General features: G+C 38.9%; 61 protein-coding genes, 5 tRNA genes and 1 riboswitch (1 of these 67 running past the window's edge). Of the genes, 7 read left to right on the top strand and 59 right to left on the bottom strand.

What is annotated here, in order from left to right:
* Both BUB66_RS09170 and BUB66_RS09165 read left to right on the top strand, forming a co-directional pair.
* A protein-coding gene (locus BUB66_RS09170) for a hypothetical protein (protein ID WP_073257801.1) crosses the window boundary here: on the top strand, positions 1 to 339 show its 3' portion. The gene continues 255 nt to the left of window position 1, outside the view; the window shows 339 of its 594 coding nt (coding positions 256-594); its start codon lies beyond the left edge, outside the window; its stop codon occupies positions 337 to 339.
* A 236-nt stretch (positions 340 to 575) separates the two neighbouring features.
* Positions 576 to 1868, top strand: coding sequence for a methionine gamma-lyase family protein (locus tag BUB66_RS09165; protein WP_073257799.1), 1293 nt, complete (start codon positions 576 to 578; stop codon positions 1866 to 1868).
* 1 nt (position 1869) lies between these two features.
* Here the strand turns inward: BUB66_RS09165 and lexA are convergent, their stop codons facing one another.
* Positions 1870 to 2478 carry a transcriptional repressor LexA gene (gene lexA, locus BUB66_RS09160; RefSeq protein ID WP_073257797.1) on the bottom strand — a complete coding sequence of 203 codons (609 nt, stop codon included), beginning with the start codon at positions 2476 to 2478 and terminating at the stop codon, positions 1870 to 1872.
* Positions 2479 to 2831: 353 nt separating this feature from the next.
* Here lexA and BUB66_RS09155 point away from each other — a divergent pair.
* Positions 2832 to 2907: transfer RNA gene (locus tag BUB66_RS09155), tRNA-Trp, on the top strand.
* Between the two features lie 40 nt (positions 2908 to 2947).
* Here BUB66_RS09155 and BUB66_RS12235 read toward each other — a convergent pair.
* The 13 genes from BUB66_RS12235 to BUB66_RS09085 form a co-directional block, all read right to left on the bottom strand.
* Entirely contained in the window at positions 2948 to 3112 is a 165-nt protein-coding gene (locus tag BUB66_RS12235; RefSeq protein WP_187694919.1) for a hypothetical protein, read from the bottom strand.
* A gap of 66 nt (positions 3113 to 3178) precedes the next feature.
* Positions 3179 to 3382, bottom strand: a complete 204-nt coding sequence (locus tag BUB66_RS09150) for an FmdB family zinc ribbon protein (RefSeq protein ID WP_073257795.1) — start codon at positions 3380 to 3382, stop codon at positions 3179 to 3181.
* 143 nt (positions 3383 to 3525) lie between these two features.
* Positions 3526 to 3768: a hypothetical protein gene (locus tag BUB66_RS09145; RefSeq protein WP_073257793.1), complete on the bottom strand. Its 243-nt coding sequence runs from the start codon at positions 3766 to 3768 to the stop codon at positions 3526 to 3528.
* Between the two features lie 978 nt (positions 3769 to 4746).
* Entirely contained in the window at positions 4747 to 6180 is a 1434-nt protein-coding gene (gene purB, locus BUB66_RS09135; protein WP_073257789.1) for an adenylosuccinate lyase, read from the bottom strand.
* Positions 6181 to 6243: 63 nt separating this feature from the next.
* Positions 6244 to 7443, bottom strand: coding sequence for a pyridoxal phosphate-dependent aminotransferase (locus BUB66_RS09130; RefSeq protein WP_073257787.1), 1200 nt, complete (start codon positions 7441 to 7443; stop codon positions 6244 to 6246).
* Between the two features lie 29 nt (positions 7444 to 7472).
* A complete protein-coding gene (locus tag BUB66_RS09125; protein WP_073257786.1) occupies positions 7473 to 8192 on the bottom strand; it encodes a hypothetical protein in 720 nt (239 codons plus the stop codon).
* A 116-nt stretch (positions 8193 to 8308) separates the two neighbouring features.
* Positions 8309 to 9406: a hypothetical protein gene (locus tag BUB66_RS09120; protein ID WP_073257784.1), complete on the bottom strand. Its 1098-nt coding sequence runs from the start codon at positions 9404 to 9406 to the stop codon at positions 8309 to 8311.
* A 67-nt stretch (positions 9407 to 9473) separates the two neighbouring features.
* The gene (locus tag BUB66_RS09115; protein WP_073257781.1) at positions 9474 to 9635 is read right to left on the bottom strand and encodes a YpmA family protein; all 162 of its coding nucleotides are present in this window, start codon (positions 9633 to 9635) and stop codon (positions 9474 to 9476) included.
* 26 nt (positions 9636 to 9661) lie between these two features.
* On the bottom strand, positions 9662 to 10429 hold the full coding sequence (gene surE / locus BUB66_RS09110) for a 5'/3'-nucleotidase SurE (protein ID WP_073257778.1): 768 nt from the start codon (positions 10427 to 10429) through the stop codon (positions 9662 to 9664).
* 19 nt (positions 10430 to 10448) lie between these two features.
* Positions 10449 to 11612: a tetratricopeptide repeat protein gene (locus tag BUB66_RS09105; RefSeq protein WP_073257775.1), complete on the bottom strand. Its 1164-nt coding sequence runs from the start codon at positions 11610 to 11612 to the stop codon at positions 10449 to 10451.
* Positions 11613 to 12130: 518 nt separating this feature from the next.
* Positions 12131 to 13108, bottom strand: coding sequence for a M42 family metallopeptidase (locus BUB66_RS09095; protein WP_073257771.1), 978 nt, complete (start codon positions 13106 to 13108; stop codon positions 12131 to 12133).
* Between the two features lie 4 nt (positions 13109 to 13112).
* Positions 13113 to 14126, bottom strand: a complete 1014-nt coding sequence (locus BUB66_RS09090) for a M42 family metallopeptidase (RefSeq protein ID WP_073257769.1) — start codon at positions 14124 to 14126, stop codon at positions 13113 to 13115.
* On the bottom strand, positions 14117 to 15166 hold the full coding sequence (locus BUB66_RS09085; RefSeq protein WP_073257767.1) for a M42 family metallopeptidase: 1050 nt from the start codon (positions 15164 to 15166) through the stop codon (positions 14117 to 14119). The genes BUB66_RS09090 and BUB66_RS09085 overlap by 10 nt, the downstream gene beginning before the upstream one ends.
* Before the next feature lie 168 nt (positions 15167 to 15334).
* On the opposite strand from BUB66_RS09085, the gene BUB66_RS09080 reads away from it, so the two are divergent.
* From BUB66_RS09080 to BUB66_RS09065, 4 genes are all read left to right on the top strand, one after another.
* Positions 15335 to 15411, top strand: a tRNA-Ile gene (locus BUB66_RS09080).
* A gap of 6 nt (positions 15412 to 15417) precedes the next feature.
* Positions 15418 to 15493 (top strand) — tRNA-Thr (locus BUB66_RS09075).
* Between the two features lie 8 nt (positions 15494 to 15501).
* A tRNA-Tyr gene (locus BUB66_RS09070) sits at positions 15502 to 15588 on the top strand.
* Positions 15589 to 15599: 11 nt separating this feature from the next.
* Positions 15600 to 15675, top strand: a tRNA-Lys gene (locus tag BUB66_RS09065).
* Between the two features lie 465 nt (positions 15676 to 16140).
* Here BUB66_RS09065 and BUB66_RS09060 read toward each other — a convergent pair.
* From BUB66_RS09060 to BUB66_RS08840, 45 genes are all read right to left on the bottom strand, one after another.
* Positions 16141 to 16929 (bottom strand): CheR family methyltransferase, encoded by a 789-nt coding sequence (locus BUB66_RS09060; protein WP_073257764.1) that lies wholly within the window; start codon positions 16927 to 16929, stop codon positions 16141 to 16143.
* Positions 16930 to 17204: 275 nt separating this feature from the next.
* A complete protein-coding gene (gene speD / locus BUB66_RS09055) occupies positions 17205 to 17579 on the bottom strand; it encodes an adenosylmethionine decarboxylase (protein WP_066354426.1) in 375 nt (124 codons plus the stop codon).
* A gap of 119 nt (positions 17580 to 17698) precedes the next feature.
* Positions 17699 to 18748 (bottom strand): type 2 isopentenyl-diphosphate Delta-isomerase, encoded by a 1050-nt coding sequence (fni, locus tag BUB66_RS09050; protein ID WP_073257762.1) that lies wholly within the window; start codon positions 18746 to 18748, stop codon positions 17699 to 17701.
* A 31-nt stretch (positions 18749 to 18779) separates the two neighbouring features.
* Positions 18780 to 20750 (bottom strand): bifunctional 4-hydroxy-3-methylbut-2-enyl diphosphate reductase/30S ribosomal protein S1, encoded by a 1971-nt coding sequence (locus BUB66_RS09045; protein ID WP_073257760.1) that lies wholly within the window; start codon positions 20748 to 20750, stop codon positions 18780 to 18782.
* A 37-nt stretch (positions 20751 to 20787) separates the two neighbouring features.
* On the bottom strand, positions 20788 to 21369 hold the full coding sequence (locus BUB66_RS09040) for a lysophospholipid acyltransferase family protein (RefSeq protein ID WP_073257758.1): 582 nt from the start codon (positions 21367 to 21369) through the stop codon (positions 20788 to 20790).
* A complete protein-coding gene (gene cmk, locus BUB66_RS09035) occupies positions 21359 to 22054 on the bottom strand; it encodes a (d)CMP kinase (RefSeq protein ID WP_073257821.1) in 696 nt (231 codons plus the stop codon). Before cmk ends, BUB66_RS09040 begins: the two co-directional genes overlap by 11 nt.
* A gap of 5 nt (positions 22055 to 22059) precedes the next feature.
* The gene (locus BUB66_RS09030; protein WP_073257756.1) at positions 22060 to 23295 is read right to left on the bottom strand and encodes a BaiN/RdsA family NAD(P)/FAD-dependent oxidoreductase; all 1236 of its coding nucleotides are present in this window, start codon (positions 23293 to 23295) and stop codon (positions 22060 to 22062) included.
* Between the two features lie 19 nt (positions 23296 to 23314).
* Complete coding sequence (locus BUB66_RS09025) at positions 23315 to 23776, bottom strand: hypothetical protein (RefSeq protein ID WP_073257754.1); 462 nt, start codon at positions 23774 to 23776, stop codon at positions 23315 to 23317.
* 18 nt (positions 23777 to 23794) lie between these two features.
* Positions 23795 to 25051: an ABC transporter ATP-binding protein gene (locus BUB66_RS09020; protein WP_244269810.1), complete on the bottom strand. Its 1257-nt coding sequence runs from the start codon at positions 25049 to 25051 to the stop codon at positions 23795 to 23797.
* Between the two features lie 7 nt (positions 25052 to 25058).
* Positions 25059 to 25922, bottom strand: a complete 864-nt coding sequence (speB, locus tag BUB66_RS09015; RefSeq protein WP_073257750.1) for an agmatinase — start codon at positions 25920 to 25922, stop codon at positions 25059 to 25061.
* 14 nt (positions 25923 to 25936) lie between these two features.
* Complete coding sequence (speE, locus tag BUB66_RS09010; protein WP_073257747.1) at positions 25937 to 26767, bottom strand: polyamine aminopropyltransferase; 831 nt, start codon at positions 26765 to 26767, stop codon at positions 25937 to 25939.
* Between the two features lie 82 nt (positions 26768 to 26849).
* Positions 26850 to 27311 (bottom strand): GNAT family N-acetyltransferase, encoded by a 462-nt coding sequence (locus tag BUB66_RS09005; protein ID WP_073257745.1) that lies wholly within the window; start codon positions 27309 to 27311, stop codon positions 26850 to 26852.
* 13 nt (positions 27312 to 27324) lie between these two features.
* On the bottom strand, positions 27325 to 28035 hold the full coding sequence (locus BUB66_RS09000; protein WP_073257743.1) for a pseudouridine synthase: 711 nt from the start codon (positions 28033 to 28035) through the stop codon (positions 27325 to 27327).
* 44 nt (positions 28036 to 28079) lie between these two features.
* Positions 28080 to 29390, bottom strand: a complete 1311-nt coding sequence (locus tag BUB66_RS08995; RefSeq protein WP_073257741.1) for an FAD-dependent oxidoreductase — start codon at positions 29388 to 29390, stop codon at positions 28080 to 28082.
* A 17-nt stretch (positions 29391 to 29407) separates the two neighbouring features.
* Positions 29408 to 30346: a sulfide/dihydroorotate dehydrogenase-like FAD/NAD-binding protein gene (locus tag BUB66_RS08990; protein WP_159431517.1), complete on the bottom strand. Its 939-nt coding sequence runs from the start codon at positions 30344 to 30346 to the stop codon at positions 29408 to 29410.
* Between the two features lie 101 nt (positions 30347 to 30447).
* Positions 30448 to 31518, bottom strand: a complete 1071-nt coding sequence (gene kamB, locus BUB66_RS08985; RefSeq protein WP_073257737.1) for a lysine 5,6-aminomutase reactivase subunit KamB — start codon at positions 31516 to 31518, stop codon at positions 30448 to 30450.
* 1 nt (position 31519) lies between these two features.
* Positions 31520 to 33352 carry a cobalamin B12-binding domain-containing protein gene (locus BUB66_RS08980; RefSeq protein WP_073257735.1) on the bottom strand — a complete coding sequence of 611 codons (1833 nt, stop codon included), beginning with the start codon at positions 33350 to 33352 and terminating at the stop codon, positions 31520 to 31522.
* A 12-nt stretch (positions 33353 to 33364) separates the two neighbouring features.
* Positions 33365 to 33604: a hypothetical protein gene (locus BUB66_RS08975; protein WP_073257733.1), complete on the bottom strand. Its 240-nt coding sequence runs from the start codon at positions 33602 to 33604 to the stop codon at positions 33365 to 33367.
* A gap of 82 nt (positions 33605 to 33686) precedes the next feature.
* On the bottom strand, positions 33687 to 34430 hold the full coding sequence (locus BUB66_RS08970) for an FCD domain-containing protein (protein WP_073257731.1): 744 nt from the start codon (positions 34428 to 34430) through the stop codon (positions 33687 to 33689).
* Between the two features lie 123 nt (positions 34431 to 34553).
* Positions 34554 to 35837, bottom strand: a complete 1284-nt coding sequence (locus BUB66_RS08965) for an FAD-dependent oxidoreductase (protein WP_073257729.1) — start codon at positions 35835 to 35837, stop codon at positions 34554 to 34556.
* Between the two features lie 34 nt (positions 35838 to 35871).
* Positions 35872 to 37338 carry a hypothetical protein gene (locus BUB66_RS08960; RefSeq protein ID WP_073257727.1) on the bottom strand — a complete coding sequence of 489 codons (1467 nt, stop codon included), beginning with the start codon at positions 37336 to 37338 and terminating at the stop codon, positions 35872 to 35874.
* A 73-nt stretch (positions 37339 to 37411) separates the two neighbouring features.
* Complete coding sequence (locus tag BUB66_RS08955; protein ID WP_073257725.1) at positions 37412 to 37837, bottom strand: DUF6917 domain-containing protein; 426 nt, start codon at positions 37835 to 37837, stop codon at positions 37412 to 37414.
* 91 nt (positions 37838 to 37928) lie between these two features.
* Positions 37929 to 39098 (bottom strand): D-alanyl-D-alanine carboxypeptidase family protein, encoded by a 1170-nt coding sequence (locus BUB66_RS12055; RefSeq protein ID WP_073257723.1) that lies wholly within the window; start codon positions 39096 to 39098, stop codon positions 37929 to 37931.
* A gap of 92 nt (positions 39099 to 39190) precedes the next feature.
* Positions 39191 to 39598: a nucleoside triphosphate pyrophosphohydrolase family protein gene (locus BUB66_RS08945; RefSeq protein ID WP_073257721.1), complete on the bottom strand. Its 408-nt coding sequence runs from the start codon at positions 39596 to 39598 to the stop codon at positions 39191 to 39193.
* A 67-nt stretch (positions 39599 to 39665) separates the two neighbouring features.
* Positions 39666 to 40085 carry a GerW family sporulation protein gene (ytfJ, locus tag BUB66_RS08940; RefSeq protein ID WP_073257719.1) on the bottom strand — a complete coding sequence of 140 codons (420 nt, stop codon included), beginning with the start codon at positions 40083 to 40085 and terminating at the stop codon, positions 39666 to 39668.
* Positions 40058 to 40618 (bottom strand): DUF2953 domain-containing protein, encoded by a 561-nt coding sequence (locus BUB66_RS08935; RefSeq protein WP_073257716.1) that lies wholly within the window; start codon positions 40616 to 40618, stop codon positions 40058 to 40060. The genes ytfJ and BUB66_RS08935 overlap by 28 nt, the downstream gene beginning before the upstream one ends.
* Before the next feature lie 9 nt (positions 40619 to 40627).
* Positions 40628 to 41143, bottom strand: coding sequence for an SMC-Scp complex subunit ScpB (scpB, locus tag BUB66_RS08930; RefSeq protein WP_073257713.1), 516 nt, complete (start codon positions 41141 to 41143; stop codon positions 40628 to 40630).
* 1 nt (position 41144) lies between these two features.
* On the bottom strand, positions 41145 to 41891 hold the full coding sequence (locus BUB66_RS08925) for a segregation and condensation protein A (protein WP_073257711.1): 747 nt from the start codon (positions 41889 to 41891) through the stop codon (positions 41145 to 41147).
* 15 nt (positions 41892 to 41906) lie between these two features.
* Positions 41907 to 42527 (bottom strand): site-2 protease family protein, encoded by a 621-nt coding sequence (locus BUB66_RS08920; RefSeq protein WP_073257708.1) that lies wholly within the window; start codon positions 42525 to 42527, stop codon positions 41907 to 41909.
* Positions 42528 to 42610: 83 nt separating this feature from the next.
* The gene (gene lysA, locus BUB66_RS08915) at positions 42611 to 43939 is read right to left on the bottom strand and encodes a diaminopimelate decarboxylase (protein WP_073257706.1); all 1329 of its coding nucleotides are present in this window, start codon (positions 43937 to 43939) and stop codon (positions 42611 to 42613) included.
* 112 nt (positions 43940 to 44051) lie between these two features.
* Positions 44052 to 44242: riboswitch (Lysine riboswitch) on the bottom strand.
* Between the two features lie 181 nt (positions 44243 to 44423).
* Positions 44424 to 45623, bottom strand: coding sequence for a hypothetical protein (locus BUB66_RS08910; protein ID WP_073257704.1), 1200 nt, complete (start codon positions 45621 to 45623; stop codon positions 44424 to 44426).
* 26 nt (positions 45624 to 45649) lie between these two features.
* Positions 45650 to 48169: a M56 family metallopeptidase gene (locus BUB66_RS08905; protein ID WP_073257702.1), complete on the bottom strand. Its 2520-nt coding sequence runs from the start codon at positions 48167 to 48169 to the stop codon at positions 45650 to 45652.
* Complete coding sequence (locus BUB66_RS08900; RefSeq protein ID WP_073257700.1) at positions 48166 to 48546, bottom strand: BlaI/MecI/CopY family transcriptional regulator; 381 nt, start codon at positions 48544 to 48546, stop codon at positions 48166 to 48168. The genes BUB66_RS08905 and BUB66_RS08900 overlap by 4 nt, the downstream gene beginning before the upstream one ends.
* A gap of 100 nt (positions 48547 to 48646) precedes the next feature.
* Complete coding sequence (locus BUB66_RS08895; RefSeq protein WP_073257699.1) at positions 48647 to 50092, bottom strand: HAMP domain-containing sensor histidine kinase; 1446 nt, start codon at positions 50090 to 50092, stop codon at positions 48647 to 48649.
* Positions 50089 to 50784: a response regulator transcription factor gene (locus BUB66_RS08890; RefSeq protein ID WP_068747285.1), complete on the bottom strand. Its 696-nt coding sequence runs from the start codon at positions 50782 to 50784 to the stop codon at positions 50089 to 50091. The genes BUB66_RS08895 and BUB66_RS08890 overlap by 4 nt, the downstream gene beginning before the upstream one ends.
* A gap of 25 nt (positions 50785 to 50809) precedes the next feature.
* Complete coding sequence (locus BUB66_RS08885) at positions 50810 to 51604, bottom strand: lantibiotic immunity ABC transporter MutG family permease subunit (protein WP_073257697.1); 795 nt, start codon at positions 51602 to 51604, stop codon at positions 50810 to 50812.
* Positions 51604 to 52362 (bottom strand): lantibiotic immunity ABC transporter MutE/EpiE family permease subunit, encoded by a 759-nt coding sequence (locus tag BUB66_RS08880; protein WP_073257693.1) that lies wholly within the window; start codon positions 52360 to 52362, stop codon positions 51604 to 51606. The genes BUB66_RS08885 and BUB66_RS08880 overlap by 1 nt, the downstream gene beginning before the upstream one ends.
* Complete coding sequence (locus BUB66_RS08875; protein WP_073257819.1) at positions 52359 to 53063, bottom strand: lantibiotic protection ABC transporter ATP-binding protein; 705 nt, start codon at positions 53061 to 53063, stop codon at positions 52359 to 52361. Before BUB66_RS08875 ends, BUB66_RS08880 begins: the two co-directional genes overlap by 4 nt.
* 261 nt (positions 53064 to 53324) lie before the next feature.
* A complete protein-coding gene (locus tag BUB66_RS08870) occupies positions 53325 to 54710 on the bottom strand; it encodes an outer membrane protein assembly factor BamB family protein (protein ID WP_073257691.1) in 1386 nt (461 codons plus the stop codon).
* 15 nt (positions 54711 to 54725) lie between these two features.
* Entirely contained in the window at positions 54726 to 55112 is a 387-nt protein-coding gene (locus BUB66_RS08865) for a hypothetical protein (protein WP_073257688.1), read from the bottom strand.
* 24 nt (positions 55113 to 55136) lie between these two features.
* Positions 55137 to 55574 carry a hypothetical protein gene (locus tag BUB66_RS08860; protein ID WP_198409424.1) on the bottom strand — a complete coding sequence of 146 codons (438 nt, stop codon included), beginning with the start codon at positions 55572 to 55574 and terminating at the stop codon, positions 55137 to 55139.
* A 124-nt stretch (positions 55575 to 55698) separates the two neighbouring features.
* Positions 55699 to 56097 carry a hypothetical protein gene (locus BUB66_RS08855; RefSeq protein WP_198409423.1) on the bottom strand — a complete coding sequence of 133 codons (399 nt, stop codon included), beginning with the start codon at positions 56095 to 56097 and terminating at the stop codon, positions 55699 to 55701.
* Positions 56098 to 56116: 19 nt separating this feature from the next.
* Positions 56117 to 56557 (bottom strand): hypothetical protein, encoded by a 441-nt coding sequence (locus BUB66_RS08850; protein WP_073257684.1) that lies wholly within the window; start codon positions 56555 to 56557, stop codon positions 56117 to 56119.
* A gap of 84 nt (positions 56558 to 56641) precedes the next feature.
* Complete coding sequence (locus BUB66_RS08845) at positions 56642 to 57217, bottom strand: nuclear transport factor 2 family protein (protein ID WP_073257682.1); 576 nt, start codon at positions 57215 to 57217, stop codon at positions 56642 to 56644.
* 17 nt (positions 57218 to 57234) lie between these two features.
* The coding region (locus BUB66_RS08840) for an amidase domain-containing protein (protein ID WP_188092891.1) at positions 57235 to 57671 on the bottom strand (437 nt) is incomplete at its 5' end.

The following is a 57671-nucleotide window of genomic DNA, read 5'->3' as shown; positions in this document are numbered from 1 at the left end:
TATGGCACAAAAATGCCTTCAGGTTTATACGGCTATCAAGAGTCGTTAATAATGCTTATCTTAGGAATTTTAATTCTAGGTTTTAGCGAAATGCTTTCGTCTTTGTTTATAATGTGGTCCGTTCAATTATGGGACGACCTTTATGACTACAAAAAGGAGATAGCCTGCGGCAAAAATTACGTAAAAGTGCTGGGAAAAGTAGAATGCCTTGTTTTTTCCATTATATGCTTTTTATCCGCTTTGTATTTAGACGCTGTTAAAACTATTTCCGTAGGCTTTTCAGCCATATTTATTGTTTACATAATATATTTATTGTCAAATTCTGAGGAGGTGTCATAAAATCCTTAGAGAGTTTATACCTTACATCATTGTAATGCTTTTCATATTTCTGGCTGGGTACGCAACAGGCAGACGAATGGGGAAAAAAGAAGGAATTGAGGAGGGGCTTTCAAAAAGTTTCCTACATTTACAAAAAGAGATGTTGAATAATTCAGAATGTCCTCTGTGCCGGAGAACGTTGAAACGAGAAATTTGATATGATAAAATCTTAAATAAAAAGCAGAAGAAGGGATAACATGCACAGTATCACACGGGAAATTATAAAAACGAGATTTTCCATAAATGATGAAATAATAACATTGGCAGAATCTGTAGTGAAAGAAATCGGCAAAGAATTTGAAAAGGTAAGCGAAATAGTAGAATGCAATCAGCTTAAAGTAACCGCGGCTATGGTAGAAAATGACTTGAGCGATTTTCATCTTAATGATTCAACGGGATATGGTTATAACGATTTAGGACGTGAAACCATTGAAGCTGTTTACAGCAGTGTATTTCGTGCCGAAGATGCACTGGTAAGACCGCAGATAATTTCCGGCACTCATGCTATCATTCTTTGCTTTTTCGGCGTTTTAAAACCCCAGGACGAATTATTGTGTGTCACAGGCGAACCATATGATACTTTAAAAGATGCCATTTTAGGAAAAAATGTAGGTTCTCTCAGAGAATATAATATAAAGTACTCCCATGTAGAACTCAGAAACGGCAAGCCCGATTTCGAGAAAATTAGAGAAAAAATTAGTGAAAAGACGAAGATGGTACTCATACAGCGTTCCAGAGGTTATAGCATGAGACCTACCCTGGATATAGAAAGTATAAAAGAGCTGATTGAATACATAAAGGAAATCAAAGAAGATATTGTGTGCCTTGTTGACAACTGCTACGGAGAATTTACGGAAACTAAAGAACCGACGGAAGTCGGTGCCGATTTATGCGCCGGCTCTCTTATAAAAAACCCGGGAGGAGGCATTGCCCCGACGGGAGGTTATGTAGTAGGGAAACGAGAGTTAATAGAACAATGTGCTTACCGCCTGTACGCTCCCGGACTGGGGAAAAATTGTGGACCATCCTTGAATTTCAACCGCCTAGCCCTGCAAGGATTATTTTACTCTCCCATGATAGTTGGGGAAGCCTTAAAAGGCTCCATTTTCATTTCAAGATTTTTTGAAAGGGCAGGGTTTAAGGTATATCCCTCTTACAACGAAAAGCGCAGCGACATTGTTACAGCAATAGAGATGGGCGACAAGGAATCCTTGATATCTTTTTGTAGGGGGCTGCAGAAAGTAGGACCTGTAGATGCTCATATTGTACCTGAACCATGGGAAATGCCGGGCTATGCACACCAGGTAATAATGGCAGGCGGCAGCTTCATCCAAGGCGCGTCGATAGAATTAAGCGCCGATGCACCTATCATGGAACCGTTTGTAGTATATATTCAAGGCGGTATTAATTTCTTTCATGTAAAATTAGGGGCCATGAAGGCACTTCAGAACATGATAGACGAAGGAATATACAAAGGCCAATTTAATTGATTTAAAACCTTCTAAAAAGGCCTATTACCTTACCTAAAATCTTAACGTCTTTTACAATGATAGGCTCCATATATCGATTTTCCGGCTGTAGCCTTATATGGTCGCTTTCTTTAAAAAATCTCTTGACGGTAGCTTCGTCTCCTAACAGCGCTACTACTATATCGCCGTTTTCCGCCGTATTGGATACCTTTACAATCACATAATCGCCATCAAAAATACCAGCTTCTATCATGCTGTTTCCTTGAATTTTCAACATAAATACTTCTGATTCGGGAACCATATCCTTAGGAAGCGGGAACACGCCCTGAATGTTTTCTTCCGCCAGGATGGGTTGTCCCGCAGTGACTCTGCCTACAAGTGGTACTGGCACGAAACTGGAGTCGAATAAATATTTGTTGTCCGATACAATAATGGCCCGGGGTTTCTGAGGATCTCGCGTTATAAAACCCTTTTTTTCCAATTGAACCAAGTAGGAATGAACAGTAGCGGTGGATTTCAGATTAGTAGCAGCGCATATTTCGCGCACCGAAGGGGGATAACCTCTCTTTTTTAAAAAATCACGTATGAAATCCAATATCTGTTTTTGTCTCGGCGATAAATTTTCATACATCGCAATTACCACTCCATACACAAGAATAATTTTTTAGGTTAATTATATCATAACTAAATGTGATTTTAAACATTTGTTTGAAAAATAATCTGCAGATATTTGATCTTTACGATCTCATCGAGGGAGGATAAAGCACTAAAAATTTAATTTCAGGAGCACCATAACGTCCGATAATGTATATTATGTAAACTTATAATTAATGTTTTGGCAAAATATTACAGCTTCCAAAAGCCCAAATGCCAAGAATAGCCTGCGAGAAGGCATAATTTTACACTTTATTTTTAGCCTTACTTTATTTTTAGCTTAGTTTTAATTGACATTAACCAAAAAATCTTATATAATAAAAAATGCGCAGGGGAGTAGCTCAATTGGCAGAGTAGCGGTCTCCAAAACCGCCGGTTGCAGGTTCGAGTCCTGTCTCCCCTGCCATTCTTTTATCCCTGCAGAAAGAAAATGCAGGGTTTATTAATTATTGGCGGACTGTTGGCCTGAACATATCTAGCACACCCAATACTATATGCGCAAGTCCGAAACCGGTTATACCTGCACCTAAAGTTCCCCCTACCATCGTTCCTACTCCAGCAACGACTGCTCCTATACCTGCTACTACCCAACCTGTGGTATTACCTTTCATAAATCCACCTCCTAGAGTTATTATTCCACAAGACGTTATACATAATCATGCAGGTGGCTTTATTTCCTATCCGCATCCGCTGCAGCTTCCGCACGAACCGCTACAACCTCCTGACTCGGTACCTCCCTTACCCATGTACATAAAACCAGTAAATCGTTGTTTTGCTCTGCTATTACATACTGGACATTTTACGCTATCCTTTTCTCGCAAGGAAACAAACTCGCTGAACTTATGACCACAATTTTCGCAGATGAAATCGTAAGTGGGCATAATGGATTCTCCTTTTCTTAATATGGTTTTTTATTTAATTTTACTTTAAAGCCTTAATTAAAATTATAAGATCATTTTCTAAAAAAGAAAACCCACCTTTTTATCGCGTTGGTGGGTATATTATCATTACTATTTAATTTCTACTAATTAACAACAGCTTCAAACCTGTGCCCGCAGCTAGTGCAAAAACCCCACATCTTTTTAAAATTTCCAAAGTCGTCTTTTTGGTATGCGCAAAATAGAAAGAACAACTCATCACACTTCGGACACCTAACTCCTAGCATCGCGCCGCTCCATTCTTGCGTTTTCATAGCGTCCTCACATGTTTCAACACCTTCGATATACGCGGGTTTGCACTGGACTTTAATTGCCGGCAAGGTATGCAAAAAAACCCCTCCCAATATTATTATGGTAGATTTTCGGAAACTCAGTTTCCTTTATTATTAAACCCTCTTAAGAGGGCTGTTATTTTTTTACCTCCACTTGTCTCTGTTGCAAAAATAGCTGATATTTATAGATATCACGAAGTATTGTATACTCATAATTATCGCAAATATTTACTTCAAATCATACTTGATTTTTTCGGATCGCCCCCATAATTGAAGTGGATGGTACTTTTTACCATTACTTCTAATAAATGAGGGTGATTCTTTTATGCTTATTAAATGTTCTTCTCATGTTGAGTTTAAACAGTTTTTACAAAAGCAGGTTCCTCTACTATGGACTGTTGATTCAAAAAGGCTTTTGTCTTTCTCCAGGTCTTTGACTAAGGTCTGGTTTTTGAATCTGGACCCTGCTATTCATTTGTTGTCTCAGCGTTTTTCCTCTATTGGTCGACCTGTTAAACATGATCCTGTGTGTATTTTAAGGTCTGACGTTTACGGTTTATACTAAGCCTCAGGATGATTTGAGGATTTGTACTAAGACTCCTAGGGATTCCAAGGCTTGGCGCAAGGTCTATGCTATGCGGTCTTCTTCGGAACGCTCGTTTAAACGGATTAAGAATGATTATGAGATTGAGCGCTCTCGGGTTAGAAGCCGCAAGAATTGGTATTTGTTTATTCATTTTGCTGCTATGAATTGTCATCTTGATGCTTGGATTGCTAAGGCTAAAAAAGAACATTTTGATATATGGGCTGAGGTTTTGGGTAAAGCTTTGGCAGCTTAGAATTTAGAATCCCATAAGTTAAATTGGTAAAGGGTTGTATTTTATCGGTTTTTTTGTTGGGTTTGTTAGTTTTTTACAGGGAATTTTTAACTGTTTCCGAAATTACTCTATTATTTTTTTATTATCAAAGAAAAACAAATCTACTATTTTCCACAATTACCGAGGGGGCCTCTTATAAAAATCCATATAAATCATCTTATACCTGAAGGTCCACTTTCATACCCAAAGATTTCTCATACTTTTTTAATATAGGGTCTACTACCTCTTCGACAAATTCGATTACCTGTCCTGAACTTCTTCCAACAAAGATTGACGGATCCACCATCTTTACAATATCATCTTTGGTCATCCTGAACCTGGCATCAGCAACAATTTTATCTATCAAATTATTAGGTTTTCCCTCCTTCACCTCTGCTGCAGTTTCGACGGAATGTTTTCTCAAAGCCTCATGGAGTTCCTGCCTATCTCCACCTCTTTTTACTGCTTCCATCAGTATATTTTCAGTGGCTATAAATGGTAATTCCTCCATTACGTGCCTTTCTATCACCTTAGAATTGACTACTAATCCCTGACTCACATTTATATAAATATTTAAAATTGCATCTGTTGCCAAAAACATCTCCGGTATGACCAGTCTTCTGTTGGCAGAATCGTCAAGGGTCCTTTCGAACCACTGATTGGCTGCTGTAAAATACGGATTCAGTCCATTTATCATTACATAGCGGCACAAGGCGGTCATGCGCTCACAACGCATGGGATTTCTTTTATATGCCATGGCCGAAGAACCGATTTGGTTTTCTTCAAAAGGTTCCTCTATTTCTTTCAGGCTAGATAGCAATCTTATGTCACACGCAAATTTATGAGCGCTTTCCGCTATTGACTGCAGAACCCTCAATACTCGAGAATCTTGTTTTCGCGGATATGTCTGGCCTGTAACTGGAAAAACTTTATCAAAACCCATTTTTTTAGATACCATTATATCAAGTTTTTTTACCTTTTCCTCATCATTGTTAAAAAGTTTCATGAAACTAGCCTGCGTTCCAGTTGTACCCTTTACACCTCTTAATCTCAAATTCTCTTCTACATGTTCCAGATCCCATAGATCCATTACAAGATCCTGAATCCAAAGGCACGCCCTCTTGCCCACAGTGGTGAGCTGTGCCGGTTGAAAATGAGTAAACCCTAAAGTAGGCATATCCTTATATTGCAATGCAAAGTTCTTCAAGTTATCTATGATGTTGACCAATTTTTTCTTTAGTATGGCAAGACCATCCCTCATCAATATTACATCTGTATTATCGCCAACAAAAGCACTTGTTGCCCCGAGGTGTATTATTGGTTTAGCTTTTGGACATTGTTTTCCAAAAGCCCATATATGAGCCATAACATCATGCCTTGTGACTTTTTCATACTCTTCGGCTTCTTCGAAGTTTATCTTGTCTACGTGTTCTTTCATCTCTTCAATCTGTTCATCTGTAATGGGAAGCCCTAGCTCTTTTTCTGCTTCCGCCAAAGCTATCCACAGTTTTCTCCAGGTCATATATTTCTTGTGAGGCGAAAAGTTCATTAGCATTTCTTTACTGGCATATCTTTTCGTCAATGGATGTTCAAAATAATGTTTCGATTCCATAGCGTCGCTTCAACCCCTTTTTTTTCTTTATTATTAAAATAAAAAGCAGGAAAATAGCCCTGCTTATGAAAGCTCCATTACAAATTGCTCAATACGGTCTAACCCTTCTTTTATATTTTTCATAGATGTAGCATAAGATAATCTTACATATTCATCGGCTCCAAAAGCTATTCCAGGCACGACCGCTACTTTGTATTTTTCAAGCAAAGCCTCAGCAAACGTCGTAGAATCTTTAATGACTCTGCCTTCTATGTACTTTCCAAAGGTTTTCGAAACGTTCATCATAACATAAAATGCCCCCTTTGGCATACGGCAAGAAAGTCCATCTATATTGTTTATCCTATCGACCATGTACTTCCTCCTATTTGCAAATTCCTCTACCATGTTATTGACAGCCTGTTTTTTATCCGGGTTTTTCAAAGCTTCCAAAGCCGCTTTTTGAGCTATCGAATTGGGGTTAGAAGTCGCATGGCTCTGAAAGTCAGCCATGGCTTTAATGAGTTCCTTTGGCCCTGCTGCGTATCCGATTCTCCAGCCTGTCATAGAATAAGCCTTAGAAACACCGTTCACCACGAGAGTATTACTATAAATTTCTTTACCTAGAGAAGCTATGCTTATATGTCTTTCCCCATCGTAAACCAATTTGTCGTAAATTTCATCTGAAATGATAAATATATCGTATTTTAAAGCTAACTCGGCAATATCCAGCAAATCCTCGCGGGTGTAAACACTCCCCGTTGGATTATTCGGACTATTTATTATTAAAACTTTCGTCTTTTCATTGATGAGTGGTTTTATATTATCTGCTTTTAGTTTAAAATCCTGGCTTTCGAACGTGGGTACAAAAACCGGTGTTCCGCCGCACAATTTCACGATTTCCGGATAACTTACCCAGTATGGCGATGGTATTAACACCTCATCTCCCTCATCGCATAGGCAATACAAGGCATTAAAAAGGCAGTGTTTCGCTCCGTTAGAAACAATAACCTGGGTGGCTTCGTAATCAACTCCTATTTCCTCCCTCAACGCTTCAGAAATCGCCTTTTTAAGCTCCTGTATACCATCGACGGGAGTATATTTTGTAAACCCTTGATTAATTGCCTCAATCGCCGCAAATTTTATAAAATCGGGAGTATCAAAGTCAGGTTCTCCTGCACCAAAACTTATAACATCATGGCCTTCACTTTTAAGCTGTTTTGCCTTCGCATCAACCGCTAGGGTTGGTGATGGACTTATGCACTTTGATTTTCTAGAAAGATCCATTTTTAAGACCCTCCCCTAATTAATTATATTCATTGCAATGGTAAATCTTTCGGATATTCTATCTTTATGTCATTATTTCCGAAATCGTAAAGCTGCACTACCATATTTATAGATTGCTCTTCATTTTCGTATGAATTAAGTTTAAGGTCCATACTCAACTTGCGAATAAGAAAATCTTTTTCCCCTATCCACACTTTATATTTAGCTTCAAGGTCACTTATTTCATCTATTTTTTCATCTTCAAAAAATATCTCCTTTAATTTCTGCTTATCTGGGACGTATTCTATAACTTTACACTTGACTCCTTCTATTAGTTCATCCGGAAGATATACCGCCTCCACAATCATATCATTCAATTCATTGAACGTTTTTTCTGGAGTGGATATTATGCCATCCATATTTCCTAAACCTAAATTTTCGCTTTCTATCCACTTATTATTCATGGGATCTTTTATAAAGATTTTGTTTTCTTTCTTGTAAATTTCAATATTAAGCCCTGATAAACTTCCACTCAAGTAAACTTGATTAGGGTTAGCTACTTCTCCTATTAAAACAACCTGTTGTTTTATGTCATTCATGGTTACTTGAGCATTTATTTTCATTCTGTACCCTTCAACTTCTTTTAATTTTTCATTAGCCTTAATCACAGCATCTTTAGGGGACAATTTTCCAAATTGATCTCCACATCCTACTAAACTCAATAATAGAACAAATATCAATAATAGCATTAGTATTTTGCGCATCGACATTTCCTGGTGCCTCCCGGAAAATATATATTATTTACATATTCTTCATTAATTCACAGTTTTCCTGCTTCGAATAAAAAAATAGGGGAGTTCCTCCCCCTTTTTAATCCATAACGATTTTACAACAAATTCACTAATATTTTGTAAACATATTCCAACTTCCCATCAACCTTAGAAAAATCCATATTTGAAATATAAAAGCTTTCTAATTCATCATGCAATTTTTTTGCCTCTGTAAAACACGCAACAGCTTTATCTATGAGCATTTTACAAATCCCTCTAGAAAATTCCGCATCCCTTCTATGCTTTTCAAATTCGCTTTCAATTAAAAAACTGTCGAAATCAATTAATCTATCATTACTCTTTATCCGGCTAAAAAGATGAGGTTCTATAGAATTTATCAATCCCACGTTTAAATCTTTTATAATAATATGTTCTACTCTTTCCGGAGATAAAGGACAGTAAAACGCCTCGACCTCAAAACCCTTTATCAAAGCTGTATTTAAAACTGTCTCAATTAATTTGGCCTTTGCCCACGTAATTTCACCTTTTAATATATAGCGTTTTTCAATATTTCCAAAATTATTGTCGAGAAAATTTATCAATCCACCGGACGTTATAGCACTCGCGAACATTTTTCTTTGCCTAGGTATCCTCCCAATCCGAGTGACATTGTAGAATATATCGCCAACTATTTCCTCTATTATTTTGTTCAACTTTCCTTCATCTGTGGCCCAAAAATATATTTCCTGTATTCCATCGTAGAGAACTTTTGCCGTCTTTATATAATCAAATCCCTTTTTATAGCACCTACTGATTTCTTTCTGCAGTTTAATTATATCACTTTTATGTTTTATTATACCTTCTTCATCCCATGAATCACCAAAATTTATAATTTCCTCCACGCACCCGGGATATTTTGGGTCGACTATGTGCGGGGCCGTGCCGTCGATAAGAGCCATCCCATATTCCGGTAAAATCACTCCATCCAGTGAATTGCTATCCGCCGAACAATGCAGAAATTCTATGTCAATTCCATCTCTGACTAGCCGCTCCCCTATTTTTTGCATGAAAGTAGATTTCCCGACCCCCGGCCCTCCTTTCATTATAAAAAATTTTTTAGCATTTTCCCACGGAAGCACATTATCGAAAAACGAAATATATCCTTTTGAAGTATTTCCGCCGGGGAAAAATCGTCTTATATATCCCTCTTTCATATAAAAAGCCTCCTCCTTAAAAGCTCTTTATATTTAGCTTATTAAGGAGGAGGCCATTTGGTGAAAGCTATGTCTCGTAAATCGTTATTAAAGCCTTTTCCCCTTTTTTAGAAATTCCGAATATGAATCCTTTCTTTTTAAGAGATTTATTCAAAAAATCCACCAACTGATAAAGGTCATCGTGATAATTAAACTCCTTTTGCGCCAAAAGTTCAAGTTTTGATTCCATTTATAATTTCCTTTCTTAAAAAAGATTCATAATAACGGCTTGAGTTCCCACTTTTTTATACTATCAATTACCTCATAATTAGTCAAATCGAAATGAATAGGGGTAATTGAAATATAATTGTTTTTTATGGCCCAGACGTCGGAAGTCTCATCTTCCAAATCTTCCACTACCTCTCCTGTCAACCAAAAGTATGTTTTTCCCCTTGGATCTTGCCGACGGTCAAAGCAATTTTTATACTTTCTACTTCCCAAACGTGTTATTAATACTCCCGCTATATCTTCCACATCTAAAGGAGGAATATTGACATTTAGCAAGGTATCTTTCGGAAACTGTTTTTCTTTTAAAACCTCGCACAGCTTTCTTACGAACTGAGCCGGGTATTCATAAGACACATTTTCGTATGCTGCCACCGAAACAGCGACAGCAGGAATTCCGTAAATCGCCGCTTCAATGGCAGCCGATACAGTTCCAGAATAAATTACGTCAGTCCCTAAATTTGGTCCCCTGTTTATTCCCGATAACACCAGGTCGGGTGCATCGTTTATCAGCGCGTCAAGGGCCAACTTCACGCAATCCGAAGGAGTACCGTTAACCATCCAGCTTTCCACCGAACAATTGCGAAGTTCAGCCTTTTCTACCCGCAGCGGTTTGTGCAGAGTAATAGCATGAGCCGTAGCGCTTCTTTCCCTATCCGGCGCCACAACTGTAACTTTGGCTATTTTTGAAATTTCCCTTGCTAACATCAAAAGACCTTCAGCGTAAATGCCGTCATCATTAGTTATGAGAATATTCATTTTTTACACCCCTAACTCATCAAGCAATTAAGGCCTTATTGTAATATTCTACAGCTTTCTCATTTTCTCCCATTTTCTCGAAACATATTCCCAACAAAGTATAAATTTCGGCTTTATCCTCCATTTCTGTTTCCAGCTCTTTGCAACATTCGGCTGCATCACCGTAAAGACCCATTTTCATCAAACAAAAGGCTTTATTTATTAGGATATCATCACTTTTTCTCTTTTGCAAAACCTCATCCAACAGTTCAAGCGCTTCTTTATATTTCTTTACGGCTAATAGGCAAAGAGCTATATTATTTTTTACTTCAATGTCGTCCTTTACAAATTTTTCAGCTTCCTTAAAACATTCTATAGCCTTCTTGTAATTTTTTTTCTTATATAAGCAATACCCCTTGTTAATCAGCAAATCCCCGTTTATAGGATCTATAGACAATCCCCTTTCACAATAACCAAGAGCTTCATCATATTTACCCGATGCAGCAAGACATAAAGCCAAATTATTTATAGCTGTAAGGTCGTGCGGAAAACACATTAATGACGATTTATATAAATCCACCGCTTTTTCATATTCACCGGTTTTAGTAAGCACCAGAGCCAAATTGAGCTTTGCATTGTAGTCATCGGGTATTTTTTCCAAACAATCCAAAAAGCACTTTTTTGCTTCTTCCAGAAGCCCCATTTCCATTAAACACAGCCCTTTTTTATTCTGAATCCTTACATAATCCTTACCTTCCGCTTTATGTAATATTCCATCAAGAAGCTCAAAAGCCTCATTATACTGACTTTTGTTAAATTTGCACAAAGCAAGCCCATACACAGCTTTGATGTTTAAGATTGGATCGCCAAGTAATAACATATAATTTTCTTCTGCTTTATCAAATTCCAACAGATCTAAATACGTTTGCCCGATAAAGTACCGTATTTCGGGTAATTCTTCCAAAGAAATAGCTTTTTCAAAGAAATTTAGAGCTTCCCCAAAATCCTTTTTTAAGTAACTAATTACTCCACCCCAACACAGAAAATCCAATGCAGGATTTTGAAGGAGTTTTTTACGAACAAATTCAAGAGCGGTATCGTATATATTTGCTTCACACAAAAACCTAAGATAAATATTCGGCCAGTATAGAAATCTCTTTTTTATTATCTTATAGAGCAGGAGTAACGCTTCTTTCCTGTTCATTAAACTGCCCCCCTTCCCTCGGTATTATAACATGGGTATCATAACATATTATTCTATTTTTTCTTTAATTTTCCTGCCGACTTCTTAAAGAGGAATATAATGCCGACAATAAAATTTACAAAATTCACCGGGGCTTTCGAGTTTTATCTCCAGCAATTCGCAAATAAAAAAGGTATGACTCGAGCCTCGAAACAAAAAATCCTTCCCGGGTTTGAGATATCGGCAGGGACTGCTTTCCAATACATAAGGGACCGAACAGCCCCCGCAAGCCCATTTTTCTTTTAAATATTTCGGTTTCAACAAAACCTTTCCCAGTTCACACCTGAATATAACCCTATTTTCATTTTCGATAAGCCGTAAAACCTTATACTCCTTCAAAAAAGGACAATATCCAGTCATGGCAAACTCCTTACGCCTCCTTTTGCCTTATCATTACAAGTTTATGGGAGACGTAAGGGCATCGTGCATGATTTTTATTTTTTAAAATTAAAAAAGAAAATTCGGGGGCAACCCCCGGATTATTTCTCGAGAACGTAAAGCAGCAGCTCTATTGCTTTTTCCATGTCATCAATTGACGCCATCTCCGATGGTGTATGGATATATCGCGTCGGGATAGAAAGGCAGCCGGACGGCACGCCGTCTTTAGTTAGATGTATCGCGCCCGTATCGGTCCCGCCCATTTCTAGTACTTCTAGCTGATAAGGAATATTATTTTTTTCAGCGCTATCGATGAGCATTTCTTTTATTTTGGGATGGCAAATTACCGACCTGTCCATTATCTTCACTGCCGGCCCCTTTCCGAGCTCTACTGCCATTTTTTCCGATTCGGGAGTATCACCGGTCTTTGTCACATCTACTGCTATAGCAAGATCCGGTCCTATCCCGAAAGCCGAAGTTTTCGCGCCTCTTAAACCTACCTCTTCTTGAACTGTAAAGACAAAATAAGTATCAAATCTTGAGAACTTAACGTTCTGCAAGACCTTTATAAGCACGGCACAGCCGGCTCGATCATCTAGAGCTTTAGCTGTAACGTAATCACCGATTATATCGCAATTTCTGTAATATACTGCCTTATCACCAATGCGAACCTTCTTTCGCGCTTCTTCTTTCGTCCTTGCGCCGATATCGATGAACATTTTGTTGAACTTCAAATCCTTAATATCGTCCATTTTTTCCATTCCAAAAACACCTACAGTCCCATTTTCGAAAACAACTCTTTCACCAATCAGGGTAAACGGCGAAATCCCTCCGATATTTGAAAACCTCAGAAACCCTTTATCGTCGATGTTTGTGACTATAACGCCGACCTCATCCATATGGGCGGCCAACATCAGTTTTTCTCCCGCACCTTTTTTCCTCGCAATTATATTTCCGAGGACATCTACCCGGACTTCATCAGCATAATCCTTTATTTCGTCAAGTATAACCTCACGAATTTTATTTTCTTCGCCGGATGGGCCAAAGGTTTCCGTTAGTTTCTTCACCAATTCTTTCATAAGTTTATATACCCCTTTCCTGAAAATCTTTGATAAGGGCGTCCACTAAGGCTATTGTATTTTGTATATCCCCAAGACTTGCCAAACTTGCCGGTGAATGTATATAACGGCATGGCACAGAAATAACTATGGTCGGTATTCCTTCTTTAGCAATGTAAATTTTTCCTCCATCCGTGCTTCCAAAAGCAGTTCTCCTCAACTGGCATTTTATTTTGTTTTGTTCTGCTACTTGAAGCACCCTATCTACAAGCCTTCTATCGGCTATAAAGGTTTTATCCATCAACGTAATAGCAGGCCCCTTGCCTACGGTTGTACTGTAACCTTCCTCCTTGGTGTCGGGGACGTCGGCGGCAAAAGTGCCTTCCAATACGATTGCAATATCAGGTTCCAAGGTATAAGCCGCCACTGTTGCCCCTCTTGCGCCTATCTCTTCTTGCACCGTAAAGGCCCCGCATAGGGTCAAGTCATAATTTTTTTTAAGTATCTCAGTGATTATATAGCATCCTACTCTATCGTCCAGTGCTTTGGCTTTTATCAAATCACCCATCTTTTCATATTTTGAGTCAAATACAGCATAATCGCCTATCTTAACCATTTTTTCCGCATCTTCCTTGTCTTTTGCTCCAATATCAATATACAAATTCTTTGACTTCAACGCAGTTTCCCTTTCCTTGGGCTCCTGCAAGTGAATGGCCTTGGCACCTATAACCCCTTTTACTTTATTAGGACCAATGATCACCGTTTTTGATACCAGAATCCTGTCGTCTATTCCTCCCACCGTGTTAAACTTTAGCCAACCGTTTTTACCGATAGATGTAATCATAAGTCCGACCTCATCCATGTGCGCCGCAAGCATAACCTTAGGTTTTTTTTCGAGGCCGGGTTTTTCAAAAAGAAGATTGCCAAGCGCATCGGTTCTGATTTCAGCCAAATTTTCTATCTCCCGCTTCAGTATGTTTCTTACCTCATGCTCTGCCCCGGAAACGCCGAAAGCCTCCGTCAATTCCTTCAATAGCATTTTAACCCCTCCACAAAGTTTTCATCCAGTGATGAAATGAAAAGCGCCAGTAAGCGTCCGCTCAGTTTTATGTCTTCCATATTGAGAGTTTCAACTGAAGTATGCATATATCTAAGGGGAATAGAAATTAAAGCTGTAGGAATCCCTTCTCTGGTGATTTGCATTGCCCAGGCATCGGTACCTGTTGCCGATGGTTCGGGATTCAATTGATACGGTATGTTATAATCTTCAGCGATATTTTTCAATCTTTCATAAAGCTTGGGATGGATGTTAGGTCCCAGAGCTATAGCCGGCCCTTTGCCCAATTTTTGTGTCTCTTCTTCTGCAACATCCGCCATATTTCCGTGACACACGTCCACAGCCACACCTATATCGGGACATAAGTGATATGTACTTACTATTGCTCCTCTTAACCCTACTTCCTCTTGTACAGTTGCCACTGCATAAACTTCTGTAGAAAATTGAAGTTTATCAAGTTCCTCCAGACAACAGATTATAGCGGCAAGGCCGGCTCTGTCATCCAATGCGTTTCCGGCGAAACATCCATTTAATAATTCTACGGGTTTTCTTTTAAAAGTTATTACGTCACCTATTCTAACCAATTGCTTTACCCTTTCTGCCGATAAGCCAGTATCTATAAACATATCTTCCGATTTAAGAGCTTTATTTCTCTCTTCAGGTTCCTGTATGTGAGGCGGTTTGCTTCCGATTACCCCTAAAATTTTCTCCCTTCCGTGAATTATTACCTCCTGTGCAGGAAGTATGCGATGGTCTATACCTCCTATATAAGAGAAACGAATAAACCCCCTTTCGTCTATCTGCTTTACCATCAAACCGATTTCATCCATATGAGCTGCGAGCATAATCTTTACTTTTGCATTTCCAGGTCCCTTTCTGCCTATTACATTTCCCAGTTTATCCACTCTTACATCATCGCAATACTTTTTGAATATTTCCACTAAATAACTATTAGTTTTGAACTCAAAGCCAGAAGGCATTTCTGCTGACAACAGTTCCACGAGCGTTTCTTTCAATTTCAAATTCAACCCCTCCCCTCAAATTTATTATTTCTACAATTCTTTCCTCTTTTCCTTCATTATGGGATAAAATAAAATGACTGAATCAAAATCTGGTCGAAAAAATTTTTAACACAAACATATTGACGAAAATCCAATTTTATTGTATACTTTAAATTGCGTTCAGCGAAAGGGCCCATAGCTCAACCGGTCAGAGCAACCGGCTCATAACCGGTCGGTTCTAGGTTCGAGTCCTAGTGGGCCCACCAATTTTTGCCGACGTAGCTCAATTGGCAGAGCGGCTGATTTGTAATCAGCAGGTTGCGGGTTCGAGTCCCATCGTCGGCTCCATAAAACGTGGAGAGATTCCCGAGCTGGCCAAAGGGGGCAGACTGTAAATCTGCTGGCGCACGCCTTCGGTGGTTCGAATCCACCTCTCTCCACCATCGCTTAATGTGGGCCATTAGCTCAGCTGGTAGAGCACCTGACTCTTAATCAGGGTGTCGTGGGTTCGAAGCCTACATGGCCCACCATTTTTTTATGTACAAGGGTTTGCGGTTTAGGAAATTTATTCTAATACTTAATCAGTTGCTCACAACACACGCCGCCTTCCTAAAAAATCACCTGCGGAGGTGGTTCATTTTTTATGTCTGCTCTAGAGAAACATCATTTTGCATTTTCAAAGATGGCATTTTCTATTTCTTCCACCATCTGCTGCTGAAAAACATCGGAATGATAAATTCTAACCTGCTCACCACGAAGCTCAGCCAGAACCCCGTTCGACAAGCGGCCCTTCTCGATGGCCGTAAATATTACTGTGATTCGAAGTCAGATAAACGGCAATTTTTTTCTTTTTTAAAAAAGATTTTAGGTTGCATACCCAAGTTTTAATAATTAAGAATAAATTAATTAAGATAATTTGCTGAATGATCAAAGTCATTGATGTGTGGTGATTCATATTAAGCGACAAATGTGCATCTTAGAGTTTCAAAAGTAAATTATCTCGCCGAGCTCCCATAATTTATCTTTTTATAAAAAAAGCTTCTAATACTCTCAAAACCGTATTTTTGTGGCATGATAATCTGTTCCGTATTGCCGACAAAGAATATGCCATCATCAGCCAATGAATTATAAAATTTTCTGTAAAGCTTGTCCTTAGCCTCTTCAGTAAAATATATCATTACGTTCCTGCATAAAATAAGGTGGCAGTTTGCCGGGAATTCGTCTTCTAGCAGGTTGAGATTTTTAAATTTTACCTTCCTTTTTATTTCATCTTTTATTTCGTACTGACCTTCTTTCACCGTAAAATACTTTCTCTTTAGATCTTCAGGTACATTCACCAAGCTTTTTTCCGAATAAATTCCTAAACGAGCCGCTTTCAGCGCTTCATCATCTATATCGGTAGCGAGGATCTCTACCTTGTTGTAATTAATTTTTTCGAAAAGCAAAGCTAGAGAATACGCTTCTTCTCCGGAAGCACACGCCGAGCTCCACACTTTCAAGGTCTTCTTGTTCGATGTAAGGTGCGGCAAAATTTCCTTTTCTAGCACTTGCCACTGTGCAGGATTTCGAAAAAATTCCGACACGTTTATGGTTATGTAGTTCAAAAATTCCTTCAGGTGTTTCTCGCTTTGCTTTAAAAGCCTGAAATAGCTTATTAAGTCCGGCATGTTATTTCTTTTCATAAGAGATTCTATGCGCCTTCTCATCTGCTTTTCTTTATACAAGGAAAGGTCAATATTTGTCAATCTTTTAACGTTGATGATAAATTCCTGGTAGACGTCCAACAGCAAAACCCCCTACCACTCGAACTCACGTTATATTATATCGTACTCAACTGCACATTTAAAAAAAAAAAAAATCCATGACACACGCTTACGCGTGCACCATGGGGGCTAATATAAAGGGGGTCTTCATTCAATAATATAACCAAAACAAAAATTTTTATACAAAAACGGAAAAAATGCGCGACCTTCCGTCCACGCATTTTTTCCGTTACAGAAAACCGTATTCAAAGGGTTTTCTTCCAAAAATCAACCTATCCCCTTCCCTTTTGTCAAAATTAAAAGTTAACCACCTTTACAGGTTTTTCAAATACTCCCCTTTTAACTTCGGAGGCAGTCATATGCTTAGCCTTGAATCTTTCCGCAATGTAGTTGCACGCATCCCACGGATTAACCTTTTCTCCGCACGTAAAAACGTCTACCGCAGCATATCCTAACTCCGGCCACGTATGGACCGTAAGGTGTGATTCCGAAATCACAACTACACCGCTTACGCCCTGCGGACTGAACTTATGAAATGCAACTTCTCTTACTTCGGCTCCTGCCTCAAGTGCAGCCTTCACCATGATTTCTTCGATTAGATCCCTGTCGTTCAATACATTTTCATCACAGTCATAAATTTCTGCTAAGATGTGCCGCCCCAAAGCCTTCATTTCACTATCACAGCCCCCTTCGTTTTAAAATTAATCAATCAAAATAAATTGTAGCAGATTATTGGAGATTGTCAATAGATTTAAGAAAAATTCACGAAAAATTCCTTTTGTTCTCTGTTTCAGCTGAAATTTATATTGATACCTCTGAATTTTAACCAATTATACGTTCTTCCTTCGATTATCAACGGCCTCTTTCTTAACTCCGATAAATTTCGGGCTCCTACCATAGCCATCGTATATATGAGCTCTCTTTCTACGCGCTCGAGATATTTTTTCAGTGCCAAGGGGCCACCTTTAATCAATCTATTTAGGACTGCCCCGGCAAAACCTGCGGCTTTAGCCCCCAAAGCCAGCGCTTTTGCTGCATCAAGCCCGGTTTTTAATCCTCCCGATGCGATTACATCCACTCTGTCCCCTACTTCGCTTAAGACCTCTATCAAGCTTATAGGAGTGGGTATACCCCACATCTCCAACACCGGTACTGCATTCTTTTTATTTCTCATGTTCTCAATAGCAATAAAATCAGTGCCCCCCGCTCCCCCGATATCTATTATTTTTATACCGCAATCTGCAAGTATTTTTGCTTCTTCTTTTGCGATGCCAAACCCAACTTCTTTTACAATAACTGGAACTTTTACTTCACTTGCTATTTTACTTATTTTCTCTATGGTTCCTTCAAATTTTTTTCTGCCCTCTGCCATTACTATCTCCTGAGGAGTATTTAAATGAATTTGTACGGCATCCGCCTTAATCATGTCCACCACTTCTAGAACTTCCTCGGTCGAAGCATCGGCCCCTATGTTTGCAAAAATTATACCATCTGGATTTACTTTTCTAACAACTTTGAAACTTTTTTGTGCTGCCTTATCTCTCAATGCAATTCTCTGCGAACCGACGGCCATAGCAAGGTTTAGTTCTCGAGCAACTTTTGCTATTTGCTGGTTTATTGTAAAGGCTAAAGGAAACCCACCAGTTATTGCGTTTATAATTATCGGTTTTCTAAGTTCTAGCCCCTGGAACTGAGTAGAAATATCTATTTCGTCTAGATTAACTTCCGACAAGCAATTGTGAAGCAGCGTGACATCTGAAAAAATATCTCTTTTTAATAGTCTTTCCAGCATCAAGCTATATCTAATGTGCTCCTTTTTCCTTCGAGCTCTATTTTCCATCAATATCCCCCTACAAAAGCAATACCTTCCTTCATTTTTTGAATTGTTCTCTCAGAATATCGCCAAATATATCGCCTATTGTCACTTTAAAATCGTCTTTAGCAACAAGAATCTTTTCTTCTTTCTTCGCGTCTTTTTTCGCCGTTTTTTCCTCTTCAAGTGCCTGTTTTATGCTGAGGCTTATCTTCTTCTCCTTTGCATCAATATTTAGGATTTTTGCCTTCACCGTTTGCCCTTCCTTTAAAACTTCCTTTGGAGTAGCCACGCGTTTATCGGAAATCTGCGAGACATGTACAAGCCCTTCAATTCCCGGTTCCAGCTCAACGAAAGCTCCGAAATTTGTCAGTTTCACTATCTTTCCTTCGATTATTTGTCCGACCTTATACTTTTTATCTACTTCCTGCCACGGGCTTGGGCTTAATTGTTTTAATCCCAACGATATGCGTTTTTGCTCTTTATCTACCTTTAACACCTTCACATTCAATTCCTGATTTTCGCTCAAAATTTCGGAAGGATGATTTATCCGGCGCCAAGACATGTCGGAAATGTGCAAGAGTCCATCAAAGCCGCCTATATCTACGAAGGCACCGAAATCAGTTATTTTTTTAACTACACCTTTTATGACCTGCCCTTCCTTAACTTTTTCCCATATCTTTTCTTTGGCTTTTTCATTCTCTTCTTCTAAAAATAACTTATGTGAAAGCACGATTCTTTTTTTATCCTTGTCCATCTCGAGGATTTTCAAGTTCAATTCTTTTCCAACCAATGATGCCAGGTCTTCTATGTATTTCAGGTCGGCATGAGACGCGGGAACAAACCCCCTTAAGCCCTCCACATTGACTAGAAGGCCTCCTTTTACATTTTCCACTACTTTACCTTTAACCGTTCCATTTTCTTTGTATATATATTCCAGTTTTTGCCATCCTTCTATTACATCGGCCCTTTTTTTAGAAAGAATTAATTCGCCATTTTTGTCCTCAAGCTTTAATATCATAACTTTAATTTTCTCTCCCACTTTCACTACTTCAGAAGGGGAAGCAAAGGGAACATACGATAACTCTTTTAGGGGTATTATGCCATCGGATTTATAGCCCACATTTACCAGCACCTCTTTGTCAGTTACTTTTTCTACAATGCCTTCCACTATTTGCCCTTCGCTGAAGTCTGACTTTTTAGATATTTGTTCCATTTTAGCTACAACCTCCTTTATAATCCAATCAGGTGTGGATGCACCCGCAGTAATACCGACTCTTTCCGCTTTTGAAAACCATTCCGATTTAATTTCGTCCGCCGTTTCGATGTGATATACCCTAGCTCCTGTATCTTTGCAAACTTGAGCTAATTTTTTTGTATTCGAACTATTTTTCCCGCCAATCACCAGCATTACATCTACCATTTCTGCAACTTTTTTTGCCGCTTCCTGCCTTTGCTGAGTGGCATTACAGCGGGTGTTGTAGAAAAATACTATATCCAATTTTTCTTTTAATATCTTCATTATTTTATTTACATTTTCTTCGATTTGGGTCGTCTGAACAACAACCCCCACTTTTTTATCCGTGTAAAATTCTCTCGCATCTTCTTCATTTTCTATAACAGCGGCATCAACCCCGCACCATCCCTTTATGCCCTTAACTTCAGGATGGTTAGGATCGCCGATTATCACAACAAAATAGCCTTTATCCGATAAATCTTTCGCTAGTTTGTGAACCCGTTTTACAAAAGGGCACGTGGCATCCACCACGTTTAATCCTTTCTGCCTGGCTTGGTTTATAACATCAGGAGGTACGCCGTGCGTGCGAATTACCAGATTCCCCTCTTTAACATCGTCCAGTTCTACGGCTTTTATTCCCTGTTTTTCGTACGATTCCACCACTTGCCTGTTATGTACAATAGGACCTAACGTATAGGTTTTTTCACCTTCTTTAATTAAATCGTCCAGTAATTTTATTGCATTCTTTACTCCAAAGCAAAACCCCGCGTGCTCTGCCAATATTATTTGCACCGATCCTCACTTCCCCAAGTCCAGTTTAAGATTAAAATCATGCGAGCATCTTTGAAACTTCATCAAAAATTACCTTGCTCAAATTAGACAAATCTCTAGAACTCAATTTTTCTTTTTCATCAAGGGAAAGTCTAATTGGTTTGCCTATCTTTACCAAGATATGGTTTAAAAATTTATACTCACCTTTTATGGCAACTGGCACTAAAGCCACATCCTTCACCTTCGTTGCCAACAAAGCAATCCCCGGTTCCGGTTCCTTTAAGACCCCATCTTTGCTACGCGTACCTTCCGGGAATATGCCCAGAACCTTTTTTTCGTCTAGAATTTCTAACGCTTTTTTTATCGCTTTTCTATCAGGCGCGCCTCGGTAAACAGGAAAGGCATTTAATCTCTTTAAAATAAATCCAAAAACAGGGATCTCAAAAAGCTCTTTCTTTGCCATAAAAAAAATCGGCCTTTTCAATATACATCCAACAACAACCGGATCCCACCAACTTTTATGATTTGAATACACTATTACAGCTCCCTTTTCCGGAAAATTTTCCAAACCTTCTACCTGGATCCTAAATAGCACTTTTATCAAAATGGAACATACGAACTTAGCCAGATTATAAAGCATTTTCATCCCTCTTTATATAATCCAATATTTCATTTACCACTTCTTCGGGAGTCTTACTTGAGGTATCTATGACTACAGCATCTTCTGCCACCTTAAGGGGAGAATAGGCTCTCTCCATGTCCTGTTTATCTCTTTGAGCTAACTCTTGTTCAACTTTTTCCAAATCCCTTTTTATGCCTTTATTCAGCATCTCCTCGTATCTTCTCTTTGCCCTAATCTTTATATCTGCAGTTAAATAAAATTTATACTTTGCATTCGGTAAAACGGTCGTACCTATATCCCTTCCATCCATTACAACTCCGTAATTTTTCGCCATTTGCCTTTGGATTTCTACCAACCTTTTCCGCACCTGCGGGATACTCGCAACTGTTGAAACTTTTTCGTCGACGGAAGGATTCCTTATTTCTTCCGTTACATCCCTACCATCGAGATATACACGGCCATTTATTAATTCTATTGTACTTTCCTCTGCTATTTTTTTTATTCCTTGTTTGCTAAAATTACCTCTTTCCAGCGCTTTTAATGTAATGGCTCTGTACATAGCCCCCGTGTCTACGTATACGAGATTTAATCTTTCTGCAATCATTTTAGCCACCGTACTTTTCCCAGCGCCTGCCGGTCCGTCGATGGCTACACTGTACACTTTTTCCAAGTTGCCATTACTGCTGACTCTCAAGAGGCTCATCTCCTTCAAGATAAAGCTGCACTTTTCCCGGCCAGATATCCTGTTGAAAAAGCTGCCTGAAGATTGTACCCCCCGGTAAGTCCATCTACATCAATGACTTCTCCTGCAAAATAAAGGCCTTTTATTATCTTTGATTCCATAGTGCGCGAATCGATTTCCTTTACAGAAACGCCCCCGCTCGTTACTATCGCTTCATCCTCCATACAACCAATGACAGTAAGTTTTAAATCGGTCAGATTTTCGATGATCTTATTCCTTTCCTCACGCGTCAATTGATTAACAGATTTTTCGGACTCTAGGCCGCAGATATCTATAAAAATCGGTATAAGCCGCTTAGGCAAAAGATCAGCTAAGGCATTTTTTAATTTTTTTCTAGAGTACTTCTCAAAGTCTCTTTTCAATCGCCTTTCCAGCATTTCTCCATTTAAAGCAGGTTTTAAATTTAAAGATAACGTTACCCCTTCTTCGATATGTTCTACTACGCTGCGACTTATTGTAAGGATTATCGGACCTGAAACACCGTAATGAGTGAAAAGCATCTCTCCAAATTGGGACGCAAGCTTCCTCTCCATGTTGTATGCAGTAACTTCTACATTTTTTAAGGTCAACCCCTGAAGGTCTTTCACCCATTCTTCTTTTGTAATGAGGGGCACCAACGACGGACGGGGCTGTACGATGGTATGTCCGAGCTTTTTCGCAATTTCATATCCATCGCCCGTAGAGCCGGTTGAAGGATAGGATTTTCCTCCCGTTGCAACTATAACCTTATCACACGGAAAAAACTCTTCTTTATCATAAAAAATCAGTCCTTTTAAAGTTTTACCTTCAGCGACAACCTCTTTTACTCTGCTTTTATACCGTATTTCAACCCCGACCTTTATTAAAGCGCTCTCCAGGGCCTTGACGACGTCTTTAGCCCTGTCCGACTTAGGAAAGACCCTACCCCCTCTTTCTACTTTTGTCTCAACCCCCATTTTATTAAAAAACGCAATCAAATCTCTGTTAGAAAACCTTGACAAAGCCCCGTACAAAAATTTTCCGTTTCCCGGGATATTTTGGATGAACTCATGCAATTCTTTTATATTTGTCAAATTGCACCGACCTTTCCCGGATATCAATATTTTCATGCCTAGAATACTATTCCGCTCGAATAAGGTTACCTCGGCCCCGTGCACAGCCGCACTGTAGGCGGCCATGAGCCCAGCTGCCCCTCCACCGACTATCGCCACGCTGTTTGTCATGTCTGAAAATTCATCTCCACTATTTTTTTAGCTTTCGCGCAAAAAGCATAAGTTGAGTTCTTAGCTCCTCTCCCATTTTAAACAAAATCTTTTCTAAGTCCTTATTGGTAATTATCATTTGAGTAGGCTCGATAACCTCTATCTTTCTAAACTCTTCTCTCATCACAAACCGAATCATATCCTCTATTGAGTCAGCATTGACTGTAATGAATGCCGGGGCATAAGCAACTTTCTCTCCCAAAGTTTCGTCATATATCACGTAAGGTTCGGGAGAAGTGTCGCACTCTTCGAAGGAAATTCCCTGGATGGGAATGTTTCTAAGCAGCGTCACTTGCTCTTCCCTTACATTTTGGGCCACCTGTTCAACAGGTTTTCCTCCAAATAAAAACTTGCCTGGTCTATGTTCACCCCTGAAATCCATTCTAACCCTAAATTTTATTTTGCTCTGAACGATTTCGTCTCCCAATTTTACTTTCACCATTGCTGGCCCTCCATTATTTTAAAAAAAGTCTAGTAGCTCGTCGAATGAACGAAATATAACTGCCTTGGTCAAAATTTGCCGGTAAACTTTTTTAGCAAGTCCATTGGTGTAGTCCCTTTTCTCAATTGAGGTTTCTTCCAAAACAAAAGTCTTTTTATTGCCTTCTAACACCGCATCTTTCAGGGTTATTAAATTCTTCAAATTACCGTAACCAAAGGGGATATTACATAAGACAACGGCATCGGAATTATCTATGCAAAATCTGTTTACTCTTGATTTTTCTTCCGAAATGGGTGAAAATGGAGGATCCTCTACTACATCAACTCCGAGCTCCTTGGCTGCTTTCCAGTCCGTATCACCAATATTCAAAACACCAGTTGATACTTTATACCCTTTCCTCTGAAGGTAGTACAGTACTTTTTCACCGGCTCCTCCACCGCAAATGACGTGGATGCTGTGGAACTGCTTTGCTTTTTGAAATTTTTCCAGTGGCTGCGGAAAAATTATCATCGGGAGGCCATAAGTCCCCGTGGTTATTTTCAGATTGACATTGAATACTTCTTTTAGATTCTCTTCGGTAAGAACTTCATGGGGAGAACCTGCTTTAAATATTTTACCATTTTTTAAGAGAACTAGTTTGTCACAAAATATTGACGCCAAGTTTATATCATGAAGAACAGCTATTACAATTATTTTAAGTTTTCTGCTCAACTTTTTCAACAATTCAAGTATTTCCCATTTGTAATTGATATCCAGGTGGGAAATGGGTTCGTCCAATAAAAGTACTTTTGGTTGTTGGGCGAGGGCGCGGGCTATCAAAACCCGCTGTTTTTCGCCCCCACTCAACTCGCTGATCAATCTATCTCTCAATTCCCATATCCCCACCGATTTCATAGAGCTTTCTACAACGGTAAGGTCCTCAGAATTTTCCCGCTCAAAAGTCCTTAAATAAGGATTTCTGCCCATCATTACAATTTCTTCAACGGTAAACCCTAAATCCAAAGAAGTTTCCTGAGGTACAGTAGCAATATTTTGTGCCAAGACTTTTGTCGACATGCGCTCTATATTTTGTCCTTCAATAAAAATTATCCCTTTTTGAGGCTTAAGCCACCTATTTATGTTATTGAGCAAAGTGGTTTTACCTGATCCGTTAGGGCCCAGTATGCCTACAAACTGTCCGGCCCTTATTTCCAGACAAATATCTTCTAGAACCTTTCTTTTCTTGTAACTATAGGCCAAATTTTTTACTTCAAGTTCAGACATAGCAATTTTCACCAAACTTCTAACAAATTGAAATCAACACTTCCCTTAAAATCTTAGCAGCAAGCAAGGAAGTCCTCTCTGAAAAGTCGCTCAAGGGCGAAACCTCGACAATATCAAACCCAACCACGTTAAATTGCCTAAAATGAGAAACCACTTCTAGTATATCTTGAGAGCTACAACCTCCGGGTTCGGGCGTCCCCGTTCCCGGAGCAAAGGCTGGGTCTACCACGTCGATATCTATAGTAATATAAACCGGATATCCTTTTATTTGTTCCAGGTTTTCTGAAAAAGGTCCTTTTACATCTATCAAATTCATATTTGTATGGCCTTTTGCATACTCAAACTCTTCCTTTACACCGGACCTTATGCCGTATTGGTAGAGGTGTCTTTCCTTGATGCATTCACAAACCCTGCGCATCACAGTAGCATGGGATAGCTTTTCGTCAAAAAAGGTATCCCTCAAGTCTGCATGAGCGTCAAAGTGTAAAACCTTAAGCTCTGGATATTTTTTTGCAACTTGTCTTACTATAGGATATGTAATGAGATGCTCCCCACCGATAAATATAGGTATTTTACCATCATTTAATATGATTTCTGCCGCCTGTTCGATAATATCCAGGCTTTTTGTAACATTCCCATAAGGGAGGTCCAAATCTCCTGCGTCGTAAAAAGATTTATTTTGAAGCGTATCCTGCAAGTAAGGGCTAAAATCTTCTAATCCGTAAGAAACTTCCCTTATTTTTCTCGGGGCCATCCTTGTCCCCGGTCTGAAACTAACGGTAAAGTCCATTGGAACGCCTATGATAACAGCCCTACTCTCATCGTAATCGTCCTTTGCCTGGAGAAATCTTCCTTGATTCACCAATCTACTAAATCCAAGCAATTTTCTCCCCTCTTCTATTTAGAAAGGATTTCTTTTATAAATGGAGGTATTTTAAAGCAAGCTTTATGGATTTCCGGCGTATAGTACCTGGTTTTAAAATTACAGCTTTCCGGAACGTTAGCTTTGTCGCTCGGGTCTACTTGCTTAGAACCTATAGTAAACGTCCAAAGAGCACCTGGATATGTAGGAATAACAGCCGTATAAACAGCAGCATATGGGAATATTTCGGCAATACAATTATAAACTTCTTTCAACAATCCTTCATAATAAAAGGGAGATTCGGTCTGCGCTACAAAAACTCCTTTTTCTGTCAAAGCATCAAAAATATCTTTGTAGAATTCTTTTCTGAAAAGACCCACAGCTGGACCCACCGGATCCGTTGAATCAACTATGATAACATCATAATAGTTTTTAAACCTCTTGACGTAAGCAATACCGTCTTCGCAGAAAATCTTTGCTCTTGGGTCGTCAAATGCGACACTTAGTTCTGGGAAAAATCTCTTCGATGCCTCGATAACTTTTTCATCTATTTCGACCAGATGAGCCTCTTTTACTGGATGTTTTAAAATTTCACGAAGCGTGCCTCCGTCTCCACCACCAATAACCAAAACCCTTTCGGGGCTGCCATGAGTAAATAGTGGCACGTGAGCCATCATTTCATGGTAGATGAACTCATCCTTCATAGTCAGTTGTACCACATCGTCGAGTATCAGCATTCTGCCAAATTCCTCGCTATCTATAACTGCAAGGTTTTGGAATTTAGTCTTTTCCGAATGAAGCAGATTCTTTATTTTATAGCTCATCTTTACATTTTTAGATTGCATTTCAGAAAACCACAGTTCCAAATCCTTTCACTCCTTTTGCTGGTGATTCTTTTACATCGGAAAAATTATACCAAATATAAGAAAAACATTCAAACAAAAAGCTCTACTTCTTGCATTTTATATTCTTAAAAAAGTCGTTTACATCCAGCTTCAATAAAATCGATGAATTAGCACATCGTTCCATTTGGGACGACTTTATGTTTTTTTCATATAAATCTTTCGGCTCTGCAACTATAAACCCTATCTTTTCAAAAAAAGGTTTCGCGCTTCTAGTGTAAAGAAATATCTTTTTCACTCCTCTTCGTTCTGCAAAGTTTATTAAAGCTCTCACGAGTCCATCGCCTATTCCCCTGCCTTGAAATTCCGGCAGCACCGCAAGAGATCGAAGTATCGCTATATCACCGTAAATTTCTAACCCTCCCGTTGCTATTGCGATGTTATCCTCCTCAGCCACCATAAAATTGTCCCTATGTTGTTCAATGCCATCCGTGATAAGCCCAACCTTTTCTAAAATGCCTTTTATCACCTCAAAATCCCCAGGTCTTGCCCTTCTAAATACAATCAAAATTTTTCCCCCTCTACAGATTTTTAAGGTAGTTGACCTCTTCTTCTGTCATGTATCTCCACCCCCCGGGGGCAAGTCCCCGGAGGGTCAGATTTCCTATGCGGGTTCGCCTGAGCGACAAAACTGGATGGCCTATAGCTTCGCACATGCGACGCACTTGCCTTTTTCGCCCCTCGTGAATAATAATTTCGAGCACAGCATTCCTTCCTTTTTTCAAAATGCGAACTTTTGCAGGGGCTGTTTTTCCATCTTCCAAGAATATTCCCTTTCTTAACCTTCTGATGTCTTTTTCATCGGGAACACCCATAACTTTCGCTATATAAGTCTTATCTATCTGATGCTTGGGATGCATAAGCTTATACGACAGTTCACCGTCATTGGTTATTATAAGTAGTCCTTCCGTATCCTTATCCAAGCGGCCCACCGGAAACACTCTTTCTTTTACACCCGCAAGAAGGTCGATAACAGTAGGTCTGCCAAAAGGATCTTTAACAGTAGTCAAAACTCCTTTTGGTTTATTCATAATTATATATACGGGTTTCATTTTAATGCGGCATATTTCTCCATCTACTCTTACTTCATCCGCATCGGGGTCGACCTTGGTGCCCAGTTCTTTAACAACTTTCCCGTTAACTTGAACCCTTCCATCAAGTATTAACATTTCACATGCTCGTCTGGAGGCAATTCCAGCCATAGAAAGGAATTTTTGCAACCTCACCTTCAAATTAACAACACCCTTTTCCGAATAAATTATATTAGTATTTATTATTATACGCCGTGTTGTCGTTTTCCTTCATTTATGACGAGATTTTCATTGAAAACGTTATAAAGTTGGAGATTTTTCACTTTTTCTCTTATTGCCCCTTTTTCTGTAAGGTAAAGCCCGAATTTCTTCATTCGCTCGAAGTAAACAGAACCTGCAAAAGTAAAGCGTTTATAAAGTCCTTCGGGCTTTTTAATCTCCTCGTTCACGTAAGCTATAATGTCTCCAACAGCCAGTTCTCTTGGCAGTTTCAAAAGCTCCAGTCCCAGTGCCTTCCTTACCGCATTGTGACCTGCAAGAATTCCAGTGCAAATAGCTTCGGTGTGCCCAACAATCGGCCCGGACTTTTCCCCCGCACAAAACAGGTTTTCAACTCCTTCCACTTGCAGGTAGTCATCACGCGGTGCCATTGACATATATCTTATCGAATTTCCTTTGCTGCCTGCATAGGGATCCTCAAAACAAACATTTTCAAAGCCTTTAATTTTTCTCAATTCATCTAAACTGAAAAACGGTGCCATGAGCTTTGCGTGTCCGGTATCTAATAAAACAATGTTCTCTGCAAACTCATCTGAAGCGTATTGCTGGCATACTTTTATCGAAAGTTTTTCTTTATTAATAAACTCTTCGGGCAACTTTATCACAACTACTCCTTTTTCCTCTAATTCCTTTTTTATATCTTCTCCGAGCGAATCTTTGTTCAATTTACATGAACCACTCATCGCACCGTAAAGGTCCGGAGATCTTTTAGCGACAAGGTCTTCCACTCCTGCTTTTTCACTAATACTGACTCTCGGCCCATATGCCGGACATCTTTGTATACACATGCAGCATCCATTGCCATATTTAACGCAGTTTCCCATAGGCCCTGAAGAGCCGGTGGTTTCCACATATACATCACCTTCGATTGTTTCGCCATCGGCTAACACTATACTTTTTATCCTTTTACCCTCCATTTCGACATCTATTGCTCTTGATTGAAAGCGAAGCTCCACTCCCATTTTTTCTAAAAATTTTCTCACACGGGGTTCTATTTTTACAACATCGTATAGTGTGGCGTGGGAATGTCCGGGAAAGTCCACATTGCGATGACGTGCGGATTCATCCGCAATTTCAAATAGCTCTCCTGCACCTAATGCGATTGCCTCTTCTGCTGCGGTATAGCGGCCATTGTTCCTCATTATGCCTCCCACGAGTCCGCACCCAAGAAGCATATCAGTCTTTTCCAAAATCACCACTTCAGCTCCTGCTTTTCTGGCGGCCAACGCCGCACCACATCCCGCCCAGCCGCCGCCTACAACTATTACTTTTGGCATGATTTGAGCCCCCCCAACTAAATCATATATTCTGTTTGTGCTTTACAAAATTTTATCTTTTCTGAACCCAATACAACAACACAACTTCCGCAAATTCCCTCTCCGCAGCACATCTGGACGTTGTTAGATACTGCGAAGTCTATCTTTCGTCCACTCCGGACAATGGCCGACTTTACAAAGTCGTGCTGCATATCCGAACCTCCACTGTAAATCATTTCAATATTTTTTTCTTCTATCAAATTCAACAACAAATCTCCAAGCACAAGGTCTTGTTTTGCAAAAAGTCGAATCGCCACATCCAAGTTTTTTAAATAATCCTCAGCGGGGTTATAATTTATCGCCCCGGAATCTAATAAGGCCGTTATTTCATTTTTCCCTCGAACGAGAGCCTTAGCTATCAAGACAAGAGAGGCTTGCCCGATTCCCCCGCCAATCAATAGACATTTTTTGTTCTTAGCACCTTTTATATATTTTAAACCTAAAACTCCGTTGTAGTAAGGTCCTCTTAATAAGAAAGCTGTATTTTCTTGAACTAAACTTTTAGTTTTTGGGCCTATTATTTGAACGGCAAAGCTTAAACTGTTTTCATCTTCGTTTGCATCCATCACACAAATAGGAACTTCAAAATAAGTCGGACTATCAAAAGACTTTAAAAAGACATAAGTACCGGGCTGGCTGAAGTCCCGACTTAAAGCAGGCAACGTGAGTATTACCTTAAACACTACAAGGTTATCGCTGAATGCCTTTTTTTCTGCTATTTTTGCTTCTACTGTCTTTCGAAAGTTTTTCTTTTTCTTTCCATTCCAAATGTATTCCTGATAGATACAAAACCCCTGCCAATTGCAATCGCAAGTATCTTTCCCCTGGAGTACAGAACACACAAGACAGTTTTGAGTCTCAGCAAGGTAACAAGGACAATAAGGCGACAGCGCATCTATGCACTTGCAGGTAAACACCACGGAGAACCACCCCTCCAAAAAATGAACCTAAAATTAATTTATGAATGGCCCTTCCGAACTGTGATAAAGAAAAAAGGCCGAATCACAACAGATTCGACCTAAAACCCCAAAATTTTCATTAATATATCCGCACCATCTTTTAAAATATTCACTACCGGCAGAGAGAGTGCTTTTTGCATCTCTTTTTTCAGCAACATTTCATCGACATAAGCTGGTTCGTAAATATTTTTATCGAACATATATCGGGGATAAAAAGGATTTATAGTTACCGCTAAAACCGGCACTTTTTTCAATACTTCCATTCGCCCTTTTAAAGCTTCTACTTTATTTATAGTCATCACTATTCTTTCAGGACTCGCATTCACCATAAGTTTTAGCGGATCATGAAGAAGAATTGTAAAACCGCTTAACCTACCATCCAATATTTCTAAAAGTTTTTCCAGCACAGGCTGGGAAACAGCAGCGGGTATATACATAGCACGGGCATTGTCGGTTATAATTTTTCTCAGTTCTAACACCATGTCATCATGAATCAATGCCGAATAGCGATAGGTATCTATTTTGTCTCCTTTGTTAATTACCGCGATTGTTTTTATATCGCTTACTATCTTCTTATAGCTTTCTCCCGTCTCAGCCAAATCTAATATATCACAAATATGCCTCGTTTCTTGAACCAACTCGGCCACATCGGAATTTCTAGCGGCACCTGTTGCAATAATCAATCCATCAGCAATTGCCATCGGCGCTATTCGATTCATAGCTCCGTCAACAAGAACAATTTCGCATCCCAATTCTTCTAACATTGCCTTGACGACTCTTTTAAGTTCGCCACTCTTATTAGGACCTGCCACCACTACGAGCCCATCTTTCTTTACTTCGGCAATTATAACCCTTCCTAATGGTGTAAAAACATCGGTTTCTTCTATAATTTTTAATTCTGCACTTCCTACATTTATTAAAGTGATGGCAGTAGCAACTACGTTACCTTTTTTCAAAAACAACCTTGGTTTTACTAGCCCCGTTATGTTATCAATCTCTTCTCCGTCGTAACCTATGCTTGTCAAGCCTATTTTTGTTTTCGAGGACTGAGATACACATTTAAGAAGCGCTGATATTGTAGTAGTTTTACCTGTGTTTTTGGCAGTACCGGCAACGCCGATTATTCGCACCCTAATTACCTCCGGAAATTATATTTTTTACCGTGCCTCGGCCTGCCCTTCCCGGGTACGCTCCTTCTTCACGGCTTCCCAATAGCCCCTTATAAAGGGCATCCACAAAACTGCCGTTTTTAACAACCGACTCGAGTGTACTTTCTATGCCTTCCATAATCTGAGAAGCCCAAACTTCGGAATTTTCAGTGGGAATTATTTTAGCATGTCCGAAAAATCTAAATGCCGATTGAGTTGCCCTGAGAGTGTCGACTCTTGAAGCAGCAGATATAGGTCCGCCTGAATAAGCTTCATCGGCAGAAGCGATGGAAATTCCATCAACTTCTAATGAAGAAGCCAGTGATGCATGCAAGGCTGTACTTAACGAAGATTGGACTCTGTCTTCTGTCTGAGTCAAAAATCCGATAGGTGCACCGCACCAGATTGGTGCGTTTATTATTCTTTTGAGGGCGATTATCTTTGCAGCATTGAAGTCGATGTAATTGTCTTCCATTTGTCCATTTATCATAACTTCGGGCGAATAGCAGAATAACGGTTGAAGGATTGGTCGAGCACCTAATTTTAGCCCCAGCATTGTAACGATTAACATTCCTGCGAATGCTTTATGCGCCGGCACTCCGCACAACTCTTCATTAGTAACTACATCGAAAGGCATTTTAAATTTGGCCGCATATTTAATTGCAGCCACTGCATCTACAGTTAGCCTTTCGGGGTCTGTCCCTCCTCCCAAAGATCCATAAGCTATATTTATTTTTGTTAAATCCGCTCCCACTCTTCCTGCAAGTAATACAGTCTCTGGTGTATTTAAGCCTCGATGAGCTCTCACCTGCCACAGTGTAGAAGGCATCAGTGCATCTTTTATAAGCCTGAGATTTTCATAAGTTATGATAGAACCGTCCTCTTCGTGGGTAATGAAACCTTCGTAAAAACCTTCAGTCCTAGCCCCCCACGATGGATCGAAATGAACGACACCGTCTGCACCCCATGCCTCACAGGTTTTGATGTGTGCTATATCCATGAAGGGGCAACCGGTACCGTATTGGATAAAAACTACGGGATTAGTATCAATATGCTGCAAATTCAAGGGTTTCATTTTTGCCTTTACTTTTTCTAAATAGCTCTTTAAAGCCTGGAGTTCTTGTGAAGTAAGCTGCCTTGTTTTTTCTTTTAACATACCATTAGCATAATATGCTTTTACTATGTCGTCGCAAAAAGCAGCATATTCCTTTCTCAATTGCCTTAATTCTACCTCATCGTTGCTTTCTAACATCTTCTCACGAATTTTTGCCCTTTCGATACCGGGAGTCGTTTTGCCTTTCACGTATTCAATTATTTCATCGGCAATAGCATTCAATAACTTTTCTATTCTTTTGTCTTTGAACGTATAATCGTATTTCTGCGTTATATCTTTTTTCTTTTTTTGTGCATCTTTATCTTTTTTTATATATTCCCTGCCTTCAACGAAGGCTATAGCTTCTTCCACGGTAGTTCCTGGTCCAAAACCTGCGTCAAATCCTAGTTCCGCTGCAAGCTCTGGCTTAATTGCCATACCTCCGATACCTATTTTTACTCTTTCTCTTAATCCAGATGCCTCGGCTAGATCGATGAAACTCCCTAGGATTTCAGCCACCCTATATCCAAGAGTTCTGCTGATTAATATAACATCCACGTTGTTGTCTATAGCAGCTTTAATAATTTCTTCTGGAGAATAATCGGGCGGGAGGAGAATGGCATCATGTCCTGCCAACTCTAGGCCTCTTTTTATCATTTTAAGGCCGATGTCATGAACTGGATCTAACGGGGCAAGCAGTACTTTTTTCTTCTGTAAAGTCATAGTTTTTCCCCCTCATTGACTATTATTCTCATCGTAAAACCAGTTATACCGCTCTCCAGGTTTATATATATATCCTCTTACTCTGACTCTGGCACCCGGACCAAGGTATTGTATGAAAACAATACTTGCATTACAAAATCCCAGTTCATTCATCATTTGCATGGAAATCTTCTTTGCTTCCTCTTCGTTGTCGCAAACCAGAAACGTTTCTATGTCGACGGCATCCATAACCTTTTCCAGAGCTTTTGACATTAAAATTCCTCCCTCATCATTGATGAGTAATGATGTGGATAAATAATTAGTTAAAAATATTACGCTCAATTAAAACCAATTTTTACATATTAACATCATCACTCTCATACACCATATTCCAATATTTTTCAACATCTTCAATCAAATTCTCTATATGGTTTACCATGGCATTTTCCGCCTCTTCTGGGTTTCTCGAAGCTATGGCTTCGAAAATCTTCTCGTGATCCAGTAACACCTTACTCTTAACTTTTTTTCTTATATATTCCAAAACTGGCGATAACTGCCCGTGTTGTCTTATGAGGTCCAACGCTGCATCAAGGACCCTATTTCTAGCTGCTTGGGCTATCAATTTATGAAATCTGACATCATCTTCAGCGATAGAAAGTCCCTTCTCTACATGAATTCGTTGAAATTTTATCACTTCTTCGATTTCCTTGAGTTCCCGCCGAGTTATATATTGAGCAGCAAATCTTGCCAGTTGACTTTCTATAACTTTCCTGGCAATCAAAATGTCGATTAGATTTTTTCTACCGGTAACTTTTATAACGTTTATGAGTTCATTTCCGTAGTGGTGTATTTTGTGATCATGTTCTAATTCTCTTAATTTTTCTATGCCGTAAGATGTCAATATTCGCCCTTTAAACCCTACTTTCTCGGTATAACCTTCGGCATCCATCTCTCTTAATATTCTCCCGACAGTAGCCTCACTTATATCATAGCCGTTCAATCTCAAGCTTTCACGGACAAAACCCGATCCCACCGGAACAGATGAATTCGATATAGTCTTGAGGACTTGATACAATAATTGCTTTTTTTCAGAAGACATACTATCCTCCTGGAGAACTAGTATTCTCACTTTACATTATACAATATTTTGGTGTCTAAAAAAATCATTTTTTAGACAAAAAGGGGCTTTATACGCCCCTTTTTGTCTAATTAACATTTTAGATTATATTATCTGTTGGTTGAAAAAATTCAACATACCGGCTTTTTTAACTCTTTCCCTTATTTTCTCCACATCAGTAGTATACAAATCTAATTGTTTCATTCTTTCAAAATATACTGATCCAGAAAAAGTATATTTCTTTGAAATTCCTTCTTCCGTTTTCATCTGTTCGTTTACATAAGCAATGGCATCACCTACTGCCAGTTTTGTTGGAATTGTCGCCAAACTTGCGCCTACTGCGTACCTCACAGCATTAGCACCAGCCAACGTTCCTGTACATATCGCCTCAGTGTGTCCTACCAAAGGACCTGCCTTTTCTCCCGCACAGAAAAGATTATCTACTCCCTGAACTTTCAGACAATTATCCCGCGGCGACATTGCCATATATCTCATTGAGTTGCCCAGGTTACCTGCATAAGGATCTTCATAGCGGGCGTTTTCAAATCCCGGAATTCTTCTCAACTGATCGAGCGGAAAGTAGGGTGTCATCAATTTCGCATGGCCCGTGTCGAGCAATACGACATTTTCCACGAATTCTTTTAAGGCATATTGCTGGCAAGCTTTTTTAGTCAGGATTTTTTCATCTTCTCTAACCTCAGTGGGAACCGGGATAACAGCCACGCCGGTGGTATTAAGCTTTTCTACTATTTCTTCGGCCAGAGAATCTTTATGCAGTTTACAAGATCCGCTCATCGCCCCGAACGTTCCATCAGCTTTTTTCGCCATCATCTCTTTTACTCCAGCTTTCGCCGCTATACTTACACGTCCACCGTAGCTCGGACACCTTAAGATACACATGGCACACCCGTTTCCATATTTAGCGCAGTTGTTTTGAGGACCGGCAGTTCCAGTGCATTCGACGAACACATCTCCGGAAAATACCTCGTCATTATCGGTTATAACGGTTTTAATTTTGTTCCCTTCCATTTCTATGTCTCTCACTCGACTCATCGTATGAATCTCAATGCCGGCTTCTAGGAGAACTTTTTTGACGGCAGGTTCGACCTTTGATACATCATAAAGGGTGGCGTGTTTATGACCTGGAAACTCCACGTTTTTATGCCTTGCTACCTTGTCCGTAACTTCAAACAGTTCCCCGGCTCCCATTGCAATCATTTCTTCCGTAGCAGTGAAGCGACCGTTGTTGCGCATGATTCCGCCTACCAAACCAGTTCCCAATAACATATCGGTTCTTTCGAGCAACACAACTTCCGCACCAGCTTTTCTGGCGGCAAGGGCGGCGGCACATCCCGACCATCCTCCGCCTATTACTACAACTTTAGGCATTCTATGACCCCCTAAGAGTTTCTTTATTGATTATTTAATCAATATAACCACTATATTTGGCCACAATTTCGATCAGCCTGACAAGGGCCCGCACTGCTAACCTTGCTCTATCCTCTATTATCTGACCGTTATCGTCTGTAGTTCCCAACCCCGGCGATATCATAATGTTTGCATCGTAAGCTACCGTGGGTATTACTCCCATTTGCGACATTCCGCTTTGTAATATATTTGTTCCTGCGTACATATCTTCTATTGTAAATATCGGTAATCCCAATTCTTCGCCATTCCAAGTGTTTTCGTAATTTACTTCCACCGCCCTGCTGTTGTAAGACTTGCTTATTATTAAGCCTTTCTTTATCTTCGGATGTATGTTTTCAAATTCTTCTTTTACTATTTCGTAAAGATCGTCCACAGGTTTGGTAAGTTCTTCGGGGTTTTCCCTCAATTCTTTTAATGCTGCTATGACACCCAACAAAGCTTCTTTACCCGGGTCATTAGTTACGTAGGCAGCCTTTCCGTACGAAGCTGTAGTACCGTATCTATCACCGTGGTAACCCAGAGCCCTTCTTATGGGAACCATGTACTCCTCTTTTCCGATTATAAGGCCGGCGGTTGTGGATTCGCTGGCTTTATCCATGCTGTAAATAATAACGTCTGCTCCGCTCTTTCTTATGTCATGGCCTATAAACGGCACACCCCACGCGTTATCCAAAACATAAGGCACGTCAAACTCATGGGCAATTTCTGCCAGTTTCTTTTGAAGCGCTGGTGTCCCATCAGCATCCTTTACACCGTAACCATAGCCCGGAGTGTCATACGCTAGGGAGGTAATACCCGCCAACATAAAAGCATTTCTTTGAGCAGCTTCTTTTATCTTTTTCGCCGATGCCTCGGGATCAACTTTTGTCAGTAAAATTGCAGGATGGTATTTGATTCCATGCACCGAATAATCCGCTCCAACAAGCGGCACGATGTGGACACTCAGATTGTTTTGTCTTTTCCCATAGAATCCAAGTTCACCTGCAGTGCAGCCCCGGTCTGCGAAAATATCCTTGAAGCGGGGCGGATAAGGCCTTCCGTATCCTCCATGATGATGCAAATGCTTTTCATAAGGTATTATATAACGACTAAGGTAATTGTCGCCTCTGCCCTGCATTGGCGGAGTAAACAACACATCAAAAGTTACCCATAAACCGGCCTCGCAAGTGTTAATGGGAGCTGCGTCATATTCATCTCCATATACATCCTTCACTATAGCTCTTATTTCATCCACCAACTTGGCAAGAGGAATTACTTCGGTACTTCCCTTTTCTACAGCTTCCCTCACTTTTTTGGTCAGGGGAGAAGGACAGCCCGATATAGCTCCCGTAAGACCGAATTTTCCTCTTATCTCAGGGGGTATACCGATTTCATCAGATGCTTTTCTAGCTTCCGCGTAGATGTTCGCGATATTCGCTTGAAGATGTCTGTACATTTCAAATTTCTTTTTAAACTTTGGCATTCTTTAACCCTCCTCATGAAATTTATGGAATCAAGCGGCAAATTTAACCGCCTAATTCTCATCCTTTATCTAATTACCCTATTACAATTTCTGAATCGAGCTCGATTCCCATTTCGTTCCCGGTAACAAGTTCCATAGCATTCAACACTATGTTATAATGGTTGGGCATATGCGTTTCGTCGTATCCTGCTATCTTACCTATTACTCTACCATTAATTTTTACCTCATCGCCTGATACTATAACTGCACTTTCTTTTGCCTCAAAAAAACCTACGTATGCAATTCTGTTTACAATGTCTCCTGGCCCTTTTGCCTCATCAGTGATTATAAGCTCATGTACTTCTCCGACTTTTATACATCTTGATGGTTGAACGATTAGTTTTAGGCCCCTTTCTTCGTATTTTCCATCTAAAACTACTATTATCTTGCCTTTTAATGGTTTCTTTCGAATATAGGGATTAACCCCTTTAAACATACCATTTTTGTACGGATCTCCCATAGGCATCATACTCCTTATCATCATACTCCTCATCATTGATGAGTTGTTTCAATTAAAAAATTCGACACGTAAAGTTGAAAATCCTTCTTGATCAATAAATTTTTTTATAAACATCACTCTCGCCGAGCACCCACATCTTAATCATTTTATAGAAATTATCGAAAATTGACTTTTTCCTTATGTCAAAAATTGAAACAAGAGGCGTACTGTAAATTAATTTTGAATCTACATATATTTGAATCTCTCCCAATACCTGGCCTTTATAAACAGGCGCTTGTATAAAAAGAGGGACGCTTATGTTTATTTGAACTTTTTCTTTTTCACTCAATGCCAAAACTACATCTTCTCCTGTGACTGCAACAACTTTTTCTACAATGCCTCCCTTCACAGGAACGGCTGCAAAAACGCTATCTTTTGATGCCAGCTTTTTTAATTCATAATTATCAAACCCATAATTAATGAGTTTTAATGAAGTCGAAAAATGGTCTTGTGCGCCTAAAACTACTGAAATAAGTCTAAACCCATTTTTTTGCGCGGTAGCCACAAGACATTTGCCTGCTTTTCCTGTGTAACCAGTCTTTACTCCGTCTATTTTATCAGAAATCCTTAGTAATCTGTTAGTATTGTATATATGTCTTGGGCATTTTCCTTCGTTTATAACAATATCTTTTGTACTTACAATTTCCTTAAATTTAGGTATATTTAGGGCATATCGCGTAATCAAGGCCAAGTCTCTCGCAGTAGTAAAATGCCCAGGTTCATCAAGACCATGAGGGTTCTTAAAGCTGGTGTTTTCAGCACCTATTTCTTTCGCTTTTTGGTTCATCATTTCTACAAAGGTCTCTACATCTCCGCCTATATGTTCGGCAATAGCTATAGCAGCGTCATTTCCGGAAGATAACAACAACCCATATAACATATTTTCAAGAGACATTGTCTCATCAACTCTGAGGTGAAAGGAGGAACCACCAATGGAAGCCGCCCTTCGGCTAACGGTTACTTTTGACGATAAATCTCCTTTTTCCAAAGCCACAACTGCTGTCATAATTTTAGTTGTACTTGCCATGGGCAGCCGCATTTGAGAATTTTTTTCTATTAATATTCTTCCGGTAACTGCATCCATCAATAGATATGCTCGTGCATTTAAACGAAGACTTGTTTCTTCGGCCCGTGCCACACCAGTACTATTTAAAATAAAGACTACCAGCAAGGCGTATATTAAAAAAATTACTAAAGCAATTTTCGTCCTGTTTTCAAACATAATATAACCCCTCCAGCTAAGGCTTATTTTTTGTAAAAAGCGAATCCAAGATTCTTGAAAAAGCTGGAGGGTTTTACATGACATGGTAATTCCTAATTATTGTTCTCGTATAATATATTGCATCCAAATTCCTTCGCTATTTTTTCTGCTTCTCTTATGTCTTCTTCGCTCCCAATGGACCATCCTCCTTTGTAAACGCCATTTACATATATCTCGACTTTATCTTTTTTAAATATCATAAGTTTTTCCTGTCTTTGCTTCATTTGGTTAACTTGTCTCATAATTGCTTCTTCAGGGTCAATACCCAACACTTTTAGAGCTATTAATATGCAGGAAAAGGCATCCTCCAATTCGCGCTTTGCTTTTGCGATTTCGCCTCTTAGGAGGGCTTTTAAGGACTCGGCTACCTCTTCGTTTAAATGGCTTACTGCTTCTTTAGGATCGGCTGTCTTGTACTTTCTATTTTCCCAAATTATGTCCATTGCTTCTTTTAAATTCATTTTTGACTCCTCTCCCTAAAAAAAGTATGTCTTATTTCTTATTTTAACAAAAATATAATGGTCCAGTCTATTTGGGCTGGACCACTATTGACTCAGAGTTCTTTTTCAGCGCTGTTTTTAACTGTTCTAAAATTTGTGGAGCTAAATCTATTACCCTCTCCCACATGGCGTTTTGATGGACCGGCAACAATCTAATTTGTCCTTGCCCTACTACCATAAATGCAACAGGCTGTATAGAAACCCCGCCTCCGCTTCCACCGCCAAAAGGAATTTTTCTCGCTTCCTTACTTTCATCTTTATCCTGATTGCCTTTTGCAAAAAATTCACTCCCTCCGGCGGCAAAACCGAAGGTGACTCGCGACACCGGAATAATTACGGTGCCGTCCTGCGCTTCAACAGCATCCCCAATTATCGTGTTGACATTAACCATTTCTTTTATGCTCTCCATAGCCGTTTTCATCAAATTTTCAATAGGATGTCCATCCATTTTCTTTCGCTCCTTCTAATTTTTTGTCTAAACCGTGATCTCCACAAAAATAGTCCCGCGGTAATAATATGACCGATTCTCATGCTCATTATACTCTCCAAATGAAGCTCCAGCGGTTTTTGACCGGAAAAATCAGGCTTTAGGTCCACATATACTTCAGAACTATCAATGTCATAATAAAGGCTTAAAATTACAAAAGTAAAAGCCGCAATGTTCCACATCAATCCTGCTGATAAACCTGTAATAAGTGGGTCATGGAAACCGTATCTTACGTAACACGAAATCTTTTTTATCTTAATTTCTTTCAAAAAAGAAATCAAATCCAATGACTGCCAATTCCACTTCTTTTTACTGTTATTATATGGAATATAAAATATTCCCCTTTTAAAAGTAAGTCCTCCGACCGATACTTTCAGGCGAACTTCCCATCTTTCTTTTTCTTCTACATCTAAATTCACATAATATTTTACAGGAACGAGGACAATTAACAAAACGGTAAGAATAGTGACCAACAATATAAATAATATAACCACATTAATCCCCTATTCGCTCAATTTAATCTCCGAAAGTTCTTCAATAGAGCTGAGCCCAAAATATTCTAGACATTCCTGCGTTGTACCGTACAAAATCGGTCGACCGGGCACGTCTAACCTTCCAACCTCACAGATCAAATTCCTTTCCATCAGACTGTTTAGTGTTTTTTCTACGTTAACACCTCTTATGGATTCTATTTCAGCTTTGGTGACCGGCTGTTTGAACATGATTATTGCCAATGTTTCCAAAGCAGCTTTTGAAAGTTGGGTTCGAATTTGAGGTTTTAGCAATTTTTCTAAATAAGGGTAAATTTCAACCTTAGTAGTTAGCCTTATTTTTTTACCTACTTCTGATATCATGATTCCTCTATTTTTAGAATTATATTCCTGTTTCATATCATTGACGAGGGATAAAACTTCCTCCTCAGAAATTTCAAGCACTTTTGCCAGATCTTTCAATTCAACGGGATCTCCAGCTGCAAATAATATACCTTCCAAAATTCCTATAGCCGCATCTCTGTCCAATTTAACCTCCCTCCTTTAATACTACCGTTATTTCTCCAAAAAGTTGTTCCTGATGTACTCTTACCCTGTTTAATTTTATAAGTTCGAGTATAGCAAGAAAAGTCATTATTATTTCTAATTTACTGGAATTCTCTTGAAAAAACTCCCTGAAAAACATCCTTTTCTTCTTTAATAAAATTTTATATACCTGTTTCACCCTAACCCTCAACGGCAACGGCTCTTTTAAAATCGTCTTTAGGTTTTGACTTCCTTCAATTTTACCTTTTTTAATGATACGAGTAAAAATTAAGATTAGATCGTCAAGATTAACTTCAGAAAGACAAATTTCTCCTTCAAACAAAAAGGAAAAATCATCGGGCTTACGTTTAAAAACTCTACTTTCTTTCTCTTCTTTTTTCCTCAACGCCATAGCGATCATTTTATATTTTTTATATTCTATCAACTTTTCTACCAGTTCTATCCTTGGATCTTCTTTTTCGGCACCTGCACATATCTCTTTCTGTATATCGCCGGTTTTCTCGACGGGAAGTAACATTCTAGATTTTATACTGAGCAATGTGGCCGCCATTAACAAAAACTCACTGGCCATATCAATATCCAGTTTATCAAGCCCTTCCAAATAGCTCAGATATTGGTCGGTCAGCTCCGAAATAGGTATGTCATAGATATTTATCTGGTTTTTCTCTATAAGATGAAGAAGAAGGTCCAGCGGACCTTCAAAAGCTTCTAGCTTAACATTTAGCGCCACGAATCTATCACCCTTTTAAAATCTAAAAATCAATAATATATCGCTCAATCTATCTAAAACGCGCAAAGAAATTGATATAAAAGGGTCGAGAATAATATGTACCAAATTAAAATAAACAATGAATATTAGTATTAAAGGACCATAAGTTTCTAAATAAACAAGTTTATCGCTCATTCTCCATGGTAGAAGACCCGTAAAAATCTTATACCCATCAAGAGGGGCGATGGGGAGAAGATTGAAAACTGCTAAAACCAAATTATAAGAAAATAACACCTCTAAAAAAACGGCGAATAATCCACCGAACACATTTAACTTGATAACCACTAAAGTTATAAAGGCTAGTAAAAAATTTGTCAAAGGGCCCGCGAGGGATGTCAGCACAATGCCGTTTCTGTTAGAATAATACCTCGGATCAACCATAACCGGCTTTGCCCAACCGAATTTAAATAGCCACAACATGAGCAAACCGATCGGATCAAGGTGTGCTAACGGATTTAAAGTCAACCTCCCCGTCCATTTGGGAGTTGGATCACCCAAAGCATAAGAAACTCTTGCGTGAGCATATTCGTGAAAAGATATGGCTATCAAAAGAGCCGGAATTCGTAGTAGCATTTCTGGACCTGAAAAATAGGGCATTTATAACATCCTTTCGTATAATATTTACCAATAAGCATTATATCATTTTTGCAACCATAAAAAAAGTGCGCATTAGCGCACTCTTATAAGACATGCGATGCAACTTTTTCTTCCTCTTCGGATATCTCATTTTTTAAAAGGTCCTCATAAGTCTCTCTTTTTACCGAAAGCCATGAAACCCCCTCTTTCACAAAAACAATAGCCGGACGCGGTATCATATTGTAATTACTTGCCATAGAATAGTGGTATGCTCCGGTTGACAATACCGCCAAAATATCCCCGCTTTCCACTTCCGGAAGCTTTATGTCCCATATGAGCATGTCCCCGGATTCACAGCATTTTCCCGCAATTGACACAACTTCTTTTGGCGGCTTATTTGCCTTGTTTGCTATGATGGCTGTATATTTTGCACCGTAAAGCGCTGGCCTTATATTGTCGCTCATTCCCCCATCCACACAGACGTATTTTCTTACATTTGGAATATCTTTTATTGCTCCTATTGTATATAGGGTTACCCCAGCCGGCCCCACAATGGCCCTGCCGGGCTCTATCATAATCCTCGGAACAGTCACATTTAACTCATTAGCCCATTTCTTTACCGATTCAACTAGCGCTTTCAAATATTCTCTCGGGTGAAGTGGTTTATCGTCCTCAGTATACTTTATTCCAAATCCTCCACCAAAATCGAGTTGAGACGTTTCAAAACCGTATTGTTCTTTTACCGAGTTAACAAACTTCATCATAACTTCTGCAGTTAATGCAAATGGTTCAGCTTCAAATATCTGCGATCCAATATGGCAGTGAAAACCAACCAATTTTACACCTTTTATGTTTAAAGCTTCCTCAACTGCTGCCATGGCCATTCCGTTTTCAAGGCTAAAGCCGAACTTTGAATCTATTTGGCCTGTCTTTATATAATCGTGAGTATGGGCTTCTATTCCGGGTGTTATGCGCAGCAGTACTTTTGCCTTCTTTTTCAGCTTTCGCGTGAGGCTGCTTAGCATTTCCAGTTCATAGAAATTATCTACTACGATATGTCCAACCCTGTGTTCCAAAGCCATTTTCAATTCTTCGTAAGATTTATTATTTCCATGAAAATATACTCTTTCTAGCGGAAAACCTGCTTTTATTGCGGTATAAAGTTCTCCACCTGAAACCACATCGAGAAAGAGGCCTTCTTCTTTTACTATTTTGCACATAGACATAGTAATAAATGCTTTCGCAGCATAAATTACACCGCTGTCCGGATGCAGTGAATGTAGTTCATTCTTGTAAATCCTGCAATTTTCTCTTATGAGCGATTCATCCATCACGTAAAGAGGTGTCCCGTATTTATTTGCAAGTTCAACCGCATCACATCCACTTATTTCGAGATGGCCTTTCTTATTTACCGTCAAGTTCTTGTGCAGCATCTATGTTCTCCTTTCTTCTAATTATTTTTACAGATAAATTAAAAAAAAATACAGCCGCAGATATTTGCCAGCTGTTTTTTCATACAGGCAAATACCTCCTCTCTCCCCAGGGTTATGAAGTAGCGCTCCACCAAAAAACTCGGGGAAGTTTTTTGGTGACAGTCCTATACCTCTTCGGCATAGGCCCAGCACAATCCTACGAGAATCGGATTGTGCTTCGGCGACAATCCCTTTCCTCCTGCATCATTGGCCTCTCGCACCTTTGCAGGAGTACTCTTGATGTGTCGCACCTCTACCTCAACTCATTGCGAGATGAGGTACCGTTATTCGTTTTGTATTATTATAACACAGAGATGGATTATGTCAATTTAATTTTTTGTAGTAGTCTCAGGGGACTATATCAAAAGGTTAAAAAAATAACAAAACTCTGTCAATTTAAATACGCTATTGGCAAAATGTGAAGCAGAGGTGGATGTATAAGGAGTTATGTTTCGGAATTATAAATCGTAGACAACTTTTTATCCTTTACATTATAATTTACGATTATAATTTGAACGGGAGAAAAATTCCGTGTATAGACTTGCAGTATATCTTCTTCAGAAATCCACTTTGCCATGTAAAAATTAAAGCCATCCACGGTTATTTCCTCAAATGTACCATTTGAAGAATAAACTCGTGTAATATTTCCGTCAACTACCAATAATTTGCTGCGATCAGGAGACGCATTGTAATAAAAAGTATTTTCAGATATCCTAACCGGGTATGAAACCATCTTACTTTTACTTTTATCAAAAATTTTCGCATCCTTTTCTCCTGTAAAAACTGCATAATCCCCGGATATTCTAAATAATTTATATTTTTCACCTATATTTTCAACAGCATAAGAATTTACAAAATTAAATGAACATATTTTCCCATCATTAAAATAGTAAATTTCGCCTTCTTTTTCCCCTATTAAAATCCCTTCTATAGGAAGCTTTTCAATTTCCTTAGTACTCAGCTTTATCAAGTACTTTTCTTTTCCGTCAATCAGGATATTATTTCCCTCGGTTATAAAAATATTACTGATATTTTCTTTGCCAAAAGGAATATTTTCTATGCTGCCCGTGTGTACATCATAAATCTCCATATTTTCCCCATTCCTTGCCGCCATTATAAAATAGGCGGAATCCTTTGACCAACAGTAAAGGGTTTTGCAATTGTTTTTCTTTGCAATAACCTTTACCTGCCCCTCACCTAAATTGCAAAAATATACATCAAACTCACGATTCAGGACATCCGTTTCTGCGCCCCCATTGTTTATTACAACATAATTGCCATCCGGGCTAACAAAAAAATTTGTGACTACAGAACCCTGGACGTGATCGGCATCTATTTTGGTTAAATCTATGTGGCATGAGAATTTTTTTGAACTAATATTGAATTTAAAAAGATGTGCATAATTATGAAATATAATGTTATTTTCGTCCGCATAGTCAACGATCCATCCAGAGACCCCTATAATTTCGTTTTTTAAGTTATTTATTATCAACTCTTCAATTACATCGGCTTTTACCTGTATTACATCTTTTAATTCCTTTTCTCGAGCTTTATTCATATTTATAGCTGTTCTATCTTTGCAGCCATACAACAGCAAAGTAAAACATAGCATAAGTAAAAAATACATTATCCTTTTAAAACTCACAATATAACCCCCTTTATCAAAAAATATCACCCCGCAGACAACATGTTTTCTATTTCCTTCAACAAACCTGGCTTATAATAATATTTTCCTTGATATTTAAATCCATCTTCATATATTTCAACATCAATTGCATCGCCATCTATATAAAATTTCACAATCATTTCCGGCCTCATCCCGGTCCCAATTCCATTCCCTTTCAATTCCCCATCCCTTAATATCCTCACAAAATGGTTTTTCCTTGCGGTATAGTCTCCCTCTATCAATTTATCCTTACTCGAAGATACTTCTACCCTTTGAGCATTAAAAAGGTAGGATACGATCTCTTTATTATCAATCCGTCCAACGGGCAAAATTTTTGTCAATGCTTCCCAGATTTCCCCACCCGTATTGTAGACACTAGAGGTTTTCCCGCTTACTGCAAATTGATTTTTATTTATAAAATATATGTGAACATCATCGAGCTGCAGCTGATAGTCGGGAAATTCCGACACTAGCGCTCCTCCGGGATATTCGTCGTCTATCTTTGCCTTTGTCACTAAAAAGGCGTTTTTAAGTTCGTTAATTTGCTCTTTTCTTAGCATAATCTCTTTTTGGGCGTCCACCGCCAACAGTCTTACAAATTTTGCATTTTCCAGGGCATTTAATATAATTTGCTTATCATCCGGTGCATTATTTTTATTTTCTTGAGCCTCTATCCCCGTAATTAGCCACTTACCCTCAATTTTTTCAACGGTTGCTTTAATCATCGTTCTCCACTCCTCACCGGGGACGCTGGTTATTTCCACAATTTCTCCGAAAACCGAGAATTTGCTTTCATTTTCTTTCACTATATCTAGTATATCGATTCTGTCCGGCCAGGGGCTTGAAACGTACCTACCCGGTGCCTTCGTTGGATCCTTTATCCATTGGTTTAAAAGCTCCGGCGCAATAAATCCTCCATAGCTTTGCTTAATAGATTCCCGTAAGATTTCCACAGGTGCGAGTTTACTTACGTCCTTCAACCTTTTACCGAATCCGTGAATAATCTTTATTACCTCAGCGTTTTCTGCAGGCTTAATACTTTTTGCAATTTTTAAAATAACGGCTTCGTCAACGTATCTTGAATCGGCGTAAATATCATAAGCGATTTTTTCTTCCTCAAAAATAAGATACAAATGATTTTCATTTTTTACCGAAGTATCCCCTGATGCCGCGGGCTGGCTTAAATCAAGGTTTATCAAAACGGCCTTCGTATTTAGCCCCTTTATTTCCTTCTGGCTTTTTACCTCCGAATGATTGGGTAAAAAGAGGGGCTGACCGGGTTCGTAGGAAATGATTTGAATTCCCCCTATGGGAGACCTATCTTTTTCAAATATGAGTTCACCGTAAGATATGATCCTTGTTTTTGAGAAGTATTTAAAAATTGTGTTCTTTTGTATTATTAACCCCGGAGTATCGGTATTTATTTTTATATCACCGGGAATATCGAACACTAAGCTTCCGACCTGCACCTCATTTTTAGATACAGGGCCCGTAAGTAAAAATAAGCCAAGAAAAACAAAACATAAAATTCCGGTAATAAAAAATATTACTCTTTTAGTTTTAAATATATCGGCCATGCTTATCATCCTTATTCTACTTTCAATATTTCCTCTTTCATCCACCATACTTACAAGCTTCAGGGATGGTGCGGGCATATTAAAATTTTCAAGAATTGAAATAAGGGTTCTTCCGTATTCCTTTCTTTCATTGTTTTCCAGCAAAACCAGGACTCCCTCATCGGTTGCAATTTCCATGTCCTGACGGATCTTTTTAAAATAATACCATATTAGAGGGTTAAACCAATAAAAAAGCTGTAAAAAAATCAACAGATAATTTACCAGTATATCCTTTCTCTTTAAATGGGAAAGCTCGTGTAAAAATATATACGAAAGTTTTTCCTCTCCCAATTCCAAAAAGGTTGGAGTAATTAATATTTTAGGGCTCAAAAAGCCTACAACGGAAGGAACTTTAATTATATCCTGTACAATTACATCAACGTCCCCGTTGTATTTAATTTTCTCTTTACAATTATTCAATATCTTCTTTAAAGTTAAAGGAACAGTTCTGCCGCTAATTTTCAGCTTTCTATTAAAATTCACGTTTATAAATATCACGAATAACAAAGATAGAATAAAGACGGTAACCCAAATGTAAGAGGCAACGGTACTTATTTTTCTAAAAGAGGCATTATTTACATTTTCGTCATTATTATATTGATTATCGATTGGTAATTGAACACTCTTAGACGGTGACTCCCCTAAAATTAACGATGGCTGCAGGTTGTGGTTAAATTCCGGCTGTATAAAATCAATATTGTAGCTTTTTGAGTATACTGTGTTGAAAAAACTCACCGGTGAAGGGGGCCCAAAAGGTATAAGTAGCTTTATTATAAGTACAAACCAGATTAAATAATGCCAGCGGGGACTAAGTTTGTTTTTCAGAATCCTTTTTATTAATAAAATCATAATCCCTGCAAGGGAAGCGTTTAAAGAGGCTTTTAAAACGGACGTAAATACTCCTGTCATTTTGTCACCTCATCTTCCAAAAGTTTCTTTAACCTTTCTATCTCCTCCACCGATAACTTTTGTCCCCTGACAAAACTGGTAACCATCAGGCTCAAAGAACCGTTAAAAACTTTATCCAAAAATGAACGGCTGGCAAAGGCCTTATACTCGGTCTCATCTATAATAGGTGAATATACAAAGGCTTTGCTCGATAGTTTTTCTGCTTTGACGGCCCCTTTTGCTACCAAGCGATTAAGAAGTGTTTGAATTGTCTTGGGCTTCCATACCTTAACCTTAGTCAATTTTTCTATAATCTGAGAGCTTGTGGCCTGCTTTAATTCCCATAAAACCTTCATTACCTCCAACTCGGCTTCGGAAATTTGAGGAAATTTTTCCATGAAAGTTTACCTCCTTTTAGATTACATTTGTAAGTTTAATTTAATATTACAACTGTAATCCTGTTTTGTCAATATACTCTACCGGCTTTTTACTCTATAATCAATTACGGCAAATTGATATGTCAAAGGCTACACAGGCACCGCCTTCTGAGCGGTTAAAAGCCTTTATGGTACCTCCGTGCGCTTCTACGAGTTTTCTGGCAATATAGAGCCCGAGGCCCATGTGTTCGCCCTCTGAATTTCGTGCACTATCACCTCTATAGAATCTATCGAAGATATGTACCAAATCTTTGGGACTAAAGCCTTTTCCTGTATCGCAAATCCGAAAATATAATCTGTCGTCTTTTATCGTCACATCAATGTTAATGCGTCCAGAATTCGGAGTAAAGCGAATACTGTTCATGACTATATTGTCCAGTATTCTTTCAAGCTTTTCTTTATCTATCAGGCATAATGCCTCACAATGCCTTGTATCGCATACGTTTGTATAAATTTTGATATTTTTCTTTTGGGAAAGAAGCCTGTAACCTTCCTCTTTTTTTAGGATAAAAAATTTTATGTCAACCGGTTCGGGTTCCAGTTTAAAATCAGAAAATTCCAGTTCAGAAACATACCTTATTTTATTAACAAAAGTTGTAATCTTATCAGTACTTTCCTTAATTATGTTTAAATATCTGCAAATCTTGTCGCTGTTTTGCTGGTCACCTTCCATAAGGGCTTCTGCATACCCCTTAATTATGGAAGCCGGTGTTTTAAGGTCATGGGCCAGTGCTTCCAGCATTTCCCGCCTCTGCTGCTCCATCCTCCACTGTAAAATCAGCGATTTTTCAAGCTCGCCCCTCATCTCATTAAATGCTTTACAGAGTCGCCCTAGTTCGTTAGGTGCGTCATAGTCAATGAAGAAATCCAGGTTTTTCTCACATATTTTCTCCGACGCCTTTATGAGCAGATTTAAAGGTTTTACAATATTTTTGTAAAAGATCCTTGAAAACATCCAGGTGCAAAGGATTAAATAAAAAAACGGAGAAAATATGACGGCGAAAAATATAAAGGAAATCCATATTTTATCAAATAGGCTGCGGTAAGTAGGCACCAGCGAGTAGGAAAGGGATACGGCTCCCGCTATTTTCCCTTCCTGATCAATTATCGGCACTAACCGGATGTACTTTCCCTTTAAGCTAAAAGTGGTGTTTAATTTCCTGCATAGCTGTTCCTTATCCCCAATGATTAGCCCTTCATCCGTTCCGTAAATTCTACGGCCAAAATTATCCATAACCTGGTAGGAGATACCTTCGGCGGGAATGATTTTCTCAAGAGCCGCTCGACCTTCGCGGCTTAAGATTGACACGCCGCTTTTTCTTATATGTTCCTCTATTTCGGGAATTTTTTTCTCAAAATAATTGGCCGGGTACATGTTTTTGTATTCGATTTTTTTATACAATACAAAGCCGAAAAAATATGTGGCTATGGTGGCGATAAAACTGAATACAAGTATGAGTATGAAACTGACAACAAATTGAGTCTTTAAAGGCTTTTTTTCCATCATCTTATTTTCTCCCACCTGTAGCCGATACCCCAAACAGTAGAAATATATTCGATGTTTGGCTCGGCTTTGGCAAACTTTGCCCTTATATTTTTCACGTGCTCCGCTACGGTGGAGGAATCCCCTTCTGCATCATAACCCCAGATCTTTTCATAGATCTGATCTTTTGAAAATACCTGGCCGGGGTGCAGGGATAATAGCTCTACAATATCAAACTCCCTTTTTGTGAGCGCAATCAAATTCCCGTTTATCCTTACCTGCCGTTCCTTCAAATCTACCGTGAGATTTTTAAAGTTGATCATTGGCCTTCTGCCACAGGTATTCAGGTATAAAGCCCTATTTTCCCGCCGGAGGTGGGCTTCAATCCTTGCCGTAAGCTCGCCCAGACTGAAGGGTTTTACCACATAATCATCTCCTCCCAGCGCAAGACCCTTAATCCTGTCGGTTTCCGACTGCTTAGCGCTTAGAAAAATAATGGGGCACAAAACCTCATCCCTGATACACCTGCAGACATCGAATCCATCCACCTCCGGCATCATGATATCCAGTATAATTAAGTCCGGCTGTTGTCGAGCTTTTTTAATGCCTTCTTCTCCATTTAAAGCCGTCCACACCGTGTGACCCTTTTTTTCCAGAGAATCCTTTAAAAGGCTGACCAGCTCTTCTTCATCATCGATTATGAGTATTCTGCTCAACCGGCATCACCTCCAGAACACATAATCAATCGTAAGTCTTTCCGCATTCCCATTTATTAAACCACACCAATCCCCCCACCAGCATCATCGTAAAGAAAACCGCAACGGGAATTATACCTTTCAGGCTCTGTTCAAGGATAAAACGTAAAGATTTAAAATGTTGTGGTAGTATCACACCGGGCAAATAAATCCCGGGAAGCATGGACAGGCGCACCGGCCATGCCCATGGAACTAACGGCCACACCGTATCTCCAAGGCTCGAGGCCATTAGAGAAGCTATAAGTACGCCGGCGCAGCCGAGGCCGCAAGATTCACCCATACCCCGGGCAAAGCCAATCCAGATATGAAAAGCAAACAGCGGCATGGCACTGAGCTGCAATATAAAGGCAGCCACAATGAAGATAATCCCATTAACGGGAATATTCAACACATATCTTATACCGATTAAAAGCGTTACCATCCCGATCATCATACTCGTCATCGAAAATAAGGTAATCGTTGCCAGTTTCCCAAGGTAAAGTCTGTTTCGGGGCAGTTTGCTACCCAAAAAACCGTTAAAATCCCCTGCCATTTCTTCTTGGTTTACCACAATTCCAGAAATAATGCCGGATCCCGCCGGAATTACCACTGTAGCCCATACTTCAAAGAAAGCCTGATAAATTTCGGCTTGAATATAAGGAGTAACTTTTTTCAGCGAAAAATACCATGTCAATAATACCGCAAAGGCAACAGGAGTTAAGAACGACAGCCATCTTACCGGAGTGCGCTTTGTTTTCAACCACTCGGCCGATAGTAAGTTTAAAAAAGAAACCCTACCCATCACCACACTTCCTTTCTATTAAACCATATGGCCGTCAAAATTGTGAAGATGGCAAAAGACACGATTGCCGAAGCTATCCCCGGAAGTATCACCGAGGGCTTTAAAAGCGGGTCCCCCGGTTTTAAAAATATGCCATTGGGGTGAACCCCTATTATGGGGCACATCAGCCGGATGGGGCGACTCCACGGCACAAATATCCAGTAAGTTTTAGGTGCTGCCAAAATTCCTGCTAATAAGCCTATAAATCCCAGAGCCACACTGGCAACGGTGCCCTTTTTCATGGCCACCCATAGCTGCACCGGTATCAAGTCCAGGGAGCTTACCCAAAGCATAAAACCGCCTGCTAAAATTTTAAACCAGGGTATGCTTTCTTTCGCTATCAAGAGTCCCGATAAAAAGGTGGTCAAAATGAGGACTGCTGTGGCAAGCCCTGTATTAATAACCATCACCAGAACCTTGGCTGCCCACAGGGCCGGCAGCGAAACATTGCGTATGAGCAGGTTCTGGTAATCACCCGCCTTTTTCTCCTGAAACTGCACCAGTGCAGCAAACAAGGCAGTACCTATGGGTATAAATACCACTGACCACCAGTTGTAAACCTGGCCGAGAAGCAACTGCCACGTTTTCATAAAGCCATCAGGTATGAATATTTCTTGGAGCAGTACCATTAATATAAAAATCAGCGGTCCCGATGTTACGAGGCGCCTTGAAAATGTCCTTCTGTATTTGAGATACTCTGCTTGTATTATGGCGATCATTTTTTATCCTCCTCAATGTTTAAAATTTCCATAAAAAGGGACTCGAGGTCTTCGTCAGGGTTTATCTTCCCCTGATATTTCAGCCGACCTTCGCTGAGAATTCCTATATAATCTACAACCTGCGATACTTCCTTTAGTATATGACTTGAAATAATCACCGTGATACCCCTTTTTGAAAGCGAGCGGATCAATCCCCTAAATTCCTGAATACCAACAGGGTCGATGCCATTGGTTGGCTCATCGAGAATTAGCAGCTTTGGCTCTCCCAACAAGGCTATTGCTATACCTAAACGCTGTTTCATTCCCAATGAAAATTGAGACGCCAATTTTTTGCAGGAATCTTTTAAACCAACAGTGTCAAGCACTTCATATATAACGCTCCCGGGCAATCCCATCAATTTTGTATGAACCAGAAGGTTTTCCTCCGCGGTGAGGTTCCCATAAAGGGCCGGAGATTCTATTAACGCTCCTATGCGCGAAAGGTGCTTTCTCTGCCAGGGCTCACCGAAGACAATTATTTCTCCCCCATCGGGATGCAACAAACCCGTCAGCAGCTTTAAAATCGTTGATTTGCCCGAACCATTAGGCCCGATGAGACCGTATATAGACCCTGCCGGAACGCGCAGTGAGACATCTTTAACCACTAACTGCCCATGGTAGTATTTTCTAAGATTTTTGGTTTCAATAATATACTCTGCCAATCTTACCATCCTTTCTATCGAAATTTCGGAAGATTTACAGGATTTAGCCGCACTTAAAAGGAGTTTAATCATTTTTTGAAAATTACTCTTATTTTTATATAGATAATAACCCGAATTAATAAAGAATTTATAAAGTTATAAAGCAAAAAAGTAAAAACGCCACCATACAAAAGTGGCGTTTGCATTTTTAACGACCCCCTTTATCTCACCATTTAAATTTGTAGCATTATATGGATAAGTGGTAGTAAAAAATTGGGGATTTTACTCCAGCTTAAGTTTATATATTCTCCCTATTGACCCGTATTCTTCATGGTATTTTTCTTCTCCACAAAATACGTAAAGCGATTTTTCATTTTCGTCAGCAGCTATTATCGACGCAGAACCTTCTAAATTAACTCCTGAAATTAAAGATTTTCTTTCTTCAAGGATTTTATATTCAGCAATTAGGTTGCCATCAATATCAATCTTTTTTATATCCCCATAGCTTCCAAGATATACATAAAAATCTTGTAACTTTAAAAACTCACTATTTGTATAACCCGCCAATAAGATTGGATATTTTAAGGTGTCCCACAATATGTTACCTTCATAATCAGCCGCAAAAAGTGCCCATACAGCTGATAGTCTATCAAAACAAGTATAACATGTTGCGTATATACGATTCCTTTTAGGGTCGCCTTTTACATGCACCAAGCCAAACTGTCTTGGTATTTCAATAATTTTTTTCTCCTTGCCGTTCGCATCAAGTAATATTACCGCACCGCCCACGGTTGAGTTTATTTCATCCATAGGAGGTTCTTGTTCTTCGGGATTTGTAGAATTCCATCTTTTCATTTCTTTTGGATCATTAGCTGCCAAAAGTACGTTATTTTCATCGTCCGCTGTTATGTAATTTATATTTGTATATTTGCTATGACTATATTGCCATCTTATTTCCCCCGAATCAGCGTCAATTCCATAAACTGGATTGGTTGGATCAATAAAGGCTGAGGCTACTATCGTTCTTTCGTCTTTTGTAATGATAAGATCGCTTACCGGATGATCTTCCCCGGATGTTTTAGATCTTCCAACGGTTGTTGCCCATAAAACTTTTCCATTATCATCAACACAGTAAACTTTTCCATCGGGTGCCCCGAAATAACAACGTCCTTTTTTTGTAAATATAAATGGAGGTACCATTCTAATAGCATAATTACCCATACCAAAGGAAATATGATTTTTCAACTTACCTTCATAGGATAAAACCCATACTTGCAAATTTGGAAGGTCCATCAAGTAAATATCATTATTATTCGGATGGACCCCTATTTGAACGATATCGGAGCCTTCCGGCAATTCATAGTTCCACAATTCTTTTCCACTTTTAGAATCTATTGCAGTGAGCCTACCCTCAAAATAATTGGTATAAACGACATTTCTATCATTACTTAAAGCTATATCAATTAGATCTGATGGACGATGTTTCATATTATTTAAATCTTCCGGGTACCTCCATTGGAAGTAGCTTTTATTGTTGTTTTTCTCTGCCGAAAGCGTTTTTGAGTCACTTTCTTCAACGTGTTCTATAATCGAAGGTTGTTGTACTTCGCAACCCGTAACAAAAAAAAGAAAAATTGCTAATAAAAATACTTTTGCAATTTTATGCATTTCCCTCACCTTCTTTTATTTCTCAAATATGGTTATTCTATCCAGGTCGTCTAATGTAGCTCCTTTTATATTATCTGAAAAATAGATATTTTTGCCATATCTTGTACCCGGGTCATGAATTTTAAAAGACCAATCGTACATTGTGTTCTTCTTCAAAAAACTTTTTTTTACGGGTGGTGTATCTCCAAAAAATTCCTTTAATTCCTCATCAGTCAAGGGAACAATTTCATCCTTAGTAACAGTTTTTGGGTCTTTATTTATTATAACATGCTCATTTATTTTAATATCTTTATCAATAGAAACAGGGCCTATAATCTCCGAGCTAACAAAAGTAACAAAGTGTCCAGGAATTCTTCCGATTGGATGTTTCCCTGCATCAAGATATTTTGGATAAAAACACATAATATGCAGAATGTATATTTTAACTCATTCTGCAGAAACTTTAGCATAAGCTCTCTTCCCATTTATCCTTAACTCGAAATAAAGCGTATCTTTATATTGATGGAAAATCTTTTTTTCTTCTTCCGAAAGTTTATTATAATGCTTCATCAAAACTCCTCCTTCATCAAATATTCTTTCACCAGGTTTTAACTTTAAATACCTATGAGGAGGATAGAATTCATCTTCCAAACCAGCTATGATTATTTTACTTAATTCTGGGGGAACAAATTTTTTATAATTTATTTTTATCGGTTCATTAGAAATATTATATATTCTAAATCCATATATCAAATTGCATAGCTCATCATCCGGGCCGCCTTCCACCGTGGTATGATCGAAAAGCAATCGAGATTTATACATTTCAATTCTTACGTATTTTTCATAATCTATCTCACTTTCCCCTGAATTTATTCTGTCTATCACAAAATCAACATCCGGAAGAAAAGGAGTGGCAAAATATTTGCATCCAGTTAAAAATAAAAAAGAAAAAAGAATATGAAAGATGATAAATTTCTTAATATGTTTCATAATACGTTCTCCCCATCTTTCATGCTTCATATGCCAATTGACTTAACACATTGTATTTCATATAGTTTGGAGCCTTTGCTATAACTTCAGGAGGATAGCCATTTTGATGAGTATAATGTTCATCTCTATGTCTAAACTCTCCAATTTTTGCATCGAAATACCATATTCCATAGTACTTATAATAATATCTGCTTAAACTATAACCAATATATTTCCATGTTTTACTATAATCCCAGACATAAAGATCGTGATAAAAATCTCTATATGTATACTTCGTTTCAACTTCGACCCTCTTATAAGGATCAATATTCGACAAATCCGTATAAATAGCCTTTAACGCCTTGTATATTTCTTCACCTTTTCTGTATATATCCCCAAGACCAGGCACTGCCTTAATTATCAATTCAATTGGATTCAAACCATGCCAGTACAGCCTTTTATGCTTTTCTATTTCGTAAATAGATGATTAATAAAATAATTGTAATCTCTCCACATAAAATTGCTGCTCCTACTTTCTGCTGCAAATGTATAACCAACGGTTCATAATTAGAGCCGGTAAAGAAAAGTTTGTCGCTACACAACCAGTCAATCAAAAACGCAGAAAATAATCTGGTACCGGATAAAATAACCATTGCAATCAATAAATATTTCCAAATCTTATATATCTTTTTGTCGGCCTTATTAAAAAATAAAGCAAATAACGCTGCGATAAATAGATTAATACAAAACCTATAATAATCTTGTTTCGTGACAATGTTTCTATTGCCAAATATCAATTCTAAGTATTGTCTTAATTCGACGATAAAATATAACCCTACTCCAATTGCAGGAGTTAATATCAATACTCCTCTTAAACCAACAAGCCAGTTTTTTTTCATTATTAACTTTACTCCTTGAAGTATAAAAGAATTCCCCAATTAAAAAATGGGGGCAATTCAAAAATAGTTACAATTCAAAAACAGTTACTCGGGCTGTATTATATGTTTTGGATTGAGACTGGGTTGTGAAGTATATTCAGCTATTTTCCATTTACCGTCAACTTTCACTAAGGTTGCTTTAATAGTTGACTTACCTTCCATTCGATCAATATAATTTTTCCCATCGCGGGTTATTCTGTCGACAAAATATTTTTCTACCACAGCAGTTACATATGCCTTATCACCGGATATAGACAGGTCTGTTATTTCAACATTCGATACTCCGCTATCAATTTGATCTGGGCCATCAACTACTCTCTCTAATTGGTTTTCTACCCAACTTTTTGATAAGCGTTGTGCTAAATCATCTGTAAAAAGTTCTTGTAAAGCTCTTTTCCCATTATTCATGAGTGCCACTCTATTTTCGGCCAATGTCTTGTTCCTGTGATGCGATCTTGCCTGGGTATACACTTTACCTGGCAATTCCACAGCTTGTTTTATAACTTGAGCAATGTTTTCTCTTTCTTTTGCACTAGGAACTTCAGCTTGTATTAATGTAACAGCCTCAATAACCGACACCAGCAAGAATACTATTACAAATAATTTGTTCTTAATAAGCATATCCACCCTCCTTTACCCTAGAAATTTAAGTATAACGTTACGGGATATATATTAGTAGTTTCTCTATCTTCATTGTAATAACTCAGAGACCAAATGGCATGATATCTATTTGTCGTATGTTGATCTACTAACGCACCAGAATATCCGGAGTTTGGATCTGTCCCATTTGCTACATATATCGATACATGATTAATTTCGCCATCTCCTTCCCAATCATAAAAGAGTAAATCGCCTATTGAGATTTCGTCTGGATAGGGATCTGAAGTAGTGCCTGGATACGGATAAGTCCTAGCTTTTGCGCCCCTACGTGGATTACTATCAAGAACAATGAAAGAATATAACTTTTTAGCAACAGACCATGTGTGGGAATATTTATCATCAGATGTTGAACTAGTACCTTTGTTATCGTAATACCATGCGTATGGACTTGTTACATCTATTCCAAAGTTGGCAA

This window comes from Caldanaerovirga acetigignens, from assembly GCF_900142995.1.
Classification (GTDB): domain Bacteria; phylum Bacillota; class Thermosediminibacteria; order Thermosediminibacterales; family Thermosediminibacteraceae; genus Fervidicola; species Fervidicola acetigignens.
Note: the sequence above shows the minus strand (reverse complement) of the source record. Positions and strands in the feature narration are given on the sequence as shown.

Bases quoted from the DNA above. Each gene is read 5' to 3' on its own strand.
- surE (WP_073257778.1), bottom strand. From the start codon at position 10,429: ATGAATATTCTCATAACTAATGATGACGGCATTTACGCTGAAGGTCTT.
- BUB66_RS12235 (WP_187694919.1), bottom strand. From the start codon at position 3,112: ATGAAAGGTAATACCACAGGTTGGGTAGTAGCAGGTATAGGAGCAGTC.
- BUB66_RS08865 (WP_073257688.1), bottom strand. From the start codon at position 55,112: ATGTGTTTTTATCCAAAATATCTTGATGCAGGGAAACATCCAATCGGA.
- BUB66_RS08895 (WP_073257699.1), bottom strand. From the start codon at position 50,092: ATGATGGAAAAAAAGCCTTTAAAGACTCAATTTGTTGTCAGTTTCATA.
- BUB66_RS08845 (WP_073257682.1), bottom strand. From the start codon at position 57,217: ATGCTTATTAAGAACAAATTATTTGTAATAGTATTCTTGCTGGTGTCG.
- BUB66_RS09125 (WP_073257786.1), bottom strand. From the start codon at position 8,192: ATGTCGATGCGCAAAATACTAATGCTATTATTGATATTTGTTCTATTA.
- lexA (WP_073257797.1), bottom strand. From the start codon at position 2,478: ATGTATGAAAATTTATCGCCGAGACAAAAACAGATATTGGATTTCATA.
- cmk (WP_073257821.1), bottom strand. From the start codon at position 22,054: ATGAGCCTCTTGAGAGTCAGCAGTAATGGCAACTTGGAAAAAGTGTAC.
- BUB66_RS08960 (WP_073257727.1), bottom strand. From the start codon at position 37,338: ATGCCAAAGTTTAAAAAGAAATTTGAAATGTACAGACATCTTCAAGCG.
- BUB66_RS08975 (WP_073257733.1), bottom strand. From the start codon at position 33,604: ATGTCAAAAGCTCTGGAAAAGGTTATGGATGCCGTCGACATAGAAACG.
- BUB66_RS09115 (WP_073257781.1), bottom strand. From the start codon at position 9,635: ATGGAATCAAAACTTGAACTTTTGGCGCAAAAGGAGTTTAATTATCAC.
- speD (WP_066354426.1), bottom strand. From the start codon at position 17,579: ATGAAGGCTTTGGGGCGGCACATCTTAGCAGAAATTTATGACTGTGAT.
- BUB66_RS09130 (WP_073257787.1), bottom strand. From the start codon at position 7,443: ATGGATCTTTCTAGAAAATCAAAGTGCATAAGTCCATCACCAACCCTA.
- BUB66_RS08870 (WP_073257691.1), bottom strand. From the start codon at position 54,710: ATGCATAAAATTGCAAAAGTATTTTTATTAGCAATTTTTCTTTTTTTT.
- BUB66_RS09120 (WP_073257784.1), bottom strand. From the start codon at position 9,406: ATGAAAGAGGGATATATAAGACGATTTTTCCCCGGCGGAAATACTTCA.
- BUB66_RS08850 (WP_073257684.1), bottom strand. From the start codon at position 56,557: ATGAAAAAAAACTGGCTTGTTGGTTTAAGAGGAGTATTGATATTAACT.
- BUB66_RS08900 (WP_073257700.1), bottom strand. From the start codon at position 48,546: ATGGAAAAATTTCCTCAAATTTCCGAAGCCGAGTTGGAGGTAATGAAG.
- BUB66_RS08955 (WP_073257725.1), bottom strand. From the start codon at position 37,837: ATGGGAGATCCGTACAAAAATGGTATGTTTAAAGGGGTTAATCCCTAT.
- BUB66_RS09105 (WP_073257775.1), bottom strand. From the start codon at position 11,612: ATGAACAGGAAAGAAGCGTTACTCCTGCTCTATAAGATAATAAAAAAG.
- BUB66_RS09095 (WP_073257771.1), bottom strand. From the start codon at position 13,108: ATGAAAGAATTGGTGAAGAAACTAACGGAAACCTTTGGCCCATCCGGC.
- BUB66_RS09030 (WP_073257756.1), bottom strand. From the start codon at position 23,295: ATGACAAACAGCGTGGCGATAGTCGGTGGAGGGGCAGCTGGGCTCATG.
- BUB66_RS09090 (WP_073257769.1), bottom strand. From the start codon at position 14,126: ATGCTATTGAAGGAATTGACGGAGGCTTTCGGCGTTTCCGGGGCAGAG.
- purB (WP_073257789.1), bottom strand. From the start codon at position 6,180: ATGGAATCGAAACATTATTTTGAACATCCATTGACGAAAAGATATGCC.
- BUB66_RS12055 (WP_073257723.1), bottom strand. From the start codon at position 39,098: ATGTTTGAAAACAGGACGAAAATTGCTTTAGTAATTTTTTTAATATAC.
- BUB66_RS08885 (WP_073257697.1), bottom strand. From the start codon at position 51,604: ATGGGTAGGGTTTCTTTTTTAAACTTACTATCGGCCGAGTGGTTGAAA.
- BUB66_RS09040 (WP_073257758.1), bottom strand. From the start codon at position 21,369: ATGCTTTATAATCTGGCTAAGTTCGTATGTTCCATTTTGATAAAAGTG.
- BUB66_RS08965 (WP_073257729.1), bottom strand. From the start codon at position 35,837: ATGCCTAAAGTTGTAGTAATAGGCGGAGGATGGTCGGGATGTGCCGCC.
- ytfJ (WP_073257719.1), bottom strand. From the start codon at position 40,085: ATGGATGGACATCCTATTGAAAATTTGATGAAAACGGCTATGGAGAGC.
- BUB66_RS08995 (WP_073257741.1), bottom strand. From the start codon at position 29,390: ATGCCAAAAGTAATAGTTGTAGGCGGCGGCTGGGCGGGATGTGGTGCG.
- BUB66_RS08920 (WP_073257708.1), bottom strand. From the start codon at position 42,527: ATGCCCTATTTTTCAGGTCCAGAAATGCTACTACGAATTCCGGCTCTT.
- BUB66_RS08880 (WP_073257693.1), bottom strand. From the start codon at position 52,362: ATGATCGCCATAATACAAGCAGAGTATCTCAAATACAGAAGGACATTT.
- BUB66_RS09150 (WP_073257795.1), bottom strand. From the start codon at position 3,382: ATGCCCACTTACGATTTCATCTGCGAAAATTGTGGTCATAAGTTCAGC.
- BUB66_RS09165 (WP_073257799.1), top strand. From the start codon at position 576: ATGCACAGTATCACACGGGAAATTATAAAAACGAGATTTTCCATAAAT.
- BUB66_RS08945 (WP_073257721.1), bottom strand. From the start codon at position 39,598: ATGAATTTAAAAGAAGCAATGGACATAATTTGGGAAAATAGAAAGTAC.
- fni (WP_073257762.1), bottom strand. From the start codon at position 18,748: ATGGAAAATAGAGCTCGAAGGAAAAAGGAGCACATTAGATATAGCTTG.
- BUB66_RS08980 (WP_073257735.1), bottom strand. From the start codon at position 33,352: ATGACTTTACAGAAGAAAAAAGTACTGCTTGCCCCGTTAGATCCAGTT.
- lysA (WP_073257706.1), bottom strand. From the start codon at position 43,939: ATGCTGCACAAGAACTTGACGGTAAATAAGAAAGGCCATCTCGAAATA.
- BUB66_RS09025 (WP_073257754.1), bottom strand. From the start codon at position 23,776: ATGGTGAAAGTAAAATTGGGAGACGAAATCGTTCAGAGCAAAATAAAA.
- BUB66_RS08905 (WP_073257702.1), bottom strand. From the start codon at position 48,169: ATGACAGGAGTATTTACGTCCGTTTTAAAAGCCTCTTTAAACGCTTCC.
- BUB66_RS08970 (WP_073257731.1), bottom strand. From the start codon at position 34,430: ATGTCTTCTGAAAAAAAGCAATTATTGTATCAAGTCCTCAAGACTATA.